Annotated in this window: 42 protein-coding genes (1 of these 42 cut by a window edge); 14 read left to right on the top strand and 28 right to left on the bottom strand. The window is 37.5% G+C overall.

Features of this window, described 5'->3' with window-relative positions:
- The 12 genes from rfbB to IE056_RS04670 all read right to left on the bottom strand — a co-directional run.
- Positions 1–918: the 5' portion of a dTDP-glucose 4,6-dehydratase gene (gene rfbB / locus IE056_RS04725; protein ID WP_189603537.1), read on the bottom strand. 129 nt of this gene lie to the left of the window's left edge; the window shows 918 of its 1,047 coding nt (coding positions 1–918); the start codon lies at positions 916–918; its stop codon lies off the left edge, out of view.
- A 13-nt stretch (positions 919–931) separates the two neighbouring features.
- Positions 932–1,951 carry an NAD-dependent epimerase gene (locus tag IE056_RS04720; protein ID WP_189603536.1) on the bottom strand — a complete coding sequence of 340 codons (1,020 nt, stop codon included), beginning with the start codon at positions 1,949–1,951 and terminating at the stop codon, positions 932–934.
- A 77-nt stretch (positions 1,952–2,028) separates the two neighbouring features.
- Positions 2,029–3,819 (bottom strand): ABC transporter ATP-binding protein, encoded by a 1,791-nt coding sequence (locus IE056_RS04715; RefSeq protein ID WP_229793656.1) that lies wholly within the window; start codon positions 3,817–3,819, stop codon positions 2,029–2,031.
- 311 nt (positions 3,820–4,130) lie between these two features.
- Positions 4,131–5,387, bottom strand: coding sequence for a sulfate adenylyltransferase subunit 1 (locus IE056_RS04710; protein WP_189603535.1), 1,257 nt, complete (start codon positions 5,385–5,387; stop codon positions 4,131–4,133).
- A gap of 102 nt (positions 5,388–5,489) precedes the next feature.
- Entirely contained in the window at positions 5,490–6,395 is a 906-nt protein-coding gene (gene cysD, locus IE056_RS04705) for a sulfate adenylyltransferase subunit CysD (RefSeq protein WP_189603534.1), read from the bottom strand.
- The gene (gene cysC / locus IE056_RS04700; protein WP_189603533.1) at positions 6,395–6,988 is read right to left on the bottom strand and encodes an adenylyl-sulfate kinase; all 594 of its coding nucleotides are present in this window, start codon (positions 6,986–6,988) and stop codon (positions 6,395–6,397) included. The genes cysD and cysC overlap by 1 nt, the downstream gene beginning before the upstream one ends.
- 216 nt (positions 6,989–7,204) lie before the next feature.
- A complete protein-coding gene (gene cysQ / locus IE056_RS04695) occupies positions 7,205–8,008 on the bottom strand; it encodes a 3'(2'),5'-bisphosphate nucleotidase CysQ (protein ID WP_189603532.1) in 804 nt (267 codons plus the stop codon).
- Positions 8,009–8,068: 60 nt separating this feature from the next.
- On the bottom strand, positions 8,069–9,463 hold the full coding sequence (locus IE056_RS04690) for a UDP-glucose 6-dehydrogenase (protein WP_189603531.1): 1,395 nt from the start codon (positions 9,461–9,463) through the stop codon (positions 8,069–8,071).
- Between the two features lie 89 nt (positions 9,464–9,552).
- The gene (locus tag IE056_RS04685; RefSeq protein ID WP_189603530.1) at positions 9,553–10,836 is read right to left on the bottom strand and encodes a nucleotide sugar dehydrogenase; all 1,284 of its coding nucleotides are present in this window, start codon (positions 10,834–10,836) and stop codon (positions 9,553–9,555) included.
- Positions 10,837–10,903: 67 nt separating this feature from the next.
- Positions 10,904–11,902, bottom strand: coding sequence for an SDR family oxidoreductase (locus IE056_RS04680; protein WP_189603529.1), 999 nt, complete (start codon positions 11,900–11,902; stop codon positions 10,904–10,906).
- A 585-nt stretch (positions 11,903–12,487) separates the two neighbouring features.
- Complete coding sequence (locus IE056_RS04675; protein ID WP_189603528.1) at positions 12,488–13,378, bottom strand: NAD-dependent epimerase/dehydratase family protein; 891 nt, start codon at positions 13,376–13,378, stop codon at positions 12,488–12,490.
- Positions 13,375–14,082: a glycosyltransferase family 2 protein gene (locus tag IE056_RS04670; RefSeq protein ID WP_189603527.1), complete on the bottom strand. Its 708-nt coding sequence runs from the start codon at positions 14,080–14,082 to the stop codon at positions 13,375–13,377. The genes IE056_RS04675 and IE056_RS04670 overlap by 4 nt, the downstream gene beginning before the upstream one ends.
- A 201-nt stretch (positions 14,083–14,283) precedes the next feature.
- On the opposite strand from IE056_RS04670, the gene IE056_RS04665 reads away from it, so the two are divergent.
- Positions 14,284–15,912, top strand: coding sequence for a hypothetical protein (locus IE056_RS04665; protein WP_189603526.1), 1,629 nt, complete (start codon positions 14,284–14,286; stop codon positions 15,910–15,912).
- Between the two features lie 155 nt (positions 15,913–16,067).
- On the opposite strand, the gene IE056_RS04660 is transcribed toward IE056_RS04665, so the two are convergent.
- Positions 16,068–17,075 carry a LacI family DNA-binding transcriptional regulator gene (locus IE056_RS04660; protein ID WP_189603525.1) on the bottom strand — a complete coding sequence of 336 codons (1,008 nt, stop codon included), beginning with the start codon at positions 17,073–17,075 and terminating at the stop codon, positions 16,068–16,070.
- Between the two features lie 376 nt (positions 17,076–17,451).
- Between IE056_RS04660 and IE056_RS04655 the strand changes: the two genes are divergently transcribed.
- From IE056_RS04655 to IE056_RS04645, 3 genes are all read left to right on the top strand, one after another.
- Positions 17,452–17,775, top strand: coding sequence for a phosphoribosylpyrophosphate synthetase (locus IE056_RS04655; RefSeq protein WP_189603524.1), 324 nt, complete (start codon positions 17,452–17,454; stop codon positions 17,773–17,775).
- 74 nt (positions 17,776–17,849) lie between these two features.
- Complete coding sequence (locus tag IE056_RS04650) at positions 17,850–18,341, top strand: Dps family protein (RefSeq protein WP_189603523.1); 492 nt, start codon at positions 17,850–17,852, stop codon at positions 18,339–18,341.
- 26 nt (positions 18,342–18,367) lie between these two features.
- The gene (locus IE056_RS04645; RefSeq protein ID WP_189603522.1) at positions 18,368–19,273 is read left to right on the top strand and encodes a mechanosensitive ion channel family protein; all 906 of its coding nucleotides are present in this window, start codon (positions 18,368–18,370) and stop codon (positions 19,271–19,273) included.
- Positions 19,274–19,587: 314 nt separating this feature from the next.
- Here the strand turns inward: IE056_RS04645 and IE056_RS04640 are convergent, their stop codons facing one another.
- Positions 19,588–23,307, bottom strand: a complete 3,720-nt coding sequence (locus IE056_RS04640) for a metallophosphoesterase (protein ID WP_189603521.1) — start codon at positions 23,305–23,307, stop codon at positions 19,588–19,590.
- A gap of 57 nt (positions 23,308–23,364) precedes the next feature.
- Between IE056_RS04640 and IE056_RS04635 the strand changes: the two genes are divergently transcribed.
- Positions 23,365–24,552: a Pycsar system effector family protein gene (locus IE056_RS04635; protein ID WP_189603520.1), complete on the top strand. Its 1,188-nt coding sequence runs from the start codon at positions 23,365–23,367 to the stop codon at positions 24,550–24,552.
- Here the strand turns inward: IE056_RS04635 and IE056_RS04630 are convergent.
- A complete protein-coding gene (locus IE056_RS04630) occupies positions 24,544–26,913 on the bottom strand; it encodes a GAF domain-containing protein (protein ID WP_189603519.1) in 2,370 nt (789 codons plus the stop codon). The two genes, IE056_RS04635 and IE056_RS04630, sit on opposite strands and share 9 nt — an antisense overlap.
- 119 nt (positions 26,914–27,032) lie before the next feature.
- Here IE056_RS04630 and IE056_RS04625 point away from each other — a divergent pair, with 119 nt between their 5' ends.
- On the top strand, positions 27,033–28,145 hold the full coding sequence (locus IE056_RS04625) for a TlpA disulfide reductase family protein (protein ID WP_189603518.1): 1,113 nt from the start codon (positions 27,033–27,035) through the stop codon (positions 28,143–28,145).
- A gap of 68 nt (positions 28,146–28,213) precedes the next feature.
- Here IE056_RS04625 and IE056_RS04620 read toward each other — a convergent pair whose 3' ends face one another.
- Together IE056_RS04620 and IE056_RS04615 are read right to left on the bottom strand one after the other, a co-directional pair.
- The gene (locus IE056_RS04620) at positions 28,214–28,903 is read right to left on the bottom strand and encodes an SIMPL domain-containing protein (RefSeq protein ID WP_189603517.1); all 690 of its coding nucleotides are present in this window, start codon (positions 28,901–28,903) and stop codon (positions 28,214–28,216) included.
- Between the two features lie 39 nt (positions 28,904–28,942).
- Complete coding sequence (locus IE056_RS04615; RefSeq protein WP_189603516.1) at positions 28,943–29,593, bottom strand: rhomboid family intramembrane serine protease; 651 nt, start codon at positions 29,591–29,593, stop codon at positions 28,943–28,945.
- A gap of 54 nt (positions 29,594–29,647) precedes the next feature.
- Between IE056_RS04615 and IE056_RS04610 the strand changes: the two genes are divergently transcribed.
- Positions 29,648–30,550: a lysophospholipid acyltransferase family protein gene (locus IE056_RS04610; RefSeq protein ID WP_189603515.1), complete on the top strand. Its 903-nt coding sequence runs from the start codon at positions 29,648–29,650 to the stop codon at positions 30,548–30,550.
- On the opposite strand, the gene glmM is transcribed toward IE056_RS04610, so the two are convergent.
- The gene (glmM, locus tag IE056_RS04605) at positions 30,547–31,938 is read right to left on the bottom strand and encodes a phosphoglucosamine mutase (protein WP_189603514.1); all 1,392 of its coding nucleotides are present in this window, start codon (positions 31,936–31,938) and stop codon (positions 30,547–30,549) included. The genes IE056_RS04610 and glmM overlap by 4 nt on opposite strands.
- A gap of 191 nt (positions 31,939–32,129) precedes the next feature.
- On the opposite strand from glmM, the gene IE056_RS04600 reads away from it, so the two are divergent.
- Positions 32,130–32,714, top strand: a complete 585-nt coding sequence (locus IE056_RS04600; protein ID WP_189603513.1) for an acyl carrier protein phosphodiesterase — start codon at positions 32,130–32,132, stop codon at positions 32,712–32,714.
- A 13-nt stretch (positions 32,715–32,727) separates the two neighbouring features.
- Positions 32,728–34,434, top strand: a complete 1,707-nt coding sequence (gene ggt, locus IE056_RS04595) for a gamma-glutamyltransferase (protein WP_189603512.1) — start codon at positions 32,728–32,730, stop codon at positions 34,432–34,434.
- A gap of 61 nt (positions 34,435–34,495) precedes the next feature.
- Here the strand turns inward: ggt and IE056_RS04590 are convergent, their stop codons facing one another.
- The 6 genes from IE056_RS04590 to IE056_RS04565 all read right to left on the bottom strand — a co-directional run bounded on the left by IE056_RS04590 (position 34,496) and on the right by IE056_RS04565 (position 43,390).
- Positions 34,496–35,545, bottom strand: coding sequence for a M12 family metallopeptidase (locus IE056_RS04590; RefSeq protein ID WP_189603511.1), 1,050 nt, complete (start codon positions 35,543–35,545; stop codon positions 34,496–34,498).
- 511 nt (positions 35,546–36,056) lie between these two features.
- Positions 36,057–37,715, bottom strand: coding sequence for a thrombospondin type 3 repeat-containing protein (locus IE056_RS04585; protein ID WP_189603510.1), 1,659 nt, complete (start codon positions 37,713–37,715; stop codon positions 36,057–36,059).
- A gap of 110 nt (positions 37,716–37,825) precedes the next feature.
- Positions 37,826–39,280: a hypothetical protein gene (locus tag IE056_RS04580; RefSeq protein WP_189603509.1), complete on the bottom strand. Its 1,455-nt coding sequence runs from the start codon at positions 39,278–39,280 to the stop codon at positions 37,826–37,828.
- Positions 39,281–39,469: 189 nt separating this feature from the next.
- The gene (locus IE056_RS04575; RefSeq protein ID WP_189603508.1) at positions 39,470–40,474 is read right to left on the bottom strand and encodes a hypothetical protein; all 1,005 of its coding nucleotides are present in this window, start codon (positions 40,472–40,474) and stop codon (positions 39,470–39,472) included.
- A 74-nt stretch (positions 40,475–40,548) separates the two neighbouring features.
- Positions 40,549–42,168 (bottom strand): hypothetical protein, encoded by a 1,620-nt coding sequence (locus IE056_RS04570; RefSeq protein ID WP_189603507.1) that lies wholly within the window; start codon positions 42,166–42,168, stop codon positions 40,549–40,551.
- A gap of 220 nt (positions 42,169–42,388) precedes the next feature.
- Entirely contained in the window at positions 42,389–43,390 is a 1,002-nt protein-coding gene (locus IE056_RS04565) for a response regulator transcription factor (RefSeq protein WP_189603506.1), read from the bottom strand.
- Positions 43,391–43,754: 364 nt separating this feature from the next.
- On the opposite strand from IE056_RS04565, the gene uvrA reads away from it, so the two are divergent.
- The 4 genes from uvrA to IE056_RS04545 all read left to right on the top strand — a co-directional run bounded on the left by uvrA (position 43,755) and on the right by IE056_RS04545 (position 53,050).
- Positions 43,755–46,586 carry an excinuclease ABC subunit UvrA gene (uvrA, locus tag IE056_RS04560; protein WP_189603505.1) on the top strand — a complete coding sequence of 944 codons (2,832 nt, stop codon included), beginning with the start codon at positions 43,755–43,757 and terminating at the stop codon, positions 46,584–46,586.
- Between the two features lie 19 nt (positions 46,587–46,605).
- A complete protein-coding gene (locus IE056_RS04555; RefSeq protein WP_189603504.1) occupies positions 46,606–47,295 on the top strand; it encodes an LOG family protein in 690 nt (229 codons plus the stop codon).
- Between the two features lie 343 nt (positions 47,296–47,638).
- Positions 47,639–50,452 carry a gluzincin family metallopeptidase gene (locus tag IE056_RS04550; RefSeq protein ID WP_229793654.1) on the top strand — a complete coding sequence of 938 codons (2,814 nt, stop codon included), beginning with the start codon at positions 47,639–47,641 and terminating at the stop codon, positions 50,450–50,452.
- A 183-nt stretch (positions 50,453–50,635) separates the two neighbouring features.
- Positions 50,636–53,050, top strand: coding sequence for an alpha-ketoacid dehydrogenase subunit alpha/beta (locus IE056_RS04545; protein WP_189603503.1), 2,415 nt, complete (start codon positions 50,636–50,638; stop codon positions 53,048–53,050).
- Between the two features lie 206 nt (positions 53,051–53,256).
- Here the strand turns inward: IE056_RS04545 and IE056_RS04540 are convergent, their stop codons facing one another.
- Genes IE056_RS04540 through IE056_RS04530 form a run of 3 tightly spaced genes read right to left on the bottom strand, consistent with a single transcriptional unit; the run spans position 53,257 to position 56,109 of the window.
- Complete coding sequence (locus IE056_RS04540; protein ID WP_189603502.1) at positions 53,257–54,759, bottom strand: PH domain-containing protein; 1,503 nt, start codon at positions 54,757–54,759, stop codon at positions 53,257–53,259.
- On the bottom strand, positions 54,752–55,282 hold the full coding sequence (locus IE056_RS04535) for a PH domain-containing protein (protein ID WP_189603501.1): 531 nt from the start codon (positions 55,280–55,282) through the stop codon (positions 54,752–54,754). The genes IE056_RS04540 and IE056_RS04535 overlap by 8 nt, the downstream gene beginning before the upstream one ends.
- Positions 55,270–56,109, bottom strand: a complete 840-nt coding sequence (locus IE056_RS04530; RefSeq protein ID WP_189603500.1) for a 1,4-dihydroxy-2-naphthoyl-CoA synthase — start codon at positions 56,107–56,109, stop codon at positions 55,270–55,272. Before IE056_RS04530 ends, IE056_RS04535 begins: the two co-directional genes overlap by 13 nt.
- Positions 56,110–56,258: 149 nt before the next feature.
- On the opposite strand from IE056_RS04530, the gene IE056_RS04525 reads away from it, so the two are divergent.
- Positions 56,259–56,762, top strand: a complete 504-nt coding sequence (locus IE056_RS04525; protein ID WP_189603499.1) for a hypothetical protein — start codon at positions 56,259–56,261, stop codon at positions 56,760–56,762.
- Here IE056_RS04525 and IE056_RS04520 read toward each other — a convergent pair.
- Entirely contained in the window at positions 56,741–57,580 is an 840-nt protein-coding gene (locus IE056_RS04520) for a CvfB family protein (RefSeq protein WP_189603498.1), read from the bottom strand. The two genes, IE056_RS04525 and IE056_RS04520, sit on opposite strands and share 22 nt — an antisense overlap.
- Positions 57,581–57,671 lie beyond the last annotated feature (91 nt).

The following is a 57,671-nucleotide window of genomic DNA, read 5'->3' as shown; positions in this document are numbered from 1 at the left end:
CCAGCCAAGCTCATTTTTAATCTTGTTTGCATCTATAGCATATCGTTTATCATGGCCTGGACGATCTTTAACATAAGTGATCAAATCCTGAGAACTACCGGGAGTTCGATCAAGTTTTTTATCCATGATAGAGCACAAAAGTTTTACCAAATCAAGATTTTTCCATTCATTAAACCCGCCAATATTATAAGTAGATTTCTTTTTCCCTTTATGAAAAGCCAGGTCTATTGCGTGCGCATGGTCTTCTACATAAAGCCAGTCCCTAGTATAATTTCCATCGCCATACACGGGAAGGGGTTTTTGATCTACAACATTATTGATAAACAATGGGATTAATTTCTCCGGAAACTGATTAGGTCCGTAATTATTGGAACAGTTGGATATTATATAAGGCATACCGTAGGTCTCTCCATAAGCCCTCACAAAATGATCTGAACTTGCTTTTGAAGCAGAATAAGGGGAATTAGGATCGTAGGAGGTTGTTTCTGTAAACAATCCAGTTTCACCTAAAGTACCGTAAACTTCGTCTGTACTGATATGATAGAACAATTTGTCCTCCAAATTGTCTATCCAGGTCTCTTTTGCTGCGTTTAAAAGGTTCATAGTTCCAATTACGTTCGTCTTCACAAAACATAAGGGATCGGATATTGACCTGTCCACATGAGATTCGGCTGCTAAATGGATTACTTTATCAAACCTGTACTTGTCAAACAAGTCTTGTATTTCTCCAATATTGTTGATGTCTGCTTTCAGAAAAGTATAGTTCTCCTCATCTTCAATATCTTTGAGGTTCTCCAGATTACCCGCATAAGTAAGGGTGTCTAAATTGAATATCCTGTATTCAGGATATTTTTTAACGAAAAGCCGAACAACATGGGATCCAATAAAACCCGCACCACCTGTGATCAAAACGTTCATGAATTCTAAATTTTTAGTTGTAATAAGATTTAAACCACTCAACAAATTTACTCACACCTTCCTCTATGGAAGTTGAAGGGTTATAATTGAATTCTTCTTTCAGCGAACTCACATCGGCCCAGGTCCTTTCCACATCGCCCGGTTGCATTGGCAGCATTTCTTTCTTTGCCTCTTTACCAAGTTCTTTTTCTATTTGATTAATAAAGTCAAGAAGTTTTACCGGTTTACTGTTACCTATGTTAAAGAGAGAATATTTTTCGTCATTATTGATAATTTTCTTTTCTATCACTGAAGTAATACCATCAACAATATCATCGACATATGTAAAATCCCTTTCTAAGTCTCCGTTATTAAAAACTTTAATAGATTCCCCTTTGCTAATGGCATCTGTAAAAAGGAACATGGCCATATCTGGTCTGCCCCAGGGACCATAAACGGTAAAAAAACGAAGGCCGATGGTTTGGAAACCATATAAATGGCTGTATGTATAAGCCATCAATTCATTGCTTTTTTTTGTAGCCGCATAAAGGCTTATTGGATGATCTACATCATCTTCAGTAGAGAAAGGGACTTTTTTGTTTTGTCCATACACGCTGGAACTACTTGCATAAACCAATCTTCTTATCTTATGGTGTCTACAACACTCCAATAAGTTCAAGAAACCTACCACATTGCTATCCACATAAACTTCAGGATTCTCAAGGCTATAACGCACTCCGGCCTGAGCCGCAAGGTTACATACAATATTGAATTTTTCCCGTGCAAACAATTCCGGAAGGTTTTTCCGATCTTCCAGATTCATTCGGATGAACTTAAAATCTTTATAAGTTCCACTTTCCGCAATGCAATTAAGCGTTAAAGCATTGTCTTTCGAAATGCCCAAGACTTCCAACCTATCATATTTTAATCCGGAATCATAATAGTCATTTATATTATCCAGACCGATTACTTCATAGCCATTTTGTATCAGCTTCTTTGCTAAATGAAAACCTATAAATCCAGCTACACCGGTAATCAGCACTTTTTCCTTCATTTCTTCCTTTTTCTAAATATATTTAAAATTAAACCATTCAACAATCAAAAGGGTTTTAAATAACCTACCCAATTGATTTACACTTCTTGTAATTCCACTAATTTTTTAAAATAAGGTGATTTTTCCAGCAATTCAGAAAAAGCCCCTATATGGGAGATTTCCCCATTTTTCATGACCACAATCCTATCTGCATTTTTAATAGTGGCTATCCTATGGGCCACAATTAAAATAGTGTATTCCCCTTTTAAAGCATCAATGTTTTCCTGAATCGCTCTTTCCGTCTCAGAATCAAGTGCCGAAGTGGCTTCATCAAGAATTAATATCTCCACCTCTTTGAACAATTCCCTTGCAATAGAAATACGTTGTTTTTGTCCACCACTTAAATTAATCCCATTATTCCCTAAATAAGTGTCCTCTTTTTCGGGAAGACTTTGAACAAAATCATTTATTGCGGCTTTTCTAATTGCCTCTGCAAATCTATTTACATTTTCTTCAGTTCGTTCTGCCCAGAAGGTAACATTGTTATACAAAGAATCATTAAATATTACCGAATCCTGAGTAATATATCCAATCTTTTTCTGAAAAGCATTAATGTTCCATTCATTGCTATTCACTGCGTTAATCAGATAATTTCCTTTTCCCACAGGTAAAAGTCCTGCAAGAATATTAACCAAAGTAGTTTTACCACTCCCACTTTCTCCTACAAAGGCCACCGTTTCAGCACTGTTAACTTTTAAATCTATTTTACGTAATATAGGTGTTTGGTCATAAAAGAATTCGACTTGAGAAAGCTCCAGTACTTTTACACTATCATCAGGTTTACCGCTACCGGTCTTCTCTTTATTCTGCCGCATTTCCTGCTCAAACAGCATGATATTTTCCAGTGAACCCGAGACTGCCAAAAACATATTATACCGGGTTTGCATAAGCATAAGATAGCTTAGGGCCCTATAAAAAAAGACTAGACTCATTAAGATAGGCCCAAGCCCCGAACCCATTATGGAAGTTTGAATATAAATAACTGATACCACAACCAATACCAAAATAGGTTCTCTTGCAGAAGTAAGAATTGCACTCAGCTTTCCAATTTTTTTATTATTACCCTCAATTTTTTTAACAGAATTTGAGAGTTTTTTTTCGTACCGTCTTAAAGATCCTGTTGCTTTAAGGTATTTAAAATTTGCTACATTCTGAATGATCAAGCTCTGGAATATATTATTGTCACCGGTAAGTTTTCTAGAAGCCCCTTTGGTTTTACGGTACAAATTTTTATAAAGAAAATTAGTAAGTATTCCACCTATTGAAACCAGTACAGCAAATTGTGCATCTAAAGTAAAAGCAAATGCCATATACACAATTACCAAAACAATGTATTGAAGCGCCTTTAGATAAGCAGAATATGCCGTTGATACCCTAGCAATTTCACCGGTCAGCGTATTCTGAATTCTTCCGGCATCTGACATTACAAAATATTTATAAGACAAATTATTTAGCCCTCTAAGATTTTTAAGTCTTAATTTAGTAATAAAATTTTGTTGCACATTTACTTTATACACATCTGCTATATACTGTACTATACCTTTCCCAACAAAGAAAAACATCATAAATGCCAACACCGTAAGAAGGTTTAATTCAAGACCTACAGAATTGAGAAAATCTACTAAAAACTGAAGTTTTCCCAGCTCTTCCGAATCCACAGATTCTGAATCATTTATCATTTGCAACAATGGCAAAAACATGGTGAGACCTAAACCATCTAGTACGCCAATTAAAATACTAAGACCAAGAACTACAAAAACCCTATGCCTAAGGTTCGTATAGAAATAAGCGAAACTTTCGAAGTATTTTTTTATGAATTTTTTAATCAAGTTTTTATGTGTTTTGTTTAACTCTGGTTATGTATTGAACCATGTTGTTGCTAAAGAAACTAAGAATAAAAATGGCTGTAGATTTAATAAAGAAATGATAGCAAAAAATAGATCTTCTTCTGAATCTTTTACATGCATATTAAATTAAATTTCCTTCAAAGATAGAGGCTTTCCGCAGTTTCACCTTTCTTTCGAGGAACTTTAATATTAATTTAAGAAAGCTTGACGGTTAAGGAAATTTATTAAACAGTGCATAGGGGAAATTCAAATAGAATGGAACACTAAAATACATAGTTTAGCTTCATTTTTAATTAAACCACCATCCCTGCCGCTACAGTCTCATTGGTGTTTTCATCTATTAATATGACGCTGCCTGTAATCCTGTTGTCCCGATAAGAATCGAGCATTAATCTTCGGGTAGTTCTTATTTTTACCCTTGCGATATCATTCATGGACAAACTTTTATCTTCATTGTCACGTTCAAAAGAATTAATATCCATTTTATAGACCACTTCTTTGATCATCGCTCGTTCTTCTTTGGAAGTATGCTGAACAATATATTTTGCCCTAGATTTTGCAGGTTCATTTGCCAACCAGCTTAACATGACATCAAATTCCTGTTCCATCTCTGGCTGATTATTTTTCTTGACAATCATATCCCCCCTGCTTACATCAATATCATCCTCCAGAGTTATAGAAATGGACATAGGGGCGTAAGCTTCAGAAATTTCCTGCTCCCCCGCATTGATTGATTTTATTATTGAAGTGAATCCCGAAGGCAATACTGCTATTTCATCACCAACACGATAAATACCACTGGCTACCCTCCCAGCATATCCTCTGTAATCCCGATGCTCCTGGCTCTGCGGCCTTAAGACTGTTTGAACAGGAAAACGGGCATCTATTTTATTGATGTCGCTACTTATATGCAGCGTTTCCAATATATTCAATAAAGTCCCTCCCTGGTACCAATCCATAGTTTCTGACCTATTGACTACATTGTCTCCCCGAAGGGCACTCATTGGGATAAAACGAACATCTTTCATCAATAATTTGGAAGAGAATTCTTCAAATTGACCTATAATCTCGTTGAAGCGGCTTTCAGAAAAATCGACAAGATCCATTTTATTGACGCATACGATCAAGTGCGGTATATTCAACAAAGAGGCAATAAAAGAATGTCTTTTGGTCTGCTCTATCACCCCATGCCGCGCATCAATCAGGATCAAAGCAGCATTAGCCGTAGAAGCTCCTGTGACCATATTCCTGGTATACTGGATATGACCTGGAGTATCTGCAATAATAAATTTCCTTTTTGGTGTGGTGAAATAACGGTAAGCTACATCTATAGTAATTCCTTGCTCCCTTTCATCTCTTAAACCATCTGTAAACAAAGCCAGGTCAACGCCTTCATGTCCTTTCTTGGCACTTGTTGCAGTGATAGCCTCTAGTTGGTCTTCGAAAATGGATTTCGAATCATATAAAAGTCTTCCTATTAATGTGCTTTTTCCGTCGTCCACACTTCCGGCAGTTGTAAAACGCAGTAATTGATTATTGTTTATTTCCATAATTAATAGTTCCCCCAGGTCTCTATGAGAATTAGCGGAAGTTAAATTTTCAGATTGATTCTTTATTCCTTTTTTTGTTGTTCCTTCTAGAGAGCTACGGGGCTAAAAATAACCCTGCTTCTTCCTATCTTCCATAGCGGTTTCTGATCTTTTGTCATCAGACCTATCCCCCCTTTCTGTTTTGCGCATGGTTGAAACCTCCAGCGCAACTTTTTCCAGACTGTCGGCTTCAGATTCAATTCCACCCGTAATGGTGATATCACCTAATGTCCTGAACCTGATCTTTTTTGTAACAACTTCTTCTCCCTCTTCCAACTTAAGAAATTCGGAAAACGGGATCCAGCTGTTATTCCTCCAAACCACTTCCCTCTCATGGGCAAGATATAGAGAAGGAATCTCAATTTCCTCTCTTTTTATATAATTCCACACATCCATCTCAGTCCAATTACTAATTGGAAAAGCCCTGAAATGTTCTCCTTCGAAATATTTTCCATTCAGCAAATTCCACAATTCAGGACGCTGGTTTCTAGGATCCCATTGCCCAAAATCATCCCGGTGTGAAAAAAAACGTTCTTTAGCACGGGCTTTTTCTTCATCACGTCTACCGCCTCCTATTGCACAGTCAATTTTATTTTCCTCAATAGCATCCAGAAGAGTTGTGATCTGCAAAGCATTTCTGGTTGCATTTTTCCCTTTTTCCTCGGAAACTCGTCCTTTATTGATTGAATCCTGAACAGAGCCTATAATAAGTTTTACACCTAGTGACTCTACAAGATCATCCCTAAATTTTATAGTTTCCGAAAAGTTATGACCCGTATCGACATGCATTAACGCGAAAGGTATTTTCGAAGGGTAAAAAGCTTTTTTAGCCAAGTGAGTGACCAGTATAGAATCTTTTCCACCCGAAAAAAGTATCACCGGATTTTCAAATTGAGCCCAAACTTCCCGAAGGATGTAAATGGCCTCAGATTCTAGTTCATCAAGGTAATTTAAATAGTACTTACTCATTAGTTCAAGTAATTTTTATTCAGAAATTGTAATATCTTCTTAACAGATTCCTCTATAGTCTCTTGTTCTGTTATAATTTCGAGATCAGCTTGTTCAGGTGCTTCATAGGGAGAGTCAATCCCTGTAAAATTCTGCACCTCTCCTCTTCTTGCCTTTTTATATAAACCTTTTACATCTCTTTTTTCGCATACGGCCAGTGGAGTATTAACGTATATTTCCACAAAGTGTTCCTTGCCAATAATTTTTTTGGCTTTTTCCCTTTCCTTTCTTAGAGGAGAAATAAATGCTGAAATTGTGACCAGGCCTGCATCTATAAAAAGTTTAGCGACCTGAGCAATTCTTCGGTTATTCTCTTCTCTATCCTCCTTGGAAAAACTCAGCCCTTCATTTAATCCACAGCGTAAGTTATCTCCATCTAAAGTATAGGTTCGGATATTTTTTTGAAATAAAGCGATTTCCAATGCATTGGCAATTGTGGATTTTCCTGAGCCCGATAAACCGGTAAACCAAATCACAAAGGAATTATGACGATTCTGTTGGTTTCGATCGCTCCTGGTAATCTGGTAATCCTGCTTTATAATATTTTCTGTCATTTGTCAATTAATCCATTTATCCTGTACCGCAAAAACGGATTTTTTTAACCCTAGTTGCCAACTAGGGATTGCAAGATGGCTTTTTTTCCTGTATTTTCCTTGAAACACAAAAGGAAATTTTTCTGAGAATAGCATTGTTAAGATCATTTTGAAAAATGATGGTCATTTATCACGCTGAAGAAAGGGAAAGAAAAATATCTGCAAAAATAAAAAGGTTTAATGTGCAGAACTTGCTACAAAAAAATCATTTAGAAGATCTTTTTTGTTGTAACACATAACTTCACCTGTACGCTGAGAAATGACTTTAATGCCTACAGCTTCACAAATGGCCTGGCCTGCCGCAGTATCCCATTCCATAGTAGGAGCAAATCGAGGATAAATGTGCGCATTCCCTTCAGCCAAGATGCAGAATTTTAAAGAACTGCCCCGGGAAACGATCTCAATGTCCTTTTGATGCTTCTTCTTTAAATTCTCTATAAATTCAATAGTTTCTTCATTCATATGGGAACGACTCCCCACTACTCTTAACTCATTTACCGGAATAGAAATTCCTATTTCCTCAGAATGCTCCATTATTCCGGAAATATCATTGACTTTATCTGAGACAGAAACTTTGTATGCCTTATTTTCAGAAATATCAGCATAATAAAGCTGTTGAATAGCAGGTGCATAAATAACCCCCAGAATTGGCTCTTGATTTCTGACTAAAGCAACGTTAACTGTAAATTCACCATTTCTTTTAATGAATTCTTTAGTTCCATCTAGAGGGTCGATTATCCAACACTGCTCCCACTCCTTTCTTTGCTTGTAAGGAAGCTGATTGTTTTCTTCGCTTATTATAGGAATACCTCTAGGCAATAAGAATGTATTTATAACTTCATTTGCTTTTTGGTCAGCAATGGTAAGCGGGGAATCATCAGCTTTAGTTTCCACCTGGAAATCCTCATTTTCATAAATATCCATAATGACATTTCCGGCTTCCAGACAGGCTTTTATTGCAATTTGAAGTTCTTCTTTCACTTATTGTTTTTCTTAGATCGAAAATACAGCCAATAGCATTAAAGTAGCGAATGATTTACACTAATTTCCTATAGCATAAAATTCAAAACCAATTTCTTCTTTGGTTTTACGATCCAACAACCTTCTTCCGTCAAACAAAAATGCAGGTTTCAGCATGTTTTTATAGATCTCCTTCCAATCCAGCTCTTTAAACTCATCCCATTCAGTTAGTACTGCAATGGCATGGGAATCTTGGCAAGCTTCCATAGGGGAATTGACCACGGTCACCATCCTCCGGTTTTCTTCATCACTTCGGGTGCCAAGGTAATTTAAATCGGAAAAAATTTGCTCTTCAGTCACTTTTGGGTCATAGACGACCACTTCCGCTTGTTCATTAAGAAGGTAGTCTGTCACATAAATTGCTGCAGATTCCCTGGTGTCATTGGTATCTTTTTTAAAGGCCCAACCAAGAATAGCAATTTTTTTACCAGAAACTGTATTATACATTTTCCTCACCATATTGGCCGCAAAACGTCTTTTTTGATGATTGTTCATTTTTATCACCTGCTCCCAGTAATCTGCCACTTCTTCAAGTCCGAATGATTTAGCTATATATACAAGGTTTAAAATATCTTTTTGAAAGCAGGAACCTCCAAACCCTACAGAGGCTTTTAAAAATTTTGGTCCTACTCTACTGTCCATTCCTACTGCCCTGGCAACTTCCTCCACATCAGCACCTGTTTTTTCACATAATTCAGACATCGCATTTATTGAAGAAACTCGTTGTGCTAAAAATGCATTTGCAGTTAATTTTGATAGTTCTGAAGACCATACGTTTGTAGTAAGGATGTTTTCCCGTGGCACCCATGAAGCATAGATACTCACCAGGGCATCCATGGCTTCTTTTCCTTCCGTGGTGTCTATATCACCTCCAATTAGGACTCTGTCAGGATTTTTCAAATCATCAACAGCCGTTCCTTCAGCAAGAAATTCTGGATTTGATAAAATCTGAAAACGCACTCCGTTACCCGTATTATCCAGAATATCTTTTAAAGCTGCCGCTGTACGTACTGGAAGGGTAGATTTTTCAACTACGATTTTATCATTTTTGGCAACACTTGCTATTTGTCTGGCACACAATTCGATCCATTTAAGATCTGCAGCCATTCCCTTCCCTATTCCATAGGTTTTTGTGGGGGTATTTACAGAAATAAAAATCATATCTGCCTTATCTATTGCACTCTCCACATCTGTAGAGAAAAATAGATTTCGCCCTCTAGCCTCTTTCACAATCTCAGAAAGTCCAGGTTCATAAATAGGGATTTTTTCCACATCAGGATCATTCCATTGCGCAATTCTATTCTCGTTAATATCTACAACAGTGACATTTACTTTAGGACATTTTTGAGCAATTACAGCCATGGTAGGTCCACCTACATATCCTGCTCCAATACAACAGATATTCTTTATTTTCATTCGATAAAAGATTATTTCCTCCGTAAGCTATATTTCCAGAGAAAAAAATTATATTATTTTATATTTGTTTAAGTTCCACAGGAGCTTTATTAGAGTTTCTTATCGCAGGCATCTCCCAGAACCCCTTTAACATCGTATACCACAGAGTTTTTTGACTTTAGTAGAGAAAGATCCAAACTTAGAAATTCATTATGCGCTACTGTTAAAACAATAGCATCAAATTGTTCCTGGGGCAATGAATCGGTAGTTTTTAAATTGTATTCATGCAGAACTTCAACTGGATCTGCCCATGGATCATAAATCGTTACTTCTGTTCCATAATCATTCAAATGCTTTACAACATCTACTACCTTAGTATTTCTTACATCAGGACAATTTTCCTTAAAAGTAATTCCAAGGACCAATACTTTAGACCCCTTAACTTTAAGATCTTTTTTAAGCATTAATTTCACTATTTCACTGCTAACATACTGACCCATGCTATCATTCATCCGGCGACCTGCTAATATTATTTCTGGATGATATCCGATTTCCTGGGCTTTTTGAGCCAGATAATAAGGATCAACACCAATACAATGCCCTCCTACAAGACCAGGTTTGAATGGAAGAAAGTTCCATTTTGTTCCTGCTGCCTCCAATACAGCTTGGGTATCAATATCCAGCATATTGAATATTTTCGCCAACTCATTTACAAACGCAATATTTATATCCCTTTGAGAATTCTCAATTACTTTTGCTGCTTCAGCTACTTTTATTGTTGGAGCCAGATGCGTTCCCGCAGTTATGACAGAAGCATATAGTTCATCCACTTTCTTTCCTGTTTGAGGAGTAGAACCAGAAGTAACTTTCAGTATCTTATCAACTGTATGTTCTTTGTCCCCAGGATTAATCCTTTCGGGAGAATAACCAACATAAAAATCTTCATTAAATTTTAGACCGCTAGCTTTTTCAAGAACAGGTACACATTCATCTTCTGTCGCTCCCGGATAAACAGTAGACTCATAAATTACAATATCCCCTTTTTTCAAAACTTTACCTACAGTCTCACTACTCTTGTACAAAGGCGTTAAGACAGGGCGGTTATTTTTATCTACTGGAGTAGGTACCGTTATTACGTAATAATTACAATTTGATATATCATTCAGATCAGCTGAGCAATACAAGCCATTTTTATCTGAAGGCTCTTTCACCAGTACTTCCTGCAACACTTCATTTTCAACTTCTCTTGTGTGATCCTCCCCTCGCTGAAGCTCCTTTACCCTTTTTTCATTAATATCAAATCCCACTACGGGAAATTTAGTAGCGAATAGCCTCGCCAATGGTAGACCTACATATCCCAAGCCTATAACTGCAATTTTATTTATATCGTTCATTATATTATTTTCTCTCTGTACTTTTTTTAAAACTATAAATTTGTGTTACTCTATTTATGCTTAAATGTTATTTAAGATTCCCCCAATACCATTTAACTGCTTCTTTTAATCCATCTTCAATTTTGTATTGAGGATCATAGCCCAGCAGCTTTTTTGCTTTATCCACAGAGGCTAAGGAGTGGGGAATATCTCCGGGACGATTTGGTCCGTGTTTCACTTCAACTTTTGCAATTTCAGGGTCATATTCAGACAGATATTTTCTTAAGAGTTGTGTTAGCTCAACCAGATTTGTCCTGTCACCCACGGCCGTATTATAAACCTCATTTAATGCCTCATCATTTGAGGTCGTTAAAGCTAGCAGGTTCATTTGAATGACATTGTCAATATAGGTGAAATCCCTTGAATATGTCCCGTCACCATTAATAACCGGACTTTCATGATCCATAAACTGCATCACAAATTTTGGAATTACTGCTGCATAAGCTCCGTTAGGATCCTGCTTTCTTCCAAAAACATTAAAATACCTTAACCCTATGGTATCAATTCCATAAGTATTATGAAAAATATCAGCGTATAATTCATTTACATACTTAGTGATAGCATAAGGAGAAAGAGGTTTCCCAATTTCATCTTCAACTTTAGGAAGCGCTTCAGAGTCTCCATAGGTAGATGAACTTGCTGCATATACAAACCTTTTAACCCCTGCATCACGCGCAGCAACTAACATATTTAGAAAACCTGAAATGTTTACCTCATTACTGGTAATAGGATCATTTATTGAACGTGGTACAGAGCCTAGCGCAGCTTCATGAAGAACGTAATCCACACCGTTAACGGCCTTTTTACAATCCTCTAAATTTCTAATATCACCTTCTATCAAAGTGAAATTTGGATTAGTTTCAAAAGCTGCCAAATTCTCTCTTCTTCCGGTAGCAAAATTATCCAGGCAAACGACCTGACTATTTAGCTCAAGTAGCTTTTCACATAAATTGGAGCCTATGAACCCGGCGCCGCCTGTAATTAAAATTTTTTTTGAATCAAGCAATTCAAATTGTTTGCTGTTCATGTATGTTCTTTTGGTGATTAATTTTGCTCAAAGATATAATTTCAATTCATGTTTTTTCCTAATATCTTCTTAAAGCAATATAGACATAGATATTAAGAAAATTAAAAAGTTTTAAATAAAAAAAAACCCTTTGTAAAAAAAGCGAGAGACTGATTCAGCGAAAAAGAATATATTTTCTAATTCTCATACAGCATAAAAAAATTATTAGAAACTTTCCAATAACCTAATTTTCCAAGATGTTCACCCAACAAGCTTTTTTCCCAAACTGTCCCATCTTCAGGATACCTATCAATTATAAATATGGACGATAATTAATGAAAAAAATGACTTTTATCTCCATAGAAATACATTTGTATACCTCAAAGTCTAAGTGGACGTCCAAATATGCACCTGTCGATTTAATAGATTTAATTAAAGACACGGATTGATACTATTGAGTATGTGAATTCCTCCGAAATGAAAATTTGCCAAAATATTTCAAAAAGAATTCTCTGTCTCCCCCTTTATGAGAGTCTTCAAGTTTATGAAGTCCAGGAAATTTCCAAATTGATAAATCTGACTTTTTAATATTTGTTGAAAATTAAATTAAGATCCAGCTTCAGATGTAATTCTTTCTTTTAAGTAAGTTTCTAATGTTCTTTTGCCTCTGAGGAACTTTGTCGTTCCATTATTTTTCGTGCTGTAAAGGCGGGGTATTTGATCTGGAATTATTCCCACATAAAAAGGAACCCATCGGGTTATCTTTGCTATAATAAACATAAGGTGTTTCGACATTGGAATTGTGGGAATATGTTTGTCTTTAAAAAATTTAATTACTCGTATAATTTCAGGAAAGGAATATCCTGTAGGTCCGCATATGGTGATTTTTTCATTTGTTATCTCCTCTTCAAAGACAACATTATAAATGATGTCAGCTAAATCGTCCAAATGAATCGGATACAACTTTGTTGGGACACCTGCAGGATATAGTGACATGGGATTATCTATAATTCCTGAAATAAACTTTTCAACACCTTCTTTTTTGTTGCCTCCATAAACTTCTGCTGGCCTCAGGATTAACCATTTCTGAAAATTATTTTCGATATATTTTTCTGCAAAAAATTTTGTTACCCCGTACGCTCCGCTTTTTTTACCCGCTGTATTGGAACTGATAAATATAAATTTTGTAATTCCGCATTGAGTAGCCATTTTCACTAATTCCTTTGTAGCTTTTAAATTAATATTGAAGTATTTCTTTTCATTAAAAGAATGGGTAACAGCAGCTGCATGAATAATTACCGAACATTCTTTCAAATAAACTTCTATAGTATTTATATTCTGAATATCGCCTTTTATCAGCGTGACCTTTCCATTAGAATTTATATTTTCTGGATTTCTAGTCAGGCCGTAAATCTCATATTCATCCATGTTTATACGGTCTATCAGGGAGAGAATAATTTCAGAAGAAACCCCGGTGATGAAAATTTTCTTTTTCATCTTTTTAATCTGAATAAGATCATGTTCTTTAAAAATTCGAAAATAGATGAAAATTTCACGAAAGAAGTGCGGCCTTCGAGTTCAAGAAAATGAGTGGGAAACTCATGAAACTTGATATCCAATCTTGCAATGTTTAGCATAATTTCTGCATCGATAAACCAATCATCAGAAGTTAATTCCATATTATCATACACTTCCCGGGTAAAGATCTTGGGTTTGGAATTTACATCTCTGGAATTTACTTTGGGAAACAGAAGGGAGAAAATTTGGTTATACCCATTGGAAATTATTTGCCGATATTTGCCATCACCTCTCATTGTTCTATAAGTTTTTACCAACCCATAGGATGATGATTTAATTTTCTTAAAACATTTTTCAATGTTATCGATGGGAAATTGACTGTCGCCGTCAATTACACATAAATAATCACCTTTAGCCATTTTTAACCCTTCTCTCATGTCCCAGCCCATCATCCCTTTTTTAGGTTTGCAAACAGCTATAAAATCTTCATCCCTTTTAGCTATTTCCCTTACAATAGCTTCGGTTCTATCATCTGAACCTTCAAGATAATTACCTACTAAAATAATTTCGAAATCATCAGTTAGTTTTTCAGCTAAAACTTTGATATTGCCAGCCAATGGAATAATGCTCTCATTAGATCTATAACAAAGAATCACGATGGATAATTCAATATTTTTCTTCATTTGAACTGAGAAAACATTACGAGTGAATTTCGCGCTGGGGTTAAAGAACTGTACAGAGCTTATCTTCCAAATATATTAATTAAAGTGATTTCTTACGAGGAGAAAATTTGAAATTTTATTATACACTTCCATGGGAGTGCCTAAATTTACAAAAATATGCAGTGGGAGCTAATTTGCTCCTATAATTTCAATTAGATCAATATGTTCAAAACCAACTCTTTTTTATTTCTGAAAAAATTTAAAGTTCTCAGTATAATAATTTTCTTAACTGCCTTATTTTTCTTTTTTTTCGGAATTTTTTTTGGTCTGGATTTTACTGATAGTTTTTATCATCTAAATCATGCTTTATATCCTGTTAACGATGTTTTTCTATATCCTTTCCTGCTGAGCTCTGCACTTATTAAATCAATTGTTGATTTTACGGGGCCGGAGCTTATTAAGATAAGATTTATTAATTCTTCTCTTATATTTCTTTCAATGTTGATTCCTTTCCTAGTAGTAAGAATAACTAGGTCGAAGTGGAAAATACTATTTTATATATCCTGTACATTAATATTGTTAGCACCTTTTAATGTCAATATATTAAGCTATGATACTTTGACTATTTTCATAAATTCAGTAATATTTTCTATTACCATTCTTTACCTGAAGCACCCAAAATTTCATTTAATTATTACTTTGTCCCTCTTAAGTGGTATAGCAATTTTGATCAGGCTCCCTAACTTATTGTTGTTACCAATTTTAAGTGGGGTGATTGTTTTTCAGGAGAAAGTGATGAACCGGCGGAATATCGGACAAGTTTTGAAGCCCTTCTTTTTATACAATTGTTTTGCAGTTATTGCAGTTGTTGCAGGTTATTCTTACTATTATAATGATTGGAATGATTTTCAAGAAGCCTCTATGGGATCTATTTCACATGATACCAGGGGAATTGTATTTATGTATTTAAGAGACGCAACAAAACTCCTGTTATTTTGCCTCTTCATATTATGCAGCTTTTTCCTTTTTAGGAAACTCCGGAATAGAATTACAAGTTATTTGACATACGTCATATTAGGGCTTATTCATTTTGCTTTCCTAGCTAGTTTTGTTGTCTTTTCAGGCTATTCCTGGAATTATTTCTTATTCTTAACTGCTTTAGCTATTTCAATTGTCGGTATTCAGCTCTTTAATAATAGTAAAACCAGGTTTGAGCTAAAGCAAAAAATCCTATTCGTATTCTTGTTGTTTATTTTTATTCATCCATTTGGATCTAACACCGGTTTATTAAAAGCTGTCTCATTATTGTTACTATTGCCGTTCCTTTTAAGTTTAATCGATTTGCGGTTCAAGAAGTTTTGGTTGATTATAATTATTGTATTGGTGCCAATTTCTGTTGTTGAGAAAATTTACGGCACCTATGAAGATAAAAACATCTTAGATTTAAATATGTCTTTAAAAACCAATAAATTAAACCTTGTAAGAACGACTGAAACGCGGGCTGTTTACCTAAGAGACGTGGATGTTGTTGTAAGGGAATTGAAGGAAGATGGAGTTGAAATGTTTTTCTACGGAGACAAAAGCCATATTTTTCATTATTTATATCCCGCCACATCATTTGGCATCAAAGCATTTAATCAGCCGATGGAGGATTTGATCTTTTTACCGTGCATAGAGGATAAAGTGATTGATAAAACAAAAGTGGCTGTATTCCTAATGAATTCGTACCCTGAGTCTACAGAATCAATTGAAAATGTTGTAGAAAAGGAATTAATAAAAAAAGGGTTTAAAAAATCCCAAAAAGGATCTGTAGAATTCTTATTAAAAATAGAAGATCAAAATTTTAAATAATTGAAAGTGTGTCGTCCTAAAATAGATTGACAGTTTATTAATCCAGCAAGATAACCACTTCCACTTTTGGTATGGGAGTGTTCAATTTTAAAATTTAATAATGGCAATTTTTTAATTTTTAAAAAGATCAGGGAAGAAAACGCTAATTATTTAGTTTAAAACACAGTACTCTCCAAATGAACCAATTCAGTTTGAATTATTTTTTCCGTAGTTTGACCTGTTTCTGTATAGCCTTTAATGCGCTTTACTAACAGCTCCATGCCTTTACTTCCAATTTTTTCGGGAAATTGTTCAATGTAACTAATTGATGGGGAAAGGTGTGTTGCCAGTTCTTTACCTAAAAACCCTATTATCTTCAGGTCCTGTGGGATCTTTATACTATTTTCATGAGCTATACGGTAAGATAACATGGTACTTTCGAAGTCGGTACACACCAAAGCATCTACTTTATCTTCTAACAATAATTTCTCAGTTTTTTCTCGCAATACTTCAATTCTGGAAGAGTTAGCAATTAAAAAATCATCTTCATTCCTTAAAGCTTTTTTATACCCGGCAATTCTTAATTTTCCCAGACCCAGGTGATGAATAGAAGTAGCTAGACCAATCTTTTTAACACCCTTCGATAATAAAAGAGCCGTAGCCTCCTCCAGACTCTTCTCGTCATCTACTCCGATCTTATCCACCGGAATATCTAAATTGGTGCGATCATATAATACCAGAGGTATATTGTATTCTACCAAATTAATTAAATGATCATATTCTTTTTTTCTTTGGGTTTCTTCAGAAATAGCCACAAGAACACCATCTACGATTCCGGAAGTTAAAAGTTCTGCAATCTCTTTTTCTCTAGGCAGAGATTCATTGGAAATGTAAGTGATTACCTGCAAACCTTCCTGCTGTGCTTTAGCCTCAATTCCGGATAAAACTTTTGCGAAAAATGAGTTAGAGATATTCGGAATTATTACTCCAATCGTTCCGCTTTTGCTGCTTTTAAGGTTTACAGCAACCGGATTGGGCCGGTATTTATGTAAAGCTGCCAATTCTTTGACCCGCTCTATAGTCTTCTGACTAATCTCGGGACTGTCATTTAAAGCTTTTGAAACTGTGGAGACTGAAACATTGAGCAGCTTTGCCAGCTCTTTCAGGGTAATATTGTTTCTCATTTCTGAACGATTATAATATAAAAAATGCTAAGGTAGTTATCCCACCGGATAATTCCGAATGAAAATCTACCTCAAAAAATTTAATCAATTTGATTATCTTCAAATTTCCTTGGAATTAAAATATTATAAAGATACCTGAACTATGAAATTCTTCCAATCATACTGGTTTTACTTCCTTGCAGCCATTATTACTATTATTGGTTTAGTCACCGGCTGGTACTTTTTCTTTTTTCTGGTAATACCTTTTGGCTTATTCAATTTCGGCAAGAAAGATAAGGACGATTAAGCCAAGTTAAATTTATACTAAACACGGGCAGGCATTTGCACATCCTGCCATATCAGCGTAATTTAATCATTAAATTTAAATTGAGTTACAATGAAAGACAAAGGCACATTATCCCAAACCATTAATATCTTAAGACTGGAAGAAGGATATGAAGAGGATTTCAATCTATTAGATGAACGTCTTGAAATTAAATCAAGAAAAGAAGAATTCACAGTAAATGATTTTAATGTAGATAAAGTTTACAGATTTGAAGGGCCTTCAAATCCTTCCGATAATTCGATACTCTACGCCATTACCACCAACAATGGCAGAAAAGGTATTTTAGTAGACGGTTATGGATATTCTAGTGGCCAGATCTCTGATGAGATGCTTAAGAAACTGGACCTAAAGCAGAACAGGCCTATCACTGATTAAGGCCTTTTTTTTATTTGTTAAAACTCCAGAAGAATCTTAAATTACGTTACACCAAAAACAACTAAATAATAACTATGAGCTATTTAAATCTCGATAAAGAGAAAACCGGAAAAACAGTAGAAGAACTAAATATTTTACTAGCCGATTACCATTTATACTATCAAAAGCTAAGAAACTTTCACTGGAACATCATTGGACAAAATTTCTTTGATCTTCACGAAAAATTTGAAGAACTGTATGATGATGCTAAATTAAAGGTTGATGAAATCGCTGAACGTATTTTGACTCTGCGGTTTCAACCCACCAGCAATTACAGTGATTATCTTAAAAAATCTAATTTAAAAGAGTCTTCATCAGATCTTTCGGATGGCCAAATGGTAAGTATGCTTTTGGAGGATCATGGAAAAATCCTTCGACAGATGACGAAAGTTATTGAAACTGCAGATAAAAACGGAGATGAAGGTACAATTGACTTAATTGGTGCTTACATCAGGGAACTTGAAAAAACCAGCTGGATGTTGGATGCCTGGAAGATGAAAACTTCAGATAAACATAAGCCGGTATAAAACCCAGATAGTCACAGCAACCCTCAATGGAAAACGAATTTAATATCCAGGAATCTATTAATGGCTTATGGCAGAAATTAGCAGAATGGCTGGATTCCATTATCCTTGCCCTGCCAAATTTTATCCTGGCCATTCTGGTATTTGCAATATTCATTATTGCGTCAAAATACATTGGAAAATTTGTTGGAAAACTACTTTTTTATAAAGTAAGACAGGATTCAATTAGAGAGATTTCTGTCAAGATTATAAAAGTAGTTATTATAGCCATTGGCTTCTTTGTTGCATTAGGACTTTTAAATTTAAACACCATATTAACCTCGGTGCTTGCGGGTGCCGGGGTTGTTGGTTTAGCCATAGGGCTGGCCTTACAGGGAACCTTAAACAACACATTCTCCGGAATTATCCTTAGCTTTCTCCCAGAACTTCAAATCGGAGACTGGATAGAAAATGATGGCTATGCCGGGACTGTTGTCGAAATTAATCTGCGAAGCATCGTTCTTAAGGAAGCCGATAATAACTATGTGGTGATACCTAATTCACAATTAATAGATGCACCTTTCAAGAATTTTTCCCGCACGCCACGCTCCAGAGTAATGGTAGATTGCGGAGTGGCATACAACTCAGATCTTGAAATGGTTAAAAAACTCACCCTTGAAACTATTGAAAAAAGCTTTCCTCAAAATGCCAATGAAGAGGTAGAATTCATGTACAAAGAGTTTGGAGATAGTTCCATCAATTTTGTAGTAAGATTCTGGACCAACGTTACTAAAAACAGGGATATCCTGTTTGCCCGTAGCACCGCTATTATAGCCATCAAAAAAGCTTTTGACAAGCACGATATCAATATTCCATTCCCTATTAGAACTATTGATTTTACCAATAAGCTCGGACTTGAAAAACCTTCTGAAGAGAAGAACACAACAAATCTGTAGTATATTTTTTAGATCAATACCCACTTCAGAATTCAGTTTTAGGGCTCTTCTCCCCTATTCTTCAGAAGAATAAATTCTTTTTGATTTCACTTCTATGATCCTCTTCATTCGGTAACTTCTACAGTAGAGAGTCTTCAGAAACTGTGATCTAACATACCCTTTCTAGTCCGGGGCTTCTGAAATGAGTATTTCATTAGATAAAAAAGCAACATTTTCATCCTGTCTGTTTAGACTAATTAAAGAAAAAGCTCCGAAAAGATATTCTTTATGAATACCTACCTTCGGAGCTTACATGTGATTTATTAGATTTTCTTTTAGAAACTAAATCCGAAACCGAAGGAGAACCTCCAGCCTTCACTTCCTGTAAAGAAATTAAATTTCCCGCTTACGGCCTCGGCACTGTTTACCCAGAATCCACCCCCGTAGCTGTCATGCCAAACGTCACTGCCTTCTCCATCCAGCCAAACACGACCAATGTCGTAGCCTCCAAAAACGCCAATCTGAAATGGCAAAAACCTTGACTTAAACCTGTCAAAACTATAGCGGATATCTCCACCGGCTGCAAAAGCCTCTTCCCCTACAAAACGTTCGTGCCTGTAGCCACGCAATCCATTGTTTCCTCCCAATGTAGCAGCCTGATAGAATTCAAAATCGTCGCTGAAGTTTATCTCTGCCTGCACCCTCGTGTTCAGCACCCATTTTCGGTTACGGGTAAGGGCATTATAGAATTCCATATAGGGGTTTAAATATGCAAAAGAATTATCGGCATCTTCCACATTCATTTTCCCTCCTCCTGCTAATTTAAAATTCATCCCGTTTGTTGGATTAAGGACATCATCATAACTCTCGTAATTAAATGTTCCTTCAAGACCAGCAAAATACTTTCTCTCATAAAAGTCTGGATCAGTAGTAAATTCTTGAACTAAAAAACGATCTTCGGTTTCTTCCACCTTTATACCTTCAAAAGTAGCCATCAACTTATAATCCCTGCCAAATGGTGTTTCTCTCACAAGGCCTGCCTCTACTCCAACTTCACTTATCCTGGTGCGATTGTAATCTAGTGACAATTCATCATCGGGATTATAGGTTTCATTTCCAAATCCGAAGAAGTTCCTTGTGGTTTTAGGACTAGAATAATAAGCTCCCACACCAAAATTATAGTTTCTTATTACATTTGCAAACTCTCCTTCGTATCTGACTTCAAATCCATTTGTAGCGAAAAAATATCCGGCGCTCACACTGTGTCTGGCTGTAAAAGGGTTTCTTTCAAATCCGTTAATGGTATATGTATTTTTCAGTCCCAGAATAACTCCATTATCCGGGTTGAATCCTACTGAAGGTAACAGGCTGCTTGAGGTAAAAATCTTTCGGTCCTTGTCGTACACATTGATTTGGTAATCATCGGTAAGTTTAATTTTGGCTCCGTTATTTTTCTCAATAGTATTAGGCAAAGTTTTATGATCATATATTCTGACTTTATTTCCATTGGTGATATTATAAATATCATTGTTCTGCCCCCCAATGATTCTCACAAGAATTTCCCCTCTCCCGGGTCCATCTACATAAAATTCGTCATCATCATCCAAGCCATAGATCCAGATTTCGTCTGTCTCATCAGGAAAATATATCTTTTCACTTAAAACATCTTCCCGTTCCCCTCCTTTATTCCTGGTAATCTTCACCTTTGTACTACCATCTTCCAGGCGGGTAACATCAATAAAATCATCTTTATCTGTTCCGGTCACAATAGCTAATCCCGCCAGGTGCTCATAATACCTCATTGAAATATCTACGATATTATCCCGCCTGCCTTTTAACTTCTTGATTAGATTCTGAGTTATATCTCCCTGGGCCTCTTTTGGCATTTCTGCAAAGGCCTGCTCAATAACTTCATCTGTTACATGCTCCTGTACAAATTGTGCCTGTTCCAGCCAGGTATCTTTTCCTACATTTTGAAGCAGCGATCGATCTAACCCGATTGCTGCTGTATTAAACCATTCAATATCATTAATATCTTCTCCATAAACAGCAAATTGATTTGCAAAACCAAGCAGTCCGCGGAGAGATCCAAAGAGTGCTCCGTCAAAATTAGAGAAAACCTGATCCCTGTCTCTGGGTATAGGTTCAAAGGTTCGGTTTCCTTCTTCATCTTCAATTTCCGCCCATCGCCATTGGTCATTATGCCTGTCCCAGTCACCGATAAGCATATCAAAAATCCTTGCTTTCACATAAGAAGCTTCATTAAGAGTATATTTTTCATCTCTTCTTAGTCTTTCAAACATGCCAGACGTACTTTGGATATCATGATTTGGAGAACCAAAACTTTTATAATTTAACCAGTTTTCTTCGGGACGCTCTTCAATCATATAAATCTCTCCTCCATGTTCTGCATTATATTTCCCCAGCTTCGGTTGCTTCGGAAGAAAATATAATTCCGGATTTGTATGCAGGACCCCAATGGCATCTGCCAGGGTAGGAATGGTTAAAAAAGCAAAAGGATGTGAGGAGGTATAGAAATCCTCAATGACTTCCTCAGCAAGTGTATTCTCAAATTGTTCGGTAACAGGCTTGTTTTTAAACGCTACCGTTTGAAGAAATTGAACTGCATCCTTTCTAAGCATCCTGAAATTGTACTCACGGTCCAGACTATCCTTCACCCTTACAGAATTGGTTTGGTGACCACCTCCTTTTCTCATGGGTTCCAGCCCTCCATACAGCGTATCAAGATCTGCTATCCTTACTTCTACTTCTGTACTGTATAATTCCCTGTATCGATCTCCCCATATACTCTCGTAAATGTCACTCTTCTCGTTTTCTTCAGGTTCATAAACTGTAGCTTTCACAGTCCTCGGAAAATTGGTAGACAAAGTATCTATATTAAAAACTTCCGGCTTCTTAAAAATCTCTTTTTGATAAAGCAGCTTTGGCTTTTTGTCCTCACTTCCATAGAAACTGGCCCAGGAGGAGCCATCTTTAAAAATGTCAAGAACGGCAAAACCCTGACCCGAATATGCAAACAATCCATTATCTCGAAGCCCCACGAAAGAAGCTTTGGAAGCAGATCCTGAAACGATCTGTTTAATATAATCCTCCTCTATATATTGTAATGAATGATCATGGCCTGATACAAATACAACATTACCCCATTTTCCCGCAATCGTTTCCAGGCGCTGTCTCATATATTTATACCGTTCATTTTGGGTATCTGTAGAAGAAACTCCACCAGTAGTTCTGAAAAGAGTCACCAGGGAACCTAGAATAGGTAATGGAATTTTTCTTTGCGTGGGATACAAGTGGTTATTAAAATGGAAATTTCCTCCATGAAGACCATTAGTATACAGAGGATGATGAATGGCAAAAACCACTGTTTTATTCTGATTTTTCTTGAGTTCAGATTCTACTTCAAGGAACATAGCTTCCCGGGTTTTGATTTCGGGGCAATTATCGTTGATTTTAGGATTATCATCCCAATCTTCAAGATACCATTGAGAATCTACAACCAGTAGCTGGATGTCCTCAGAAATATCTATACTTTGCAAAGCACAACCAGCTTTTGGAGCAAAAATATCATCCCTTTCCAGCTTTTTTTGCAGATAATCTTCTTGCCGTTTCAGTCCAATCAGGCCTTGATTATACCAGTCGTGATTTCCAGGCATAAAAAGAATTTTTCCGTCGTAATTCTCAACGGCATCGATCTGGGCATCCAGACGATATTCAGAATTTTCTCTGTTGGGATCACCTTCTGCTTCCAACCCTTCAGGATAAATGTTATCTCCCAGAAACAACGTATAATTTCCGATCTGCTTTACCGAATCTATATAGGTTTTAAACGCCAGCAAACCTTCAGAACTTCCTCCCGGAACAGAATATCCGCCATCACCCAGAAGATAAAATGATCTTTCTATTTCTTTGTCTACGGGATAAGCAAAATCTTCTTTAGATTCTCCTTCCTTGTAATACGATTTCTGCAAGCTTGAACAGCCGGAAAATAAGGCGCAAATAAGAGTTGTTAGAAATATGTTATTTTTTTTCATACAAATTGATTGGGGATTTTTTTTTGTAATTTGGCTTGCAAACCTAACCTATACTTAATGACAAGCCTGGTTGAAAAAACTGAAAAATTTGTTTTTGAACTTTTTAAAGACAAATTGCCAAATACCTTCATTTATCACAATTATAAACACACCGAACGGGTAGTTAAAAGTACTCAAGAATTAATTGAAAAATCTGAAATTCATGTTAAACAACAGGAGCCATTACTACTGGCAGCCTGGTTACATGATATTGGATATACCGCCGAATATCGCGGTCATGAGGAAGAAAGTGCAAGAATGGCACAGGCGTTTTTGAAGGAAAACGGTGCAGATGAGAATCTTATAAAGGAGGTGTCAAGGATTATTCTCGCCACCATCCCCAGCAAAGAACCGGCAGATCTTGTTGAGAAAATCATTAAAGATGCAGATACCTCTCATCTCTCAAAAGAATATTTTGAAGAAATCAGTGAACTTTTAAGGCAGGAACTCCATTTACAAAAGATCAAGAATTTTACGGTTAGAGAATGGGTACAGCAAAACATCAAGCTCTTTACCAAGAAACACCAATATTATACACCTTTTGCAATAGAGAACTGGGAAGAAGGTAAACATGACAATCTACTTGCATTATTAAATAAAGAAAAGAAATCTAAAAAGAAAATTGAAAAAGAGGAAGTCAAGGCACGATTAAAAGCTCGTTATAAAAATGAAAACCCAGATCGTGGGATACAGACCCTTTTCCGGGTGACAATGCGAAACCATATAAAATTAAGTGATATTGCAGATGCCAAAGCGAATATTCTACTTTCGGTAAATGCCATTATCATCTCTCTTTTGATCGCCAATTTAATACCCGATCTTACGGCTCCCACCAGTAGCGTGGAATTGATGTTGCCAACACTTGTCCTTATTTTCTTTAGTGTGGCTTCTATTATTGGAGCAATAATGTCTACACGTCCCGATGTGACCACGGGAGAATTCACCCGCGAACAGGTCAAAAACAGGGAAATAAATGTGTTGTTTTTCGGAAATTTCCATCGTATGCCTTACGATCAGTTTGAATGGGCTATGAATGAGATCATTGAGGATCAGGGATTGGTTTATGAGTCTCTAATGAAGGATCTTTACATGCTAGGAGTCGTTCTTAACCGAAAGTATCGATTACTGAGGATCACCTATAATATTTTCATGACAGGTATTATTCTTTCTGTTATATGTTTTATTGTCACTTATTATTTAGTTTAACTGGTCCATGAGATCTTCATAGGTAATGATATTCTCTGAAGAAGAATCATCCAATGTGTACAACACCTCCACCCTAATGGCTTTAAGACCTACTACCCCCTGCACATCTTCCAGTTCAAGAAGTTCCACCTTCTCACCAAGATATTTTTTGGCCTGAAGGTATTTTATGTACCGCAAATACTCTCTTTCATCACTGCGCTGGGAGTAAATGATCACAATTTTACCTTTTTGGGTAATTCGTTCCCCGGTGTCTTTCACACAAGCTTTATCAATCCGTTTTTTAATGATCTCATATCGGGCGTTATAGGTTCCGTCCACATCAAATTGTTTCTCATCCATTCTGTAACGAATAGACAGCGTATTATTGAAAACGAGAATCAGGGATGCAGCTTCCAGCATCAAAGGCATATTTTCCTGAATTCTGTAGAACCTGTTTTCCATTTCACACATGGTCCTTAACTGCCATAATCTCAGGTTGTACAAATACACCTTATCAAAAGGGTTCTGACTGTTGCTTGTCAAAGATTCTCCAAGATAAATATTGTGATCAACACCATCAGTTTTATAACGCTCAAAGTAATGAGGATAAATTTTCTGAGCTTCGATTTGTTGCCGGTCCAGGTACCTGGCCATGGTACGGTTTATTTGCTGTACAGCTTCATCATAATCTTTCCGGTGATTGTAAAGAATTCCGGAATCTGAACTGATTTTTTGCCTGTACTCCTCTACTCTTGATTTTAAATGATCACCCTGATTCTGAATATGATCTAATAACGGATTTATTTCCTTTTGAAGTAAATTAAAAACCTTTTGTTCACTCGAAGCATTCAGGTTATTCTCCAGATCTTCAATAAATTCCTTTATCCTGAAATCTACCTGCTCATAGATCACCAGGTTTTCCTGCTCACTTGCTTCCTCAATGATATCCTGAATAAAATTCAGTTGAAAAAGTAAATCTTTCTGAATTGCATTATTTCTTGCTTCCGAAGAAGCGACAATATCTATTTGACCGTAAAGCGGGTGAATGTCTTCAAAAACAACATCTTTGAAAGAAGCGAGACCATCCCTTTCTATATCCTTAATGAATTGCCGCGCCTCCTTTTCAAAAGCCCATAAAACACTTGGATGAATAGAGGTACATTCGCTCTGGATCACAGCTTTTATCCTGTTTTCGAATTCAGATTTACTTCTCTCTACTGCTGTTACTATGTAAGGAAGAATTTCATCCAGTTTGGTTGCATTAACACTGTTAAGTTCATTTTTACCGAAAGAAATCAATTCAAGAATAGCTAAAAGCCGCTGGCTTTTTGCAATGGGCGCCAGGATAACGCTTTTAGCTCCTTTTCTTTTCAAATTCTGATATAATTGATTTTTGGAAGTTTTTTTCCCATAGGCTTCAAGATTAGAAATAATAAAGAAGGATTGATTCTGCACCAAAGCTTCAAAAGGAATTTCTCCAACCGCAGCTTTGCAGGCATTCTCATTATCACTTCCCAAAATGAAACTGTTGGTGCCATTTTCCATCTTTGCAAAGGTGCTATCCTGTTCGTTAAACACGGTAAAACCAACCTGTAGATCGGAAATTTTATATATAGACCTAAATATCTCCTGAAACTTCTGAAGCTCTTCTTCACTGGAAGTATTTCGTTGCAACAGCGTGGTTTTAAGATCTGAAATTGCATCATCTACAGTGACATCTGTAAGGGTTATAATAGTAAATCCTTTAAAAATCCAGCTTCCGGGAGGAAACATTTCTTTCCAAAGTTCTACTTCCTCCATGTTCTGGATGAGGTCATCCACATCGTCTTCTGTGATGTCTTTTGCATTTTCGGTAGGAAATATCTCAATGAAATCAGAATTGAGTTCAATCCGGTAATGTCTCATAATCCCATTTTCATCGGGAATATCATAGTAAAGAGGTCGAGAAAAATCAATATTATATCCGTAATAATTATTCAGGATCATAACACATGCGAAAATATAATCAATGTTCTCATTCAGGTTTCGCATGCATAAATCATAGCCGTCTCCGGCCTGTGTAAGGATCTCCCGGAATTTTTGGGTAGAGTTGAAAATTGTATTGTGAAAAGGCACAGAGATAGCCTTGATCTGGTTATTGGACAATATTGCAGGAAAAAGATCCTTGAGCAAGATCCTTACTGGATCTTTAAATTTTACCAGTTCCTCTTCCTCGGTAATTCCTTCTGTCAATGCCGGAAAAGAAGAAACATATTCCAGCATTTCTTCTATGTACTTTCGGGAAATACTACTGGTTTCTACATCTAACTGCTTCCGGTATTCATCAATGATCTTATGGAAACTAATTCGTATTTCAAGAGGAAAATTCTTTTGGTTCTTCATATGTTAAAATTAATTTATTTTTTGAGCTCCGACGGTCCCTCCTGTCATATTAACAATTATTTAAAAATTAAGAGGCTATGAGTTTTCTGTTCCCTATTTTTGCGAAAATTAAATTTATTATGCGAAAAATATTGTTTATAGGTGTCCTTTCCCTGCTGGTTTCCTGCCAGGAAGAATCGGGATACTCCATTAGCGGAACTATAGAAAATGCTACTGACGGTCAAAAAATTTATGTAGCCGAACTGAATGAAAACAACAACCAGACCACCACTATCGATACGATGGAGATAAAGGATGGTAAATTTTCGGCCGATCTTCCTGAAAAAGAAAAACCTACCCTAAGTTTTCTAACCATTGAAGGAGCAAGGGGAAATGTACTTTTCGTTGCTGACAATAATCCTATTGAATTCAAAATATATAAAGACAGTTTATTCTCTTCTGAAGTTTCAGGCGGAGAAGATAATGAGATCCTTTATTCCTATATAAAAGATGCCCGCAAGGCGAATCAAATCCAGTCGGAAAATCGTACTGCCATGATCGCAGCTTTTCGCCAGAATGATTCAATGGAAGTAAACCGACTGCAACTTAAACAGGAAGAACTATCTGAACAGCACATGAACCGTTTGCAGGAGATCGTAAAAGAAAATCCAAATTCGCTGGTTTCGGCTATGATCCTGCAGGAAATAGCAAATTCAAAAATGGTTCCTTCTTCGGAACTTAAAGAACTTTATAATTCCCTTTCTACTGAAGTTCAGAATTCTAATCTTGGAAAAATGGCTGATACTACAATTTCCCAGATGAGTAAAGTGGAAATTGGAAGCAAAGCACCCGAGTTTACTGCCCCTACGCCCGATGGAGAAGAACTTGCACTAAAGGATGCGTTGGGAAAAGTTACTTTAGTTGATTTTTGGGCGTCATGGTGCAAACCTTGTAGAGATGAGAATCCAAATATTGTAAGGGTATATGAAAAATATCATGACAAAGGATTGAATATCCTGGGAGTTTCTCTGGACCGTCCGGGACAAAAAGATAAATGGGAGCAGGCAATTTCAGAAGACAACCTGCAATGGAACCATGTCTCAAACCTGATGTTCTGGCAGGATCCGGTTGCAGCAGAATATGGAATAAGAGCGATTCCTGCTGCATTTTTACTTGACGAAAACGGGGTAATTATAGCAAAAGATCTTCGTGGTAAAGACCTGGAAAATAAAGTAGCAGAACTACTGGACTAAGAATAAATTTAAACATAAACAACAAAGGCTGCCCCATGGACAGCCTTTGTTGTTAAAGTAATTTCTCCTTATTTACCGGAAGAACCCAGCTCAAATGAAACATTAACCTTAACCGTAATCTCCATTTCTCCGGGAGCTATCGTTTGTCCCCCAGAACCACTGTCATTTTTCATTTCCATCATCCTTGCAACAGGCTGAAAACCGTTAGATTCTGTTTCGGAAATAGATACAGCACTTCCAATAGATTGATCTAGTGCCTGTGCCAGTTCATTTGCTTTTTTCTTTGAATTTAACATCGCCTGACGACGGGCCTCCGATTTTAATTCCTCTTTTCTGGAAGTCTGGAACTGTACCCCGTCAATCCTGTTTAATCCAGACCCTAACAGTCCGCTCATGATATCCTCATACTTTTTCAGATCATCCAGCTGAATAGAAATAGCCTGATTTGCTGAATATTTATGTTCCTTTAAATTGTAGTCATAGTCTTTGTTAAGGTTGATATATTCAGATCTTATGTTCTCAGAAGGGATATCCTGTGACTCCAGATATTCGAAAATATTGTTTACAACTTCGTCATTTTGGCGCTTCACTTCTGCTGGAGAGTCTCCCGAATGTTCGATTCGCGCTTTGATCAATACTTTGTCGGGCACCACATACACAGTACCTTCCCCGGTAACAGTAACTGTATTTTTTTGTTGTTGTTGACCAAAAGCTACTACTGTAAACAGGATAGCCAAAAGAATGGATGTTTTTTTCATAAGTTTCTAATTTAATTTTAAGTAAATGAATGTCAGAATTTATATTCTGCCAGATTTTTGAAGGATGAACAATAAAACAATAGGCACAGCCAGCAGGATCACCATTAATAAATGTGCACTTAAAATCCACGGAGCCAATAACAATGTTAAAATATACCCTCCTACTGCACCTCCAAAATGAGCATCATGACCAATATTTCCTACCCTTTTCTTCATTCCGTAGATCGAATATAACATGTAACCAATACCAAAAACGTACGCCGGGATAGGAATAGGAATAAAGAACATATATAAACTCATTTCCGGATACAAAAGTATTGCTGCATAAATTATACCCGAAACTGCGCCACTCGCCCCTACCGCATTATAACTAAGCTCATCTTTATGGAAGAAGTAGGAAAGAAAATTTCCAAGAAGTAGGCTGGCAAGGTAAACAAGAAGAAATTGTGCACTGCCAAGGGATTCTATTACCACATCGGCAAAAAAGTATAATGTAAGCATGTTCAAAAAGAGATGCCCGGTATCAACATGCAAAAATCCGGAGGAAAACACTCTTATTTTCTCTCCTCTTTTAATAGCCCCGATGTTAAATTTATATTTTTCAAAAAAAGTGTAATCTTTAAAACCTTTAAATGAAATAATGACATTTGCTGCGATAATCATGATGGTCACCAGGTGTAAATCTCCCATAGATGCTTCTGTTTAGTGCCAAATATAGCATATATTTGCCTAAATCATTTGTTCATGCAGCGTTTAGTTTTTTGGCTGGTTTACCCTATGTTATGGCTGGTCTCTATTCTACCATTTTCGTTATTTTACATGTTTTCTGATATGGTTTTCTTTTTTGTGTACTATGTTGTTGGATACAGAAGAAAAACGGTAAAAGAGAACCTTGAGCTGGTATTTCCTGAAAAGTCTTCTGAAGAAAGGAAAAGAATCGAAAAGAAGTTTTATAGGCACATGGTAGACATGTTTTTGGAAATGGTAAAAAGCATTTCCATTTCAGATACCGAACTTAAAAGAAGATTTGCCTTCACCAATATGGAGGAGGTGCAGAAAATAAGGACCATGGATAAAAGTATCATTCTTGCCTGTGGTCACTATGCCAGTTACGAATGGATGAATGCTCTCCAATTATATGGACTGGAGTATCGTGGCTTTGGGATATACAAAAAAGTGAAAAATCCCTTTTTTGATAAAATGGCTAAAGATATTAGAGGAAGGTTTCAGGGAGAATTGATTTCTACTGTAACGGCCACCAAACAGATTACAAGAAATGAAAAAAACGGCATCTTAGGGGTTTATGCTATGATCGCAGATCAATCCCCTAAGATCAACCGAACCAAGGGCTGGACAGAATTTATGGGAAATAAAGTCCCTGTGTTTATGGGTACGGAAAAACTGTCTAAAGAATTAGACATGGCAGTGGTGTACCTTCATGTAGAAAAAAAGAAAAGAGGCTTCTATGAAGCCACTTTTAAAACTATTTCCTATAATCCTGCGGAAGAAGAAAAATTTAAAATAACTCGTGATTATTTCAACTACCTTGAACAGCAGATCTACAGTGCACCTGAATATTATTTGTGGACCCATAAAAGATGGAAGCACCGCAATACACCCATCCCCGAAGACGCCAAGGTTTTTTAATCCAGATTTGCTATTTCTTTAATTTCTGAAATCATAGAAGTAGCAACATCATCTGCTTCCTGCTGACTTTTGGCTTCGGTATAGATCCTGATTATGGGTTCGGTGTTTGACTTTCTCAAATGTACCCAGTGATCTTTAAAATCAATTTTCACTCCATCTACTGTAGAAACTTCTTCTCCTGAATATTTCTTTTCCACCTTTTGAAGAATATCATCGACATCAAGTTCCGGTGTTAGTTCAATTTTATTTTTGCTCATAAAATAAGATGGATAAGACTTTCTTAGCTCTGAAACAGAAATTTTCTTTTCGGCTAAAAGAGTAAGGAATAAAGCTACTCCCACAAGACTATCCCGTCCATAATGAAGTTCAGGATAAATGATTCCGCCGTTACCTTCCCCACCAATCACCGCCTCGGTATCCTTCATAAGCTGTACAACATTCACTTCACCTACAGCACTTGCATTATAAGTCCCGCCATGTTTTTCAGTAATATCTCTTAAAGCACGTGAAGAAGACAAATTACTCACAGTATTTCCAGGCGTTTTTCCAAGAACAAAATCCGCACAGGCAACTAAGGTATATTCTTCCCCAAACATTTCACCATCTTCAGAAATAAATGCAAGGCGATCCACATCGGGATCCACTACGATTCCGAAATCGGCTTTTTTCTCCTTTACAAGATTACAGATATCTCCCAGGTGTTCTTTTAAAGGCTCGGGGTTGTGAGGAAAATGTCCTGTAGGTTCACAATACAATTCTATTACATGTACTCCAAGACGTTTTAATAATTTAGGGATTGCTATTCCGCCGGTGGAATTTACTCCGTCAACAACTACTGTAAAGTTCGCCTCAGAGATTTTTTTGGCATCAACCAGCGAAAGTCTGGTTACTTCTTCAATATGAGTATCAATGTAATGAGTGGCCTTCTTAATACTCCCCAATGAATCTACATCAGAAAACAAGAACTCTGCATTTTCTGCTATTTCAAGGATCTTAGCTCCTTCCTCACCATTCAGGAATTCACCTTTTTCATTCAGAAGCTTTAAAGCATTCCATTGTTTAGGATTATGACTTGCGGTTAGAATGATTCCTCCCTGTGCTTCTTCCATGGGTACCGCTACTTCTACTGTGGGCGTAGTAGAAAGATCAAGATCAATTACATCTATTCCCAATCCAACGAGGGTATTCATTACCAGTTGCTGAATCATTTCTCCGGAAATGCGGGCATCACGACCAACCACCACTTTACACGGCTGACTCTCATTCTGACTTTTTAGCCAGCTCCCATATGCTGCGGCAAATTTCACCGCATCTATAGGCGTTAAATTATTTGAAGGCTTCCCTCCTATAGTTCCTCGTATTCCGGATATTGATTTTATTAAAGTCATACTTATGGTTTAAAATTTGTTTTTTTAAGGTTTACTGTTTCAGCTCTGTTCACTATTGAGAGCTTTCCAGCTTTTTCTATTCAGGAGGAAATGCTTACCTTTTCTTCCTTAAGCCAAACAAAGATACAAGCCTCTAGAGCATCTGGCAAAACTTAACATAATTTAAACATTCAATTACATACCTTTCTTCAATGAATTTTCTTGCACATATTTACCTTTCAGGACAAGACGAAGAATTGATCATTGGCAATTTTATAGCCGATTCAGTTAAGGGCAAAAATTATCTGAATTATCCAGAGGGAATCAGAAAGGGTATTATCCTGCACCGGGCCATTGATTATTATACAGATACTCATCCTATCGTAAAGCAAAGTACGTCCCGGCTTTTCGAAACGTACGGCCATTACAATGGGGTGATTGTAGATATTCTTTACGACCACTTTTTAGCAGCGAACTGGTATCATTATTCACATATCCCGTTAGATGAATATGTAGGAACTTTTTACGATCTACTGCAGAACAATTTAGAAATTCTTCCTAAAAATGTGCAGCAGTTTCTTCCCTATATGATTAGAGATAACTGGCTTCTTAGCTATGCGTCCATTAAAGGTATTGGCAAGATCTTACATCAAATGAATGAACGCACTAACAGGGTTTCCAACATGAATTCTGCAGTAGTAGAGCTGGAAGCTCATTATGAGGAATTCGAAAACGAGTTTACCTCGTTCTTTGAGGAACTTCAATTGTTTACCCGAAAAAAAATCAAAACCCTTTAATCTATATCCCCTTATGAAGAAATTCATTTTGCTTATTCTGTTATGCTCTTGTTTTTCCTGCAAAACAGAAATCAGGCAGTCTGCCTCAACTACAGTTTCTCCTACCAGAGGTTTAATTGCTGAAAATGCCATGGTTGTTTCAGCAAGAGAAGAAGCTTCCATGATTGGACTGGAAATTATGAAAGAAGGCGGAAATGCATTTGATGCCATGATGGCAACAGAAATGGCACTTGCAGTAACCTTTCCATTCGCAGGAAGCCTTGGCGGTGGCGGATTCATGGTATACCGGAAAGCAGATGGTGAAACCGGCGCACTGGATTATCGAGAAAAAGCACCCCTGGCGGCGACAAAAAACATGTACCTGGATGGTTCCGGAAATGTAGATACCAAAAAAAGCAGGTTTGGAGCTTTGGCAGTAGGGGTACCGGGTAATATTGCCGGAAGTTTTGAAGCACATGCACGGTTTGGATCTTTACCGGTAGAGCAGGTCTTACAACCCGTCATAGATCTGGCTAAAAAAGGATTTGTAGTTTCTGCAAAACAAGAGCAGTCTTTTAATGCTTATCGAAGACAAATGCTGGAAATAAATAATGATACCATTCTATTTGCGAGGGTTCATCGTGCAGGAGATACCATTAGAAATCTGGCGTTGGCCAAAACACTGGAAAGAATTGTAAAAAACGGAAGAAGTGAGTTTTATTCAGGTGAAACCGCTCAAAAATTAGTTTCTTTTCTTCAGGAAAGCGGCGGAATCATTACTTTGGAAGATCTTGAAATGTACAAAGCCCAGTGGAGGGAGCCGGTCACTTTCAGTTACAAAGATCTTAAAATAATTTCAATGTCTCCTCCCTCCAGTGGAGGAATTGCACTTGCACAGATCATGAAAATGATCGAGCCGTACCCACTCCAAGACTATGGACACAATTCATCGAAGTATATTCAGGTTTTAACGGAAGCAGAAAGAAGAGCATATGCCGACAGGAGTCAATATCTAGGAGATCCAGATTTTGTAGAAATCCCCACTTTTCAGCTGACAAGTGTGGAATATTTACACAATAGAATGGATAATTTTAATTTTGAGAAAGCCACACCCTCTTCTGAATTAAATCCCGGTAGTATTCCTGGATTTGAAAGCAACGAAACAACCCATTATTCAATAGTAGATTCCTATGGCAACGCTATAGCGGTGACTACCACATTAAATGGAGCTTATGGTTCCAAACTCTACGCTGAAGAACTTGGTTTCTTTCTGAATAATGAAATGGATGATTTCAGCGCCAAACCTGGCGTACCCAACATGTTTGGTTTAATTGGTGGTGAAGCCAACGCCATTGCGCCTCAAAAACGGATGCTTAGCTCCATGACTCCAACATTAGTAGAAAGAGATGATCATTTTTGGATGAGCTTAGGTTCCCCCGGGGGTTCAACTATCATTACCTCGGTATTACAAACTATTCTTAACGTCTATGAATTTGATATGACCATGCAACAGGCAGTAGACGCACCACGTTTTCACCACCAGTGGTTGCCAGATGAGGTCCTGTTTGAACCGGCAGCATTTGAAACCTCAATTCTGAATAATCTAAAAAGCAAAGGATACCATATAAATGAAGGTCAGTCCCGGATCCTGGGAAAAGTTGACGCAATCCTCCGGCTGGAAAACGGCAGCCTTGAAGGAGGAGCCGATCATAGGGGAGATGACACTGCAGCAGGCTTTTAAATATAAAAAAACCCCGGAAATAAATTTTCCGGGGTTTGAATTATATGCTTTGAAATTAATGCTATCTGTAATACCAAACACCATTTTTAAGGTAAACTGCTCGCATTCCATAACGACCGGAATAGTACCATTTATCGTAGAATCTCAACACAGTTAGGCCTGCAATTGTATAATATTCACCGTTTATATAGGTAGGCTGAGAAGGCTTTTCGGTACTTCCAATTTCAGGATACATCCCATTGATACCTTCGATATCACCAGAGGAAAGTCCGCTTCTTTGAACAGAAAAAGTACTTCCGTTAGTCCTGGTAATAGTAGGTTTACCATTTTTCGAAAAGGAAAAAGAGCTATATAACATTACAGACCCAAAGTCAAGGTTTGAGGTATACTCATCTCCGTCATAACCTTCATCTGCGTAAGTTGTAAAATTATGCTCTGTACCGTTTTGTACGTTCTCATAATGAATCGTGATATGCTTGTCACGGTCTACTCTACTCTGCTCATGCCACAAACCTATCGCGTGTCCTATTTCATGAATTGTATTACCGGTGGAACATGCTCCCGAAAGAGTAATGTTTTGTCTTCCACCAATCATACCTACATAAGAAGCGCATCCTGAGCCAGTTGTGAAGTAGATATAATTCTTTTCAGATGATCTCTGTACGAAAGTAAGGTTTGTTTTTGCTTCCCAGTGTTTAATGGCATCTACAACACGTTGCTGATTTGATAATCCACCATCAATAGCGTAATAAACAGTATTATCAGGCCATCTACCAGACGTTCTTCCGACACTTTTCTGTTCAGAAGGAGTTTCTCCTTCTTCATAGACTAACTTAACATCCTCTGAAGTCACCATATCGTGGGAGAATAAAATATCTCCCTGATATAAATATTCTCCTTCAAAAGCTTCTACAGGGAGCTTTTTACCTGCAAAATATACACCTGAAACTTCGCCCGGTGTTCCCGGATTGGCTCTTTCAGTGATATCTTCACCAGAGATCTCTATTGGGTTTTCATTTCCTTCTAGTACTTCATAATCCTCTATGGAATCTTCGCTACAGCCAATAACAGCTACAGCGGGAAGTAGTAAGAACATTTTAAAATTTTTCATAAGTAGGCTTCCTTTGTTTAAATACAATGAATTGTTTGGGGTTAATTCACCGTGATTTTCTTTAATTAAATTTTTGATAATACTAGGGTTTTTATTATTCATATTTTTGATTAAAAAACTCATCAGTTTTTCCTTCTCCGTTACCTCGTTAAAAGAACCGTGCCAAAAATATATTTAATAAAAATTTAACTGGAAGAAGTTTCCATGGAAGAAACGATCTTCAATTACTTTGTAGGATTTTTCTTGTTTTTGTAGGGTTTTTAGAAGGTTTCATGATTAATTTAATCTTCAGATCTGAGAAGGACAAAATTATAATTTTAATTACTTTAACAAAGATTTTTATAAACTTTAACAATCTGTTAATTAAGAAGTTCTGCTTTTGAAAGGGGTTTCCTACAGTGGAATTATTCATCTTTCTGTGCCTCAGAATTATAGTTATTCTGATAAATTTTTATAAAAAAACTGCCTGTAAAAATACAGGCAGCTACTTAAAAATTAAAACCAGGAAAGACTATTCAACTACATAGTTCGCTCTTAATTCTACACTTAATGGATAAACTACATTTTCAATATTATCACTGTCGTAGGTAATATCAAATTCATTCTCAGAAACATTATCCAGACAGATCTCTCCACCTATTCCCGGCAAAGAAAGTTCCCAAGCCGTAATGGTAAATTCAGCAAACATATCAATACTAACTAATAGTTGATCATCTTCCCCTTCGGTATCAAGATTAAAAGTAATTACACCCACAGCTTCTCCCTCTATTTCCAGATCAAAGAAAGGATCCTGTCCTACGGGGAAATTGGAAATATCGACTGTTCGGTCAAAGGTTAGAATATTTTGATTTTCAGTTATACACTCCTCATCATCATCTATGGCACAGCCGTTTTCGTCTACTTCAACACCTTCAGGAGTACCGGGACAATCATCTTCTGAATCTACAACTCCATCTCCATCACTATCATTTTCTCCATTCAAAGCACAACCATTTTCATCTACTTCAACACCTTCAGGAGTTCCTGGACAATCATCTTCTGAATCTACGACTCCATCACCATCACTGTCATTTTCTCCAGTAACGGGACAACCGTTTTCATCTACCTCAACACCTTCTTCAGTATTCGGACAATCATCTTCTGAATCTTCAACTCCGTCACCATCACTATCTACGGGAGTTTCTCCGTCATTTTCTCCACATCCAAACCTCAGATGCTCATAATCCACATCATCGCCATTGAAATTACCTTCTATATCATTTCTACTTAATCTATCTGAAATAACTATTGGTGTAATGTCTCCGTAGTTATCTTCCCAATCCAATAATGTTACTTCATAATAAATATAATCTTCATCATCACCAAATTGAGAGAGATTAGGCAACGCAAAACATACAGGACTTGCATAGAAGTCTCCATCATTATTCATCCCCGGAACATTTTCAACACCTGAATAAAGAATAGATCCGGTATTGTCTTCACCCAACCAGATATTTACAGAGTATGCCGCAGTGTAGTGTCTTCCATTGTCATCACAATAGTTTGCAAAAAAGCAGAATTCAAAAGCTTCTGTTGTTTCCAGGTCAAAGAAGAGATAACCATACTCATTAACCAATCTATCATCAAAACACAAAACCTCTACATCAACATATTTTTTCACACCTGCTCCAAGAGAAATGTCCATAGGTAGTGTATTACTTACAAAACCGGCCATACTTCCTCCTGCCATTGGCGCTATCCAAATTCTGTTGGTTCCTGCGACTGCAGGATCTCCATCATATACTGCAAAAAAATCAAGAGAGTAATCTCCCGGTTCCAGTTCTAGATCAACAGATTCTTCTGTGAAATATTCTTCTTCGCCGTCCCCGTCATAATCTCCCGGAGTTGGGTTTACAGCAACGACTATAGGATCCATCATAGTTCCCACATTTGTTGGTCCTGAAAGCACTACTTCAACATAAGCCGGCGCTTCATCTGAACATTCCGGTATTTCATTTGCAGCCTGTTTCAGCGCAGCTTTATCTGTCATTAAATCGTTTAGCAACGTTCCAAAGGACAGTGTTGCTTTTTCAGAATCATTTACAATAATTCCTTCTTCTTCTTTACTACATGAGGTTAAAAGTAGTGCCACCATAGTGACAAGACCTAGAAACCTTTTAATATTTCTCATAATTAATATTTTGGTTAATTAATGTGAGCCAATAGTCTCATATTAGCAGTTATAAAAAAAGGAGTATTCACGAAATAAAATTTCGCAAATACTCCTGAAAAATTAGTATCCTAGTAGTCTTCCAGGTACATAATATCACCACAGGCTACTGGTAGTGTGGCAACATATTCGCCATTTACCATTCCTCCGTGAATCACCACAACTCTGTTTTGTAAAGGATCTAAATCATCTGCAGAACCTAAAGTGTAAGTTTGAACCTGAGTATACATTCCCATGCCATTGGCTACAGGGAAGCTATCGTCATCTTCAACTAACGGTAGTAAAACAGGACCATAGAAAGGAAGTCCTTCCGCCAGTGAAATTAATCCGTCATTATCCACATCAGCTTCAGAAGGAGGACACATGGCATCTCTTCCATCTTCAAATCCATGAATATGCTGAGGGTGCTCCATGTTTGGAGTTAATCCCACACCAATAACAGTTGAAGTTAAAACATTTCCTTCTAAACTGAAGTAAGCAAAACCTAAAGCTCCTGAACCATTTGTTTGATAAAGACAAGTCTTATAATGCTCAGCTTCGTCTGTTGGATCTGGAATAATTGGAGGAGTATCCCCATTTTCACATCCTTCTCTGAAGTGGTAGTAATCCAGGTTGTTCTCTCCATCAAATAATCCTCTCACCTCATCATCGTTGAATACACCTTCACGGATTATTCTTTCTTCAACATTTCCGTAAGCATCTGAAGACAACAAAGTAATTTCAATATAGTATTGGTCTTCACCTTCAGTATCAGGTAAAGCCATACATAATACAGAACCAGCATAATCTCCATTCTCATCTAATTCTACAGTATTAGAACCAGAGAACAACGGGCTTCCTATTTCACCATCTGCGTAACTCCATACATCCACACTGTACTCTGCTGGGTAATGTCTTCCACTTGGAGGACAGAAGTTACCAAATACACAAAATTCTATAGCTTCTGTAGTTTCAAGGTCGAAGAAAAGATATCCATATTCATTTACTAACCTGTCATCGTAACAAAGTACTTCAACATCTACATATTTTTTCACTCCGGTTCCAAGGTTAAAATCCATTGGAAGTGTAGTATCAACAAAACCTGCCATTGAACCCCCCATAATTGGTGCAACCCATATAATATTGTCATTCGCGTCAAATACTACGAAATGCTCCAACGTATACGTTCCAGGTGTTAGTTCAAGCTGGGTTGATTCTTCTGTAAAATATTCATTTTCCCCATCTCCGTCATAGTCCCCGGGGTTCGGGCTTACATCTACAACCAAAGGATTGGTGGTAGTTCCAACATTTTCAGTACCCGACAGTACTACATGCACGTATGCTGGTGCTTCATCTGAACATTCCGGTATTTCATCCACTGCCTGCTTCATAGAAGCCTTATTGGATACCATGTCATTTAGTAAGGTTGCAAAGGATAAAGTTGCTTTTTCACCATTATCGGTTACAGTTTCTTCATCTTTTGTACAGGAGGTAAAGAGCAAACCAAACACTCCCAGATAAGCAAATAATAATTTAAAATTTCTCATGATAATTCTTTTTTTAGTTAATCATAATTAGAATGGTTTAATAGTAATTTGTTATAGACAAATGCAAATGTTTCTGCTCTGTAGCTATTTCTACAGGGCCATTAATTCCCTTAAAAAGAGAAAGGTTCAGTGGTGATTTTATCCCGAAAATTAAATGCTCAATTTTCGGGATATCACCTGGTATAAATCTTAAAATCCGGTATTACCCATAGTACAATCTTCTCTAAAGTGATAGTAATCTGAAGTATCACCCTGTCCAAATAAGCTTCTTACATTGGCATCGGTAAATTGTCCTGATACTACTAATCTTCCACCAGTGTTTTGATCATCACCTGGTTCAAGAATATAGATTTCCCCATAATAACTATCTACTCCTGGACCATCGGGAAGTGGGAAACATAATACAGTGGCAAACTCATCACCATCATCATTAACACCTACTTCGTTGATATAAGGGTTTTCAGGGTCAAAAAGAGGAGTTCCGTAAGGATTGGAGCTGCTACCGCTATACGTCCACACTTCCACTCTAAAATTTGCCGGGAAATGTCTTCCGTCTTCGTCACAATAGTTTCCAAATACACAGAATTCAATGGCTCGTTGTCCTTCAATATCAAAGAATAAATAGCCATACTCATTGACAACGCGGTCGTCGAAACACAATACTTCAACATCAAGATACTTTTTCGCTCCGGCTCCTAAGTTAAAATCCATAGGTAGGGTGTTGCTTACAAATCCTGCCAGGCTTCCATTTTCATGTGGCGCGATCCAGATTAAAGAACTTGAAGCATCTGCAGGGTCTCCATTGTAAACCGCAAAATATTCCAGTGTATATGAACCTGGCTCCAGTTCAAGATCTGTTGATTCTTCCGTGAAATACTCAAGCTCAGGGTCATCATCATAATTCCCTGGTGTAGCGTTAACAGCTACCACTACAGGGTTTTCCATCGTCCCAACAGATGCTGTACCAGATAAAACAACTTCAACATAAGCAGGAGCATCATCGGAACATTCAGGGAGATTTTCCAGACTTTGTTTTAAAGCAGATTTATTATCTACCAAATCATTTAGAATAGTGGTAAATGAAAGTTTAGCTTTTTCTCCATCTGGTGCAGGAACTCCGTCATCCTGAGTACAGGATGTGAACATTAATCCTACAACTGCAAGGTAAGCGCATAGTAATTTTAAATTTTTCATGGTGTAATAGTTTTGGTTAATAAATATTGAAATTGAATTAAGACTGTCCGTTAAATACAGCGACAGTTTTTTTGTTAGCTCTCACATGCTTCACCGTGAACCATTAACCAGAAGGAATCATCTCCGCTGTACTCAAATGAGTATATATTTTCCCCACTGGAACATGGATTTTCATCTGTTAAACCACCGTAGAATTTGAATTGTCCAGGTGCAGCTGTTTCGGGCATGGCGTCATTTACATAAATATCGAGTTTGTTCAGGTTTACACCTGAGGCTGCATCAACGGTTATTGTTACGGTAGTACCACTCACTAAAACCTGTACCTCTCCTGTCAGAAATCCGTTAGATGTATTATTATTTCCGGCTCCGGCATAGAAATTAAAGCTGGTATCAGATTGTCCTACAATAAACTCTTCTGCCCATCCCCACTTTCCGGAAAGACTTAGGCCATCATTATCTTTTTTGGTAAGAGTATGATCTCCCCACATCCAGGCAGTTTCTGCACCATCACAATCTGATTGATCATCGCAGGGTTCACCTCCGTTATCGCAGTCATTTGTAGCATCACCGGGACATGGATCCTGATTATTTGGAAGACAGTCACCATCATTATCCAGCCAGTAAGGAACCAGCGGACAAGGATCACATTCGTCTAAAATCCCATCCTCATCGGTATCTACTGTACCTTCAGGGCAGGAATCCACAGGGGCTTCACATCCAAAACGAAGGTGTTCGAAATCTAAAGTGTTATTCGGTCCAAAATTACCCGTGATCTTGTTCCTGTTAAGGCTCCCTTTGATTGGTTCTGTTTCAACATATTCATAAACTCCATCCCATTCCAGAAGTGTAACTTCGTAGTACAGGTAATTTTCATCATCTGCAATATGTGCAGGATTTGGTAGTGCAAAACATAAAGGCTCTGCAAAAGGCTCTTCACTGTTATAGGAGTCATCCTCATTACCTATTCCGGTATGATTGGTTTTTGAATATAGAAGCGTTCCTGTGTTGTCATTACCCATCCATATATTTACAGAATAAGATGCCGGGTAATGTTTTCCGTCTGGAGTGCAATAATTTGCGAAGAAGCAGAATTCATAAGCCCTTACCCCGTCGATGTCAAAAAACAGATAGCCATATTCATTCACCATGCGGTCATCAAAACACAGCACCTCCACATCGATATATTTTTTCACCCCTGCCCTAAGGTTAAAATCCATAGGTAAGGACACATCTACAAAGTTTGAGAGAGTTCCTCCCGCCATTGGAGCTATCCAGATTCTGTTGCTTTCAGGAAGTGCAGGGTCACCATCATATACCGCGAAAAATTCCAGGGTATAAGTACCTGGCTCTAATTCAAGGTCTAAGGATTCATCAGTAAAATATTCGGCTTCCCCATCTCCGTCAAAATCTCCGGGAGTAGCATTTACACTTACCACAAGTGGATTTGCAAGGGTTCCTACATTGTTAGGTCCAGATAATACCACCTCAACAAAAGCTGGAATATTTTCCGAACATTCTGGAATTTCCAGGGCTTGTTTCATGCCATTTTCCGCCACCATATCATTTAACAATGTTCCAAATGATAATTTTGCTTTGTTCCCATCCCTGGACATAACTTCATCTTCCTTACTACAGGAGGAAAACAACAGACCGGACAGTACAAACAACATCAGGTAATTTTTAACATTTCTCATAATCAGGCGGTTACAATATATATTCATATATACTTTCGTATCTAAAAGCACATTCTCCAATTCGCGGAAGAACGATTAAAAATGATTGGGGGAAGTAATTAGTGGGGGGGGGTAATATGAATCTATCTCAAAAGTAGGACAAATCTGTAGTCCAACCTATGGGGGTAAATACCCATTTTGTAATAGCAACAGTTACATGTAAGCTCTTTATAAATCAGATTTAAACATCTACCAGATTATGGCTCAGAGCATACACAACACTTTCTAAAATAGTATCTGAATTCGTTCTTTTAATTATATTGGATCGATGTTTCTCAATCGTTTTCACCGAAATACAAAGTGCCTCAGAAATTTCTTTGGTTTTATATCCCCTGCAGAGCAGTTCAATAATTTCCTTTTCTCTACTTGTGAAATTAAATGCCTCTGCTGAGTTGTTCTGAGAAAAATACTCTTCCGTTTCCAGGGAAGATGTTCCAATTTTTTCATTTAAAGGACTGCTGTTTTCTTCAAAATCAATCATTAGGATCATTTGGCCATTTAAAGCTTTGTCCAGTTTGGAAAAGGTGATTTTGGCCTGTCGTATCTTATTGTTCATTAGTTTAAGCGAAGTCACTGTGGTAGCTTTCATATGTTTACCTCTAACAAATGTTTTTAAAGTTTCCATCACTTTATACTTGCTTTTGCAATCCACCAAATCTGTAAGTGTTATTTCGTTAGGGTTACTTACAAAAAAGAACTTTCTGAATGAATCGTTGATGGCTACTATTTTTTCATCCTGTAATAACACCACCGGCTGCCCAAGAAGATTAAATAACCCCATAAAAGAGTCTTTCCAGTAATTGGTTTGACACTTCTTCATGTTAGTGACTTCATCCATAAACTCAACTATGGCCGAGTAAGAAAATGAATCGTATAGTATGTGGTCTACATCCTCCTGGTATACTAGCTCAATTTGTTCCTGATGATCTCTCTCCGCAAAAAGGAAAAGATGACTTTTGTTGAGGAAATGTGTGGATTTAAAATGACTGATATTCTTAATATTTTCCTCTCCTATTGAAGTTTGATCTATGAGTATAACATCTGGCAGGTAACTTAGAGCAAGATTGTACCCAGCATGGATATTTTTGACAGTTGTTACTTCAAAAGTTGCGGCTGCCCGGGAAATTATCCCGGTAAAAAAGTCATTATTATTAGAAATTAGGAGTAATTGTCTTTTTTCCATTTCCGGCCTGTTTATTAGTTTGGTTAGTCATTCTGAATGAAAAAAAATTCAAAATAAAAGTTAACGGGGGATAGAAAAAATACGGGGGTAATTATTTGTTCTTCAGGAGTAAAGATATTTATTCTTTCTTAAATAAATTCCTAAAATTGCGTAGTATTATACTGACATTTAGCGGGTTAATAAAAATTAAACCTTCCCAAAAAATGCTTTTTAATATAATTTTAACCCATAAAAGGCAAATTTTTAGAAAAAATTGTAGGAAAAAAATTATGCTTGTAAGAAAATATTTTCACTCTTACGAGCTTTCATTTCGACTTTCATAAATTACTGCAGATTAAGTACCTTTGCCTCCTTGAAATGAACTATGGCTGTTAATGAAGAATTTATAGAGGTTCTGGGCGCACGTGTCCACAACCTGAAGAATATAGATGTAAAAATCCCACGAGAAAAACTGGTAGTTATTACCGGACTTTCCGGTTCCGGTAAATCGTCTCTGGCTTTTGATACCATTTATGCTGAAGGCCAGCGTAGATATATTGAAACATTCTCTGCGTATGCCCGTCAGTTTTTAGGAGGACTGGAGCGACCCGATGTTGATAAAATAGACGGCTTGTCTCCCGTTATTGCTATTGAGCAAAAAACCACCAGCAAAAGCCCCCGGAGTACGGTAGGAACAATTACTGAAATTTATGACTTCCTGCGACTTTTGTTTGCCAGGGCAAGTGACGCATATAGCTATAATACCGGCGAGAAAATGGTTAGCTACAGTGATGAACAAATACAGAAGATCCTTACTGAAAAATTTAATGGCAAAAGGGTCAATGTTTTGGCGCCTGTCATTAGATCCAGGAAAGGACATTACAGGGAGCTTTTTGAGCAAATAGCCAAACAAGGATTTGTAAAAGTTCGAACCAATGGTGAAATTAAAGATATCACCAAAGGAATGAAGCTGGACCGCTATAAAACTCACGACATCGAAATTGTAGTTGACAGAATTAAAATTGATAAAAAAGAAGATCTTGATACCCGCCTCAAAGAAAGCATAAAAACGGCTTTATATCATGGGGACGGCATTTTGATGATTCATGAACAGGATTCCGGAGAAACAAATTACTTCAGCAGAAATTTAATGTGCCCTACTACGGGGCTTTCTTATCCAAACCCTGAACCTAACAATTTCTCTTTTAACTCGCCAAAAGGAGCCTGCCCTGTATGTAATGGTATTGGCACTTTACATAAGGTTAATACAGATAAGATCATTCCAAATCCGAATCTTTCGATCAAGAACGGAGCTTTAGTACCTCACGGTCCTCAAAAAAAGAACTGGATCTTTAAACAACTGGAAGTTATTGCAGAACGATATGACTTCAGCTTAAACGATCCTTTTAAAAATATTCCAAAGGAGGCCGTAGAGATGATCCTTTTTGGAGGTAAAGAGAAGTTTTCAAAAGAATCCAAAACGCTGGGAATTACCCGTGAATTTAAAATAGATTTTGAAGGAGTCGCGTCTTTTATAGAAGAAACCTATCATAACAATGATTCTACTTCCTTAAAACGCTGGGCCAAAGAATATATGGACAAGGTAACCTGTCCCGAATGTGAAGGCAGCAGATTAAGAAAAGAATCTCTATACTTCAAGGTGGCGGGGCTTAATATTGCTGAACTTGCACAGAAAGATATCGTCGATCTTGCCGATTGGTTTAATACTCTGGAAAAAGATCTTTCTGATAAACAAATGAAAATAGCTTCTGAAGTAATAAAGGAAATAAAAGTGAGGCTTCAGTTTTTAGTTGATGTAGGACTGGAATATCTCAATTTGAACAGGGGGTCCAAATCCCTTTCGGGAGGGGAAGCGCAACGTATTAGGCTTGCAACACAAATTGGATCTCAGCTGGTAGGAGTACTTTATATCCTGGATGAACCAAGTATTGGTCTTCACCAGCGGGATAATGAAAAATTGATCAATTCTCTTATTTCCCTTAGAGATCTGGGAAATTCGGTTATTGTAGTGGAACATGACAAGGACATGATAGAACGGGCAGACCATGTCATAGACATTGGTCCTGAAGCCGGAAGACATGGTGGGGAAATTATTAGTCAAGGCTCTCCTGAAGAGATTAAAAAAACCGGCACTGTTACAGCTTCATACCTTAATGGAACAATGAAAATAGAAGTTCCTGAAAAGCGTAGAAAAGGAAACGGAAAAACCGTTGAGCTTAAAGGAGCGACGGGAAATAACCTTAAAAACGTATCTATCAAGATACCTTTAGGAAAAATGATAGCGGTAACGGGTGTATCGGGAAGTGGAAAATCTACGCTCATCAATGAAACTCTTTACCCAATAATGAATGCACATTACTTTAATGGTGTGAAGGAGCCCATGCCCTACAAAAGCATAAAAGGCCTCGAGCATATTGACAAAGTAATTGACATAAATCAAACCCCTATTGGAAGAACCCCGCGTTCAAACCCTGCCACCTACACAGGAGTATGGTCTGAAATCCGGAATTTATTTACCAAAACTCCCGAAGCAATGATTAGGGGGTACAAACCGGGACGCTTCAGTTTCAATGTGAAGGGCGGTAGGTGTGAAACTTGTAAAGGCGGCGGACTGCGGCAAATAGAAATGAACTTCCTGCCCGATGTTTATGTGGAATGTGAAACCTGCCAGGGAAAACGGTTTAATCGCGAAACCCTGGAAATAAGGTATAAGGGAAAATCCATTTCAGATGTGCTTGAAATGACCATCAATGAAGCAACCATATTTTTTGAAAATATTCCGAAAATCTACAGAAAATTAAAAACCATTAAAGATGTTGGTCTTGGATATGTCACTTTAGGTCAGCAAAGCACTACCTTATCTGGTGGAGAAGCACAGCGTATCAAGCTCGCTTCCGAGCTTTCCAAAAGAGATACCGGAAGTACATTTTATATACTCGACGAACCTACTACCGGGTTACACTTTGAAGATATAAGGGTCCTTATGGAGGTACTTAACCGTCTTACAAATAAGGGAAATACTGTTTTGATCATTGAGCATAACATGGATGTTATTAAAATTGCCGATCATATTATTGACATTGGATATGAAGGTGGTAAAAACGGAGGTAAAGTTGTGGTAACAGGAACCCCCGAAGAAGTTGCAAAACATAAAAAAAGCTATACTGCAGAATTCCTTAGAAAAGAATTATTTTAGCAGGCAATCAAAATTTTATATGAGAACAGAAACAAGAAATAAAAGCTGGAACGAAATAAAAACTAATGACTCCTGGGCCATTTTCAAGATTATGGGAGAGTTTGTGCATGGGTATGAAAAATTAAGCCAGATTGGTCCATGTGTATCCATATTTGGATCTGCACGTACCAAACCCGATCATAAATATTATAAATTAACCGAAGAAGTAGCAAAAAAGATAGTTGATCACGGGTATGGAATCATTACCGGTGGCGGTCCCGGTGTTATGGAAGCAGGCAATAAAGGTGCCCACCTGGCAGGTGGAACTTCTGTAGGCTTAAACATTGATCTTCCTTTTGAGCAGCATGACAATCCATACATTGATAGTGACAAGAATATTAATTTCGATTACTTTTTTGTCAGGAAAGTAATGTTTGTAAAATACTCCCAGGGATTTGTTGTAATGCCTGGTGGATTTGGCACCCTGGATGAGCTTTTTGAAGCAATTACCCTTATCCAGACTCACAAAATTGACAAATTCCCAATCATTCTGGTGGGTCGTGATTTTTGGGGTGGTTTGATCGAGTGGGTCCAGACAACACTTTTGGATAGTTTCCAGAATATAAGTGCAGGAGATATTGACCTTATTCAGGTAGTGGATACAGCCGAAGAGGTGATTGAAATTCTTGACGCATTCTATGATGAATACAATCTTAGTCCTAATTTCTAGGACCACCTTAGAAGATAAAGGGCCGCCTAAAAAGCTCAAGCAGTGTTATTCTGATTCCACCTTAGATCTGGTAGTAAAATTTTAGAATCTGTTAATCAGTTTCCATTAAAATCAGAACCCGAAATTCCGCAAAATCGTGGATCGGACAGACGTAAAATCAGCTATTTAGGCGGCCTTTTTTATTTGTATAACTTTACACATTAAATCCATCTTAAATCCTTTACTTCACACAATAAAATTCTTCTCTTAACATTATACTAATGTGTTGGTTCCATAAGATTAAAAATTTATATCTTGACCCAATTATAACAATATCTTCAACCGAATCTATCTAATTAAAGTCTTGACTAAAAAAATTATTTTTTGCGCTTTTATGCTTCTTGCATTGGGAAAAAGCTATTCCCAGAATTCGACTTCCATTAAAGCCATTTTAAATGATTCTTTGAAGGAAATGTCCATCGAGCAAGATTTTGTTTATCACAATACTAGTTCAGATACACTAGAATTTATTTTTTTTCAAGACTGGATTAATGCCTTTAGCACAAAATCCACTCCTCTTGCAAGGCGTTTTTCCGAAGAATTCTATAGAAAGTTTCATTTTGCCAAAGAAGAAGAAAGAGGTGCTACGACAATCCGCAGCATTACAAATTCCTCAGCCCAGTCAATGAAATGGCAAAGACCTGTGGATTCGCCAGATCTTTTACAGATACACCTATCCTCCCCTCTCGCCCCCGGAGAAAAAGTACAATTAAACCTGGATTATACTATTAAGATCCCAAGTTCAGAATTTACCCGGTACGGTTATTCCAGGGATGGCAATTATAAGTTGAGATACTGGTTTTTGATCCCTGGAGTGTATGATGGGAAATGGGAGGTTTACAGTCACAAGAACATAAATGATCAATATGCCCTTCCGTTAGATATAGAACTGGAAGTAGTAATTCCACCCGTTTTTGCCGCTATATCTTCCTTGGAAACAGAGAATATTCTAACAGAAGAGAATTCCCGAACGGTTAATTTTCAAGGAGAAAACAGTCTTGATTTTAAACTCTATCTCACAAGGGACTTCGAATTTGACGATATTGAAACTCCAAATTTTCATGTAGTAACAAATCTTGATGACGATGATCTTAACCCAGTGATGAAATCAATGCTCGTAAGACGAATCGCAGGGTATCTTGAAAATAATCTCGGATCTTACCCCCAGGATAACATGCTGGTAACTAAAGAAGATTATGCAGCAAATCCGTTTTATGGATTAAATCAATTACCAAAATTTTTACGTCCCTTTCCCGATGGATTTGGGTATGACTTGCAATTACTTAAAGCTATAACAGGAAATTATCTGGAAAACAGTCTTCTTCTAAATCCACGGGAAGAAAGATGGGTTATTGATGCTATCCAGATTTATTTATTAATGGGATATGTAGATGAATATTATCCCGATATGAAGATCCTGGGGAATTTGAGTAATTTATTTGGAATAAGATGGTTCCATGCAGCAGATCTTGAATTTAATGATCAGTACTCTTTTCTTTATCTTCATATGGCTCGAACACATCTGGACCAGGCGCTTGTTACTCCCCGTGATTCCCTGTTAAAAATTAATATGAACATATCCAATGCTTACAAAGCGGGAGTTGGTTTGAAATACATAGAACATTATACTCAAGATGAAACTGTTTCGGCATCTATTCAGGAGTTTTATAATAAATATAAGCTAGAGCCGGTAGCACAGGAAGATTTCGAACAAATTCTCAGAAAGAATTCCGGTAAAAAGATTGATTGGTTCTTTCAGGATTATGTGAGGACCGATAAAAGGTTGGATTTTAATATTGAAAAAGTTAAGAAACAGGGAGATTCTCTAGAGGTAACAATCCGGGACAAGGCAAATACAGGGATGCCCATTTCATTGTATGGGTTAAACGATCAGAACATTGTTTTTAAAACCTGGGTAGAAAACATTAAGAATACCAAAACAGTTACCATTCCTTCTGAAAATATTAAAAGACTGGCCCTCAATTATGAACTTCAAATTCCCGAAGTTAATCCCCGGGATAATTATAAAGGTGTCAAAACTTTTCTTGACAAACCCTTACAGGTAAGACTTTTAAAAGATGTGGAAGACCCTCGTTATTACCAAGTTTTCTTTATGCCCGAGTTTGAGTACAATTTATATGATGGTATCACCCTGGGACCTAAACTCTACAACAAAACAGTACTCAACCGCAACTTCGAGTTTGACATAGCCCCGAAATATGGGTTCAATAGCCAAACATTAGTTGGTGGCGCGAGTTTCTCTCATCAAATATTTTTTGATGAAAAAGACCTGTTTTCAATCAAATATGGAGCGAGTGGAAGTCGTTTTTCTTTTGGGTACAACTTGTTTTACGAAAAATTCACTCCTTTTCTCCTTATCCAGTTTAGAAATCAGGATTTACGGGATAATAAACGCCAGCAGCTAATGGTGCGAAACGTGAATGTTTTCAGGGACCAAAACTTGCTACAGCCTCTGGAAGTTCCCGATTACAGCGTTTTTAATATTAATTACAGGTACAATGACAGAGGAATGATCGATTACCTGACCGGGAATATCGATTTTCAACTGGCAAAAAAGTTCAGTAAAGCATCGTTCACCGTTGATTACCGAAAGTTGTTCAAAAATAACAGGCAGATCAACCTGCGACTCTTCGGCGGATCTTTTATCTATAATGATTTTAGCCATTCAGATTACTTCAGCTTTGCCCTGGACCGTCCTACAGATTATCTTTTTGACTATAATTACTACGGAAGAAGTGAAACCAGCGGACTTTTCAGCCAGCAGATCATAATGGCGGAAGGAGGCTTCAAATCACAGCTGGAACCGGAATTTGCAAACCAATGGCTTACTACGTTAAATGCAAGTACCAATCTTTGGAAATGGATCTTTGTCTATGGAGATGTAGGGGTAATAAAGAATAAATATAAGAATGCCAAAGTAGTCTATGATTCCGGAATAAGATTAAGCCTTATTGCTGATTATTTTGAGATCTTTTTTCCAGTTTACTCCAATTTAGGTTGGGAAATAAATCAGGATAATTATGACCAGCGAATCAGGTTTATTGCGACGCTCGATATCCAGACCCTCACAGGATTATTCTCAAGAAAATGGTATTAAAATTAGGAATAAATCACCCATTGCATTAACAAATTTTCAGTAAAATCTTTCATATTCCTTTTATATTAAATATTATTCAGTATTAAGGGATTTAAATTCGAAATAATCATTTTTTGTTAAGTTTTTTTAAATTGTATTTAATTATAGTTTTTGCTACATTTGTGTTTATCTAAACCATTCATTATGCAAAGCGAAACCTCATCAAAAAATGATATTTCTTTTGAAGATTTCCGATCCCAAATACTTGAAGATTATAAGATTGCAGTAACCAGCCGGGAATGTAGCCTTTTGGGAAGACGTGAAGTTCTTACCGGAAAAGCGAAATTCGGAATTTTTGGTGACGGTAAAGAAGTTCCTCAACTTGCATGGGCCAAAGTTTTTAAAAACGGAGATTTTAGATCTGGATATTACAGAGACCAAACCTTTATGATGGCTATTGGCGCCTTGACTATTGAACAGTTTTTTGCAAGTCTTTACGCCACCAGTACTATAGAAGATGAACCCATGTCTGCAGGAAGGCAAATGGGCGGACATTTTTCCACTCATAGTCTTCAGGAAGACGGAACCTGGAAAAACCTTACACAACAAAAGAACTCAAGTGCAGATATTTCTCCTACTGCAGGCCAAATGCCACGACTGTTAGGACTTGCTCAGGCATCTAAGATCTATAGAAATGTAGAAGGCATGGATGCGGGAAATTTTTCGAAGAACGGAGATGAAATAGCCTGGGGAACTATAGGAAATGCCAGTACCAGTGAAGGCCTCTTTTGGGAAACAATAAATGCAGCAGGGGTATTACAAGTACCAATGGTCATGAACGTATGGGACGATGAATATGGAATATCTGTTCATGCAAGGCATCAAACCACCAAAGAAAATATTTCGGAAGTTTTAAAAGGTTTTCAGAGAGACGAAGATCAGAATAACGGATACGAAATTTACAGGGTAAATGGCTGGGATTATCCTGCACTTATTGAAACCTATGAAAAAGCTGCGGCTCTGGCCAGGAAATCACATATTCCGGTTTTAATTCATGTTCAACAACTTACACAACCACAGGGGCATTCCACTTCAGGATCTCACGAACGCTACAAGAGTGAAGAAAGGTTGAACTGGGAAAGGGAACATGATTGTAATGTAAAGATGCGGGAATGGATGATTTCCGGGAATATTGCTTCTGAAGAAGAATTGGAAGAAATTGAAAAGTCCATTAAAAAGCAGGTAAGAGAAGGCAAAAAAGCAGCCTGGGAAAAGCATGGTAGTCCTGTAAAGAAGAAACAGCAGGAAATTCTTCCTATCCTTGAAAAAGCCGCCCAAAACAGCAGCAATAAAACGTTTATTCTACAACTTCGTAAAGAACTTGCAGATAACAGGGAACCTTTAAAGAAAGATGTTTTAACTGTCGCAAGGAAATCCCTTCGCTACCTAATTGGAGAGCAAAGTCCAGAGAAAACCGAATTGGTCAACTGGATCAATAAATTTTCTGAAGAAAGTCAGCAACAATATAGTAGTAATCTTTATAGCGAATCATCATTTCAGGCTAAATTCATTGAAGAAGTAGCACCGACGTATGATGAAGATTCAAAAGAAGTAGATGGAAGAGTTGTTCTGAGGGATAATTTTGATCAGATATTTTCATCCAGGCCCGAAACTTTAATCTTTGGGGAAGACACCGGAGAGATTGGAGATGTTAATCAGGGTTTGGAAGGCCTTCAGGAAAAATATGGTGATCTGCGTGTGGCAGATACCGGAATCAGAGAAGCCACCATCTTAGGACAGGGACTGGGAATGGCCATGCGAGGGCTTAGGCCTATTGCTGAAATACAGTACCTGGATTATATCCTGTATGCGCTGCAAATTATGAGTGACGATCTTGCTACCCTACAGTATCGTACCGCCGGAAAACAAAAAGCACCGCTGATTGTAAGGACCCGTGGGCATCGCCTGGAAGGGATTTGGCATAGTGGTTCTCAAATGGGAGGATTACTACACCTGCTTCGCGGAATTCATATTCTGGTCCCAAGAAATATGACCAAAGCCGCCGGATTTTACAATACCTTGCTGGATGGTGATGAACCCGGACTTATCATAGAATCGTTAAATGGTTACAGGCTTAAAGAGAAATTGCCTAATAACCTGAGGGAGATGAGAACTCCTATTGGCGTGGTGGAAACTCTTAAAGAAGGGGACGATATTACGCTGGTCTCCTATGGATCTACTCTTAGAATCGTAGAACAGGCTGCAAAAGAATTGCTCGAAGTGGGTATTGATGCAGAAGTGATCGATGTGCAATCATTGCTCCCATTCGATCTTAACAAGGATATTGTAAAAAGTGTGGGTAAAACAAACCGATTTCTGGTAATTGATGAAGACGTACCGGGAGGTGCCTCCGCTTATATCCTTCAAAAAGTACTTGAAGATCAGAATGCGTGGATCCACCTGGACAGCAAACCCCAAACCCTTACAGCCAAAGAACATCGACCTTCTTATGGTACAGATGGAGATTATTTCTCCAAACCTTCTGCTGAAGATATTTTTGAAAAGGTGTACGGAATAATGCACGAATCAAATCCTGAAAAATTTCCAGCACTGAAATAATTGAAAATTAGATTATTTTAATATAAAGCCACAAATGCATTTTTAGTTGTATTTGTGGCTTTTCTGTTTTACAAGAAGAGAACGGAGAAACAAAAATCTACCAGCCTTTCAGGCACCTCTCCAACGGAGGGGAATAAAACCGAAAATTAATGAGTAAGTCTAATTATCGGATATCCGCAGGATAGTAGGCAGTCTCAATTCTGAACTTACATCCAGGGCTTAGAAGTAGATTCTATCCTGAAAAGAATATAATTCATTACTGGAAGAATTTCCTCTTCATAAACCAGGGGATATGAAATATCACCTCCGGCTGAATGAAAAGTAATGTTTACCAGTCCGCGTTTCTTGTGCCAAACCGGCTGTGAAACAGAAACCGACTGAAGTTTGTACATCTCAAGATAATGTTTCTTCCTGTTCCAAATTCCGGAAGATTTCATGAGAAAATCCTCAGAAACAGATAAGCAAATGGTTTTGAAATAAAAATATTGAAACACAGCGATCCCTGTTATCAAAATTCCAGCCCCTACTCCTATCTGAAAACGTGGAACATCGGGCATAAATATAAAAAGTACAATTACTGCGGCAATTAATGGAAAGATACTTATGGAAATCATTCTCCACAATAGAATTTGATGAGGGAGAATTCGGTTGGTCTCTTTAAATTCACGGCCGTAGAAGTAATCTTTAACTTTGGTAACTACTTCCCTAGACAAACCCGGTATCTTGATCTGGTCCTTAATGAGGTCATCCCTGCTACTAGCCAAAGAAACTTTTAGTTGATACAGGTTAAGGCGTTGATGTATAGGATTTGTCACCTCCTGCAATAGTTGTACCCGCCGTGATTTCAGGTTTACTTTGGTATTGTTCCGGAGTCCCATTTCCACCTGTAAACCTGCCCTGTTCTTCAGGATATGAAGATCATAGTATTTTATAAAGGTTTCTACTACCGTAATAATCATTCCTACCACCAACAGGATCAGGATAAGAACAATGGTAGAAAAAATTTCGGTTATAACTGCGTAGGGTACCTCCACTGGAAATTCTTCAGAATAACTGAGCTGTGATCTGACTGTAAAATAGAAAGCCAGCAGAATAGATAAGCCTCTTAAATAATTTGAGGTGAGGCCAAGTTTCAACAGCGTAAGAACATCCAGTTTATATTCCCATTCTGTCGCAGAAGCCTTGGGCCTCTCAAGATCATCTTCCGATAAAGATTCTGTTGTTTCTTCTTTTTCCTGCGTAGACAGGTCCATCAGCAATCCAGCCAGAATATCGGCTTTTTCTTTGGAAAGTGCCTTAATTTCCACTTCTTTATCGTTGCTGCCAGCAGTATCAATTACCACACTGTAGACTCCGATAGCTCTCTGGAGAATATTTCTCCGGAAATTTACCTGCTGAATTTTACTAAATGGAATATTTACTACATCGGAATTAAAAACGCCTTTTTCAAGAATAAAACTGCTTTTTTCTTTATCCACATAAAACTGAAACTTCAGATAATATAAAATACTATACCCTAAAGTACCAATCAACAGAACAGCGAGCCCCATTCCTGAAAAGAAAATAATTTTCGGGTTCGGATCCATGATTAGAAGATAAACACCTACCGCCCAGAAATTCCGGATTATTTGATAAAGTGCAGTCGCAAAGATCAACAGCACTCCGGTAACAGATTGCCGCTGTGGGGCGTAAAATTGAGAATCAGACATGGCCGGACATTCGTGCTGCGAGAGCCTCTTTTAAAGAATTTGCAGTTTCGGGTAATAGTCCCGGAAGCGCCACATCACTCCCCGATCCTCCGGCCGTAAATACGTTTAGAGAAGAAAGGTTCAGCATCTTATCCATGACACCTCTGTTAGTGGAGACATGCTGTACCCGGTTGAACGGAACCACCGTTGTTTTTTCAAACAGGAACCCGCGTTTAAAGATCATATCATGTTCCCTCACCGCATACCCGCTTTTCCGGAACCATTGATAATTTGAATAATAGGACCAGATGAAAAGAAGCATAAATGCTCCGGCTATAAATGGCGCAAAAATGCGGAAAATTTCAGCAAAATTATATGCGATAAAAATTCCCGCAGTAATGATAATCAGCCATATTGTCGTTGAAATATTCCTTTTCAGAAGATATTTAGGCGCAAAAGAATTCAATTCCGCTTCCTCATGCCTGGGAAGAGCATTGATTTCCAGCACTTCGTTGTTAAATATTCCCTGCTCTATGGAATCCATTTCTTTTCAAAATTAGGTTTTCTCTTTTCCAGAAAAGCATTTCTTCCTTCTTTGGCTTCATCGGTCATATAAGCGAGACGTGTAGCTTCCCCGGCGAAGACCTGCTGCCCAACCATGCCGTCATCGGTAAGGTTCATAGCGAATTTTAACATTTTTATAGAGGTCGGTGACTTAGCTAAAATCTCCTGTGCCCATTCATAAGCAGTATCTTCAAGCTCATCATGTGAAATAACGGCATTCACCATTCCCATTTCGTAAGCTTCCTGTGCAGAATAATTGCGTCCCAGAAAAAATATCTCTCTGGCTCTTTTTTGTCCTACCATTTTAGCAAGATATGCAGAACCGTACCCTCCGTCAAAACTGGTCACATCGGCATCGGTTTGCTTAAAGATGGCGTGTTCTTTACTTGCGAGGGTAAGATCACAAACTACATGTAAACTATGACCTCCACCAACAGCCCACCCCGGGACAACTGCTATAACAGCTTTTGGCATGAACCTTATCAACCGCTGTACTTCCAGAATATTTAGCCTATGCATCCCATCTTCACCTACATATCCCTGGTGTCCTCTCGCCTTTTGATCTCCGCCACTACAAAAGGAATACACCCCATCTTTTGAAGAAGGACCTTCGGCTGATAAAAGGACTACTCCAATTGAAGTATCCTCACCGGCATTATAAAATGCGTCATAAAGTTCGCTGGTTGTTTTTGGACGAAAAGCATTCCGAACATCGGGACGGTTAAAAGCTATTCGCGCTACTCCGTTAGCTTTTTTATAAGTGATATCTTCGTATTCTTTTGCTGTTTTCCAGTCGATTTTACTCATATTTATATATTTTTACTGTAAAAATAAGCTTTTAATCTTTTTTCGATCATCAAATAGTAACTGATTTATTTCTGAACCATTTTTAAATTTTTCCGCAGGAAATAAAAATTTGTATGATTCTTGCGTTAACCAAATTTAAATTTATATAAATGAAGCTTTTTTCTTTCTTAGCCCTATACTTAATGATCTCGTTTTCGGGCTCTGCCCAGGAATTTGGAGAAAGTGAAAGCTATATTGTAGAGAGAGAAGACCATACGGTTTATATTGAAATGCCTGAAGTGAATGCTTCGCTTTCATTTCTTGCCCCCAATTTTGAAAAACAAATGTTCACTCTAAGGGATTCAGATATTTTTAAAAAAAATGAAAAACGGGAAGTCAATATGATGGCAATGATGGAAAAGGAAAGAAGAGACAGGGAACGTAGCCTGGTTGAGCTGGATTCTCCCATGCCAACTCTCTCCCGTGGTGAAAAAGGCATCATCCAGATCTCCAATCAGATGCAGATGCATAACAGGGGATCTAATTACGACATTTATACAGGGGAAAAGAAAATTCCCGCCTACAAAGAAATGCGTGCGGGATTATTTAACGGATATTACTCGCCAAACGTAGGAGGCCGATATTACGCTCCTTACTCTCCGTTCTTAAGGTAGATCCCATTTTCTTTTATATCTACCAGCCTCTTTTTATATAAAGTTCCTAAGGCACGCTTAAAGCTCTTTTTACTCATGCGCAGTGTCTTCTGAATCTCATCTGGAGATGATTTATCTGTAAGCGCAAGAAAACCGCCTTTTAATTCCAGTTCGGTTAATAGTTCCTGGGCATTAGGTTCTATACTTCTGTAGCCAGGTCTTTGCAGCGTCACGTCTATCTTTCCGTCTGGACGGGTTTTTTTCACCCAGCCTTTCATGCGGTCTCCGGTTTGGATATCTACAAAGACATCATCCTTATAAATTAATCCCTGGTGAAGTTCATTGATGATGACATTCCAGCCAAGATCTGTAGGATTACTTATAATAAGATCTACTTCTTCAAAAGGTTCTATCGTTAAATTAGAATTATCAAGGAAATTGTTCACCTTACTCGAACCTACAAGTCTACCTGTAAGTTCATCGAGATAACAAAAAACAAGATAGCGGTCGCCTTTTCGCATTTTACTTACCTGTTCTTTAAAAGGAACAAAAAGATGCTTTTCAAGCCCCCAGTCCATAAATGCTCCAATTTCTGTTACCTCCACACATTTGAGATAACCAAATTCGTCAAGCTTTATAAAAGGGTTAAGGTTGGTAGCTACCGGGCGTTCCTCATAATCCAGGTATACAAATACCTCCAGTTCATCTCCTATTTCAAAAGAATCTGGTTTGTATTTGTTAGGAAGTAATACTTCATCCCCTGCTTCATTTTTCAGAAAAAGTCCGGGTTCTGTATCCCTGTCAATGATTAATTTATGGTCTACGCCTAGTGTTAACATGCTACAATTTTATACAAAGATAAAATAATCTCAGGCAGTGCTGTTTCTTTAGCTGAAAAAAAGAAAATATTCCTCTAAAAGACCTTTTTGT

It is taken from the genome of Salinimicrobium marinum (genome assembly GCF_014651535.1).
In the GTDB taxonomy this organism is placed as follows: Bacteria; Bacteroidota; Bacteroidia; order Flavobacteriales; family Flavobacteriaceae; genus Salinimicrobium; species Salinimicrobium marinum.
Note: the sequence above shows the minus strand (reverse complement) of the source record. Positions and strands in the feature narration are given on the sequence as shown.

What these genes read in the sequence shown, in the direction of transcription:
- IE056_RS04720 (WP_189603536.1), bottom strand. Translation starts at nt 1,951, where the DNA reads ATGAAGGAAAAAGTGCTGATTACCGGTGTAGCTGGATTTATAGGTTTT.
- IE056_RS04710 (WP_189603535.1), bottom strand. Translation starts at nt 5,387, where the DNA reads ATGGAAATAAACAATAATCAATTACTGCGTTTTACAACTGCCGGAAGT.
- cysD (WP_189603534.1), bottom strand. Translation starts at nt 6,395, where the DNA reads ATGAGTAAGTACTATTTAAATTACCTTGATGAACTAGAATCTGAGGCC.
- cysC (WP_189603533.1), bottom strand. Translation starts at nt 6,988, where the DNA reads ATGACAGAAAATATTATAAAGCAGGATTACCAGATTACCAGGAGCGAT.
- IE056_RS04690 (WP_189603531.1), bottom strand. Translation starts at nt 9,463, where the DNA reads ATGAAAATAAAGAATATCTGTTGTATTGGAGCAGGATATGTAGGTGGA.
- IE056_RS04685 (WP_189603530.1), bottom strand. Translation starts at nt 10,836, where the DNA reads ATGAACGATATAAATAAAATTGCAGTTATAGGCTTGGGATATGTAGGT.
- IE056_RS04680 (WP_189603529.1), bottom strand. Translation starts at nt 11,902, where the DNA reads ATGAACAGCAAACAATTTGAATTGCTTGATTCAAAAAAAATTTTAATT.
- IE056_RS04675 (WP_189603528.1), bottom strand. Translation starts at nt 13,378, where the DNA reads ATGAAAAAGAAAATTTTCATCACCGGGGTTTCTTCTGAAATTATTCTC.
- IE056_RS04670 (WP_189603527.1), bottom strand. Translation starts at nt 14,082, where the DNA reads ATGAAGAAAAATATTGAATTATCCATCGTGATTCTTTGTTATAGATCT.
- IE056_RS04665 (WP_189603526.1), top strand. Translation starts at nt 14,284, where the DNA reads ATGTTCAAAACCAACTCTTTTTTATTTCTGAAAAAATTTAAAGTTCTC.
- IE056_RS04660 (WP_189603525.1), bottom strand. Translation starts at nt 17,075, where the DNA reads ATGAGAAACAATATTACCCTGAAAGAGCTGGCAAAGCTGCTCAATGTT.
- IE056_RS04655 (WP_189603524.1), top strand. Translation starts at nt 17,452, where the DNA reads ATGAAAGACAAAGGCACATTATCCCAAACCATTAATATCTTAAGACTG.
- IE056_RS04650 (WP_189603523.1), top strand. Translation starts at nt 17,850, where the DNA reads ATGAGCTATTTAAATCTCGATAAAGAGAAAACCGGAAAAACAGTAGAA.
- IE056_RS04645 (WP_189603522.1), top strand. Translation starts at nt 18,368, where the DNA reads ATGGAAAACGAATTTAATATCCAGGAATCTATTAATGGCTTATGGCAG.
- IE056_RS04640 (WP_189603521.1), bottom strand. Translation starts at nt 23,307, where the DNA reads ATGAAAAAAAATAACATATTTCTAACAACTCTTATTTGCGCCTTATTT.
- IE056_RS04635 (WP_189603520.1), top strand. Translation starts at nt 23,365, where the DNA reads ATGACAAGCCTGGTTGAAAAAACTGAAAAATTTGTTTTTGAACTTTTT.
- IE056_RS04630 (WP_189603519.1), bottom strand. Translation starts at nt 26,913, where the DNA reads ATGAAGAACCAAAAGAATTTTCCTCTTGAAATACGAATTAGTTTCCAT.
- IE056_RS04625 (WP_189603518.1), top strand. Translation starts at nt 27,033, where the DNA reads ATGCGAAAAATATTGTTTATAGGTGTCCTTTCCCTGCTGGTTTCCTGC.
- IE056_RS04620 (WP_189603517.1), bottom strand. Translation starts at nt 28,903, where the DNA reads ATGAAAAAAACATCCATTCTTTTGGCTATCCTGTTTACAGTAGTAGCT.
- IE056_RS04615 (WP_189603516.1), bottom strand. Translation starts at nt 29,593, where the DNA reads ATGGGAGATTTACACCTGGTGACCATCATGATTATCGCAGCAAATGTC.
- IE056_RS04610 (WP_189603515.1), top strand. Translation starts at nt 29,648, where the DNA reads ATGCAGCGTTTAGTTTTTTGGCTGGTTTACCCTATGTTATGGCTGGTC.
- glmM (WP_189603514.1), bottom strand. Translation starts at nt 31,938, where the DNA reads ATGACTTTAATAAAATCAATATCCGGAATACGAGGAACTATAGGAGGG.
- IE056_RS04600 (WP_189603513.1), top strand. Translation starts at nt 32,130, where the DNA reads ATGAATTTTCTTGCACATATTTACCTTTCAGGACAAGACGAAGAATTG.
- ggt (WP_189603512.1), top strand. Translation starts at nt 32,728, where the DNA reads ATGAAGAAATTCATTTTGCTTATTCTGTTATGCTCTTGTTTTTCCTGC.
- IE056_RS04590 (WP_189603511.1), bottom strand. Translation starts at nt 35,545, where the DNA reads ATGAAAAATTTTAAAATGTTCTTACTACTTCCCGCTGTAGCTGTTATT.
- IE056_RS04585 (WP_189603510.1), bottom strand. Translation starts at nt 37,715, where the DNA reads ATGAGAAATATTAAAAGGTTTCTAGGTCTTGTCACTATGGTGGCACTA.
- IE056_RS04580 (WP_189603509.1), bottom strand. Translation starts at nt 39,280, where the DNA reads ATGAGAAATTTTAAATTATTATTTGCTTATCTGGGAGTGTTTGGTTTG.
- IE056_RS04575 (WP_189603508.1), bottom strand. Translation starts at nt 40,474, where the DNA reads ATGAAAAATTTAAAATTACTATGCGCTTACCTTGCAGTTGTAGGATTA.
- IE056_RS04570 (WP_189603507.1), bottom strand. Translation starts at nt 42,168, where the DNA reads ATGAGAAATGTTAAAAATTACCTGATGTTGTTTGTACTGTCCGGTCTG.
- IE056_RS04565 (WP_189603506.1), bottom strand. Translation starts at nt 43,390, where the DNA reads ATGGAAAAAAGACAATTACTCCTAATTTCTAATAATAATGACTTTTTT.
- uvrA (WP_189603505.1), top strand. Translation starts at nt 43,755, where the DNA reads ATGGCTGTTAATGAAGAATTTATAGAGGTTCTGGGCGCACGTGTCCAC.
- IE056_RS04555 (WP_189603504.1), top strand. Translation starts at nt 46,606, where the DNA reads ATGAGAACAGAAACAAGAAATAAAAGCTGGAACGAAATAAAAACTAAT.
- IE056_RS04545 (WP_189603503.1), top strand. Translation starts at nt 50,636, where the DNA reads ATGCAAAGCGAAACCTCATCAAAAAATGATATTTCTTTTGAAGATTTC.
- IE056_RS04540 (WP_189603502.1), bottom strand. Translation starts at nt 54,759, where the DNA reads ATGTCTGATTCTCAATTTTACGCCCCACAGCGGCAATCTGTTACCGGA.
- IE056_RS04535 (WP_189603501.1), bottom strand. Translation starts at nt 55,282, where the DNA reads ATGGATTCCATAGAGCAGGGAATATTTAACAACGAAGTGCTGGAAATC.
- IE056_RS04530 (WP_189603500.1), bottom strand. Translation starts at nt 56,109, where the DNA reads ATGAGTAAAATCGACTGGAAAACAGCAAAAGAATACGAAGATATCACT.
- IE056_RS04525 (WP_189603499.1), top strand. Translation starts at nt 56,259, where the DNA reads ATGAAGCTTTTTTCTTTCTTAGCCCTATACTTAATGATCTCGTTTTCG.
- IE056_RS04520 (WP_189603498.1), bottom strand. Translation starts at nt 57,580, where the DNA reads ATGTTAACACTAGGCGTAGACCATAAATTAATCATTGACAGGGATACA.